Here is a 56,800-nt window from a genome sequence, read left to right on the forward strand (position 1 = left end):
GTGAGTACGAGCTGAGCGTCGCCCAGACCGTGCTGCGCATCCACTCGCGCGTGGCCGACCTGTACAACCAGCCGATGAACCAGACCGAACAGCAGATCCGCCTGACGGTCGAGGCGCTGAAGGAGCGTCAGGAGCACGAGCTCATCAACAACCGTGAGTTCGGCCTGCTGCACAACTGCGAGTACGACCAGCGCATCCAGCCGCACGACGGTGTGCCCGGCCCGGACGACCTCGACGAGCTGCTGAGCCGCCGGCGCGGCACCAAGCTGCTCCTCGCCCACCCGCGCGCCATCGCCGCCATCGGCCGCGAGCTCAACAAGCGCGGCCTCGTCCCCGAGACGATCGACGTCGCGGGGAACCGCATCCCGACCTGGCGCGGTGTGCCCATCTACCCGTGCAACAAGATTCCGGTCACCGAGGCCCGCACCTCGTCGATCATCGCGATGCGTACCGGTGAGCAGGACCAGGGCGTCATCGGTCTGCGGGCCACCGGGATCCCGGACGAGATCGAGCCGAGTCTGTCGGTGCGCTTCATGGGCATCAACGAACAGGCCGTCATCAAGTACCTGGTCACGGCCTACTACTCGGCCGCCGTCCTGGTACCGGACGCGCTCGGCGTCCTGGAGAACGTCGAGATCGGCCGCTGGCGGTGACCTCACTGTCCCGAACGCGGTGTCCCCGCCCTCCCGGGCGGGTACACCCCCGGGGTACGGACGGGCCCAGGGGGAAGGTGAGTCCATGACGGAGACCCGGCGCGGCGGCACCGCGATGCGCCGTCCCACCGGAGCACCGGAAAGGCACGGGCCCATCGGCACACAGCGCGACAAGGAGCCGGGGGAGTCGTCCGACGGGCCGGGACGGGCGGTGGCCGAAGGGCACGAGGCAGCCGTGCTCCTGAGCGAGTCACGGGCATCGGTCGACCCCGAACTGCGGTCCGCCATCGCTTCGCTGCCCGAGTCGATGCGCCGGATCGCGCTCTACCACTTCGGCTGGCAGCACGCGGACGGCACGCCCGCGGCGGGCAACGCGGGCAAGGCGATCCGCCCCGCGCTCGTCCTCACCGCGGCGACCGCGCTCGGCGGGCCGGAGGCTCGCGCGGCGGCCGGCCGGGCCGCCGCGGCGGTGGAACTGGTCCACAACTTCACCCTGCTGCACGACGACGTGATGGACCGGGACGCCACCCGGCGCCATCGGCCGACCGCGTGGACCGTGTTCGGTGACGCCGACGCGATCCTCGCCGGGGACGCTCTCCAGGCGCTCGCCCTGCGGCTGCTCGCCGCGGACCGCCACCCCGCGTCCGCGGCGGCGGCCACCCGGCTCGCCGACTGCGTCATGGAGCTGTGCGAGGGCCAGCACGCGGACACGGCCATGGAACGGCGCCCGCCGGGCGAGGTCACGCTCGACGAGACGCTCGCCATGGCCGAGGCCAAGACGGGCGCCCTGCTGGGCTGCGCCTGTGCCCTCGGTGCGCTGTACGCGGGTGCGGCCGCGGAGGACGTCGAGGCGCTGGACGCCTTCGGTCGCGAGGCAGGGCTGGCCTTCCAGCTCATCGACGACGTCATCGGCATATGGGGCGACCCGCGCCACACCGGCAAGCCGGCCGGTGCGGACCTGGCGGCCCGCAAGAAGTCACTGCCGGTGGTCGCCGCCCTCACCTCCGGCACCCCGGCCGCCGTCGAACTGGCCGAGCTGTACGCCGCACCGTACGACGAGGACAAGGAGGACCTGGAGCGCACCGCCCTGGCCGTGGAGCGGGCCGGCGGCCGGGACTGGGCGCAGGCCCAGGCGGCCGACCGGATGGCGAGGGCCATGCAGGAGCTGGCCCGCGCCGTGCCCGAGCCGGAGGCGGCCGGCGGTCTGCTCGCGCTGGCCGAGTTCGTGACCCGGCGCAGCACCTGAGCGCCACCCACGCAAGACCCCGGAGCCCGTGCAGGGCCGTACGGCACCTGACCGACGTACGGCCGCACCGCCGACGGCTCCGGTCCGGCGGGTCCCGCACTTCCCCACGGTGTGCGGGGCCCGCCTCCTCGTCTCTCCCGCCGGGGCCCAGGACCAGCGGCTAGGCTCAACCGCCGTACACGCGAGCGGCGTTGAGTCGAAGGGGCGGGGCATGGGTGTGGTGATCCGGACGGCGGGGGAGGACGACCGGGATCTGGTCGTCCGGTTGCTGGACGAGGCGTTCCAGGACGATCCGGTGAGCAGTTGGGTCTTCCCCGGCGAGGAGTACCGGCGCCGGACGCATCACCGGCTCATGGCCGCGTTCGCCGACGCCGTGTTCGCCGACGGACGCGTCGACCTCACCGAGGACGGCGCCGCCTGCGCGCTGTGGCTGCCCGTCCCGGCGGACGAGCAGACGGCCGCCGAGGACGTTCCCGCGCAGATCCGCGAGGCCGTCGACCCGGAGAACGAGCGCGTGGAGCTGATAGCCCGGCTCACGGACGGCATCCACCCCACCGGCCGGGCCCACGAGTACCTGTGGATGATCGGCGTGGTCCCCGGCAGGCAGGGCGAGGGGCTGGGCACCGCGCTGGTCGAGAGCGTCCTGGACCGCTGTGACCGCGAGGGGCTGCCCGCCTACCTCGAGGCGAGCAGTGCCCGCGGCAAGGTGCTGTACGAGCGCCTCGGGTTCGAGTTCACCGGGCGGGCCCTGGACCTGCCGGACGGCCCCCGGATGTGGCCGATGTGGCGCGAGCCGCGGACCCGGTAATCACATAATCCCCTCCTCAAACAACTACACATGGAGTACTGTGGCCGTAGTGGTCAACATGAAGGGGAGACCGGTTTGCGCAAACTCACGTACTTCGTCGCCTGTTCGATCGACGGCTTCATCGGCGGCCCGGACGGCGACGCGACGTTCATGGTCCCGTTCGTCGACGAGGAGTTCTTCGAGTTCCTGAAGTCGGAGTATCCGGAGACGCTGCCGACCCACGGCCGTAGGCCGCTGGGCATCGACGACCTGCCGAACAAGCGGTTCGACACGATCGTGCAGGGCAGGGCCAGCTACGACCGGGCCCTCAAGGAGGGCGTCACCAGCCCGTACGCTCACCTGCGCGAATACGTCGCCTCCCGCACGCTCACCGAGTCGCCCGACCCGAACGTCGAGATCATCTCGACGGATCTGGTGGGCAGGGTCAGGGAGTTGAAGGCGGAGGACAGTGCCTTCGACATCTACCTGTGCGGCGGCGCGGCCGTCGCCGGCGAGCTGGTCGACGAGGTCGACGAACTCGTCATCAAGAGCTACCCGGTGGTGCTCGGCACCGGCATGCCGATGTTCGCCTCCGGCTTCGCCGTCTCCGAGTTCGTGACGGACTCGGTGCGGACCTTCGGCAACGGCGTCGTGGTGCGGACGTACCACCGCAAGCGCTGAGCCGCCGCCGGATCGAGGGGCGGCCGAGGACGATTCCCGACCGCGAGTTCCTCGTGCCCCCGGCAACGCCGAAGGGGCCCGGCCACGATGGTGGCCGGGCCCCTTCGGGCTGCCCTGCGGCCTGCGATGGTGCACCGATCGCCGGCCCCGGGATGCTGACGTCCGTCAGGCCTTCTTGGTCTCCCAGAAGATCTTGTCGATCTGGGCGATGTAGTCCAGGGCCTTCTGGCCGGTCGCCGGGTCCTTCGAGCCCTTGGCGGCCGAGAGGGCCTTCAGGGTGTCGTTGACCAGCTGGTGCAGCTCCGGGTACTTCTCGAAGTGCGGGGGCTTGAAGTAGTCGCTCCACAGCACGGAGACGTGGTGCTTCGCGAGCTCGGCGCGCTGCTCCTTGATGACCGTGGCGCGCGTCTGGAAGTGCGGGTCGTCGTTGCCGGCCATCTTCTCCTGGACGGCCTTCACCGACTCCGCCTCGATGCGGGCCTGGGCAGGGTCGTACACGCCGCAGGGCAGGTCGCAGTGGGCGCTGACCGTGACCTTGGGGGCAAACAGGCGGGAAAGCATGAAGCGTTCCTTCCTCGTGATCGTCTTCTCAGGGGGGACATTACTCCCTGGGAGACCTGTTTTCGCGGGTGCCCCCGTGGGCTTAGGACAAAAGTCCGGGGTGAGACTGAGACTGGTGGAGGAAAGACCGGGGAGGTGCCGGGTGATGCCGGAGCAACTGTCGCAGGAGACCGAGCGCGCCAGAGGGGCGTTGCCCTTCGGGCCGGCCGAGGTGACCGGGCCGTCGATGGTGCCCACGCTGCACCACGGTGACGTGCTGCTCGTGCACTGGGGGGCGCGGGTCCGGGCGGGTGACGTGGTCGTCCTGCGGCACCCCTTCCAGCAGGACCTGCTCGTGGTCAAACGGGCGGCCGAACGGCGCGGGGCCGGCTGGTGGGTGCTCGGGGACAACGCGTTCGCGGGTGGGGACAGCACCGACTACGGCGTGGTCCCGCAGGACCTGGTGCTGGGCAGGGTCCGGTTCCGGTACCGCCCGCCGCGGCCGGGTCAGCGTTCGCCGCTCGCCGTGGTCCGCTGGGCGCTGTCGGCGGTCAGGCCGGTGCTGGCCGACCGGTCCGCCTCCAGGCGCTTGCGGGCGCGGTAGGCCGCGACGTTGGCGCGGGTGGCGCAGCGGTCGGAGCAGTAGCGCCGGGAGCGGTTGGTGGAGGTGTCCAGGTAGGCGTTGCGGCAGGGGGTCGCCTCGCACAGGCCCAGCCGGTCCACCCCGTACTCGGTGAGGTGGAAGGCCAGGCCCATCGCCGCGATGGCCGCGAAACCGGCGGTCGCGTTGGAGGGGTGGTCCGCCAGGTGCATGTGCCACAGCGGGCTGCCGTCCTCCGCGCGGTGGTCGTGGCCGGAGATCTGCGGGCTCACCGGGAACTCCAGGAGCAGTGAGTTCAGCAGGTCCACGGCGAGGGTCTCGTCGCCGCCGTCGGCCGCCTCGAAGACCGCGCGCAGCCGTCCCCGGACCGAGCGGAACCGGGTCACGTCGGCGTCGGACGCGCGCCGGGCCGCCGACTGGTTGGCACCGAAGAGGTCGCGGACGGCCTCCACCGAGGTCAGGGAGTCCTGCCCGCGCGACGGTTCCTCGGTGTTGACGAGACGTACGGCGTAATCCGAGTAATAGGCCAGTTCCACTTGTAGTCCTTACGGAGGGGCTCTATGGTCGTGCCTGCGGTCAGGTAACAGCTGATCGTGCTTCCAGGGTATTACGCGACGCAGCACGGAGGGGCTCGATGACGAACGCGGACACGACCACGACCACGACGACCGCCACCACGACCAACGCGGCGGGTGCCGACTGGCACGCCTGGCAGCAGAGCTGGGACCGGCAGCAGGAGTGGTACATGCCGGACCGCGAGGAACGGTTCCGGATCATGCTGGACATGGTCGAGGCGCTGGTCGGCCCCGCGCCGCGGGTGCTCGACCTGGCCTGTGGCACCGGCACCATCACGGCCCGGCTGCTCGACCGGTTCCCGGAGGCCGCGAGCACCGGGGTGGACCTCGACCCCGCGCTCCTCGCCATCGCCGAGGGCACCTTCGCGGGCGACGAGCGGGTCTCCTTCGTCACCGCCGACCTCAAGGACCCCGACTGGCCCTCGAAGCTGCCGTACGACGCGTACGACGCCGTGCTGACCGCGACGGCCCTGCACTGGTTGCACGCCGAACCCCTCGCGGATCTCTACGGCCGGGTCGCGGAGCTGGTCCGCGACGGCGGTGTCTTCATGAACGCGGACCACATGATCGACGACACGACGCCCCGGATCAACGCGGCCGAGCGCGCCCAGCGGCACGCGCGGATGGACGCCGCCAAGGGCGAGGGCGCCCTGGACTGGTCCGAGTGGTGGCAGCTCGCCGCCAAGGACCCGGTGCTGGCCGGGCCCACCGCCCGCCGCTTCGAGATCTACGGCGAGCACGCCGACGGCGAGATGCCCTCGGCGGCCTGGCACGCGCGCGTGCTGCGCGAGAAGGGCTTCGGCGAGGCGCGGCCGGTGTGGTGCTCGCCGTCCGACACGCTGCTGCTGGCGGTCAAGTAGGACCACACGCACGCTGCTGGCGGTCAAGTCGGACCACGCGCGAGGGGCGGTACGGAGATCCGTACCGCCCCTCGGCGTGTGATCGTGCGGACGGTCAGAGGACCTTGGACAGGAACGCCTTCGTCCGGTCGTGCTGCGGGTCGGTCAGGACGTCGCGCGGGTTGCCCGACTCGACCACCACGCCGTCGTCCATGAAGACCAGGCTGTCGCCGACCTCGCGGGCGAAGCCCATCTCGTGGGTGACGACGACCATCGTCATGCCGGACTCCGCGAGGTCGCGCATGACGTCGAGGACGTCGCCGACCAGCTCGGGGTCGAGCGCGGAGGTCGGCTCGTCGAACAGCATCAGCTTCGGGTCCATCGCCAGGGCGCGCGCGATGGCGACGCGCTGCTGCTGGCCGCCGGAGAGCTGCGAGGGGTAGTTGCCGGCCTTGTCGCCCAGGCCCACGCGCTCCAGCAGGGCCCGTGCGCGGTCCCGGGCCTGGGCCCGGCTCATGCCCTTGACCTGGACCGGCGCCTCCATGACGTTCTCCACGGCCGTCATGTGCGGGAACAGGTTGAAGCGCTGGAAGACCATGCCGATGTCCCGGCGCTTGAGGGCGACCTCGCTGTCCTTCAGCTCGTAGAGCTTGTCACCCTTCTGGCGGTAGCCGACCAGCTCGCCGTCGACGTACAGACGCCCGGCGTTGATCTTCTCGAGGTGGTTGATACACCTGAGGAAGGTGGACTTGCCGGAGCCGGAGGGGCCGATGAGGCAGAACACCTCGCCCTGCTTCACCTCCAGGTCGATGCCCTTGAGGACCTCGACGGCACCGAAGGACTTGTGGACGCCCTCGGCCTTGACCATGGCGGTCATGCCGCACCTCCCGTCGTGCTGGAGCGGTTCGACAGGGAGAACAGGTTCGCCCTGATCTTCTGCATCGGGGTGGGCGGCAGACTGCGGCTGGAGCCGCGGGCGTAGTAGCGCTCCAGGTAGTACTGGCCGACGCTGAAGACCGAGGTCAGCAACAGGTACCAGGCCGCCGCGAGGAACAGCATCTCGGCCGGTGCGCCCGAGGTCTGGCCGATGTCCTGGGCGACTCTGAACAACTCGGCGTACTGGACGACCGACACCAGCGAGGTCGTCTTCAGCATGTTGATGACCTCGTTGCCCGTCGGCGGCACGATCACGCGCATCGCCTGCGGGACCACGATCCGGCGCAGCGTCTTGGCGTGGCTCATGCCCAGCGCGTGCGCCGCCTCCGTCTGGCCCTCGTCGACCGCGAGCAGACCGGCGCGGCAGATCTCCGCCATGTACGCCGCCTCGTTGAGGCCGAGCCCCAGCAGCGCCGTCAGGAACGGCGTCATGAAGTCCGACCACTCGTCGCGGTAGAACGGCCCGAGGTTGATGTACTCGAAGACCAGGCCGAGGTTGAACCAGACGACCAGCTGCACCAGGACCGGCGTGCCGCGGAAGAACCAGATGTAGAACCACGCGATGGACGAGGTCACCGGGTTCTTCGACAGCCGCATCACGGCGAGCAGGATGCCGCCGACGATGCCGATCAGCATGGCGAGCACGGTGATCAGCAGCGTCTTGCCCATGCCGGTCAGGACACGGTCGTCGAAGAAGTAGTCCGGGATCGCACCCCAGTTGATCTTGCCCTGGGAGAACGCGTAGACGACCGCGGCCAGCAGCGCGATCGCGACGACCGCGGAGACGTACCGCCCGTAGTGCCGGACCGGGATGGCCTTGATGGCCTCCGGCGGGGTCGGCGGGGTATCCGCCGGGCCGCCCGCCGTCTTGTCGATGTCAACAGTCACGGATGTTGCCTTTCAGCGCCCGCCGCGCGGTCACTTGCCGCCGTTGACGGCGGCCTCGGTGACGGCGCCTTCCGCCACACCCCACTTGTCCATGATTTTCTTGTACTCGCCGTTCGCGATCACCGCGTCCAGCGCCGCCTTCAGGGCGTCACGCAGCTGCGTGTTGTCCTTGGCGACCGCGATGCCGTACGGCGCGGCCTCGACCTGCTCGCCGACGAGTTCGAAGTCCTTGCCGCCGCCGGAGGTCTTCACCGCGTACGCCGCCACCGGGAAGTCGGAGGAACCGGCGTCCGCGCCGCCCGCGCGCAGTCGGGTCTGGGCCTGCTGGTCGTTGTCGAAGGCCTCCATGGAGATCTTCTTGCCCGCCGGGCACTTCTCGTTCTCGGCCTTGGCGAGGTCCTCGGAGACCGTGCCGCGCTGGAGCACGAGCTTCTTGCCGCACAGGTCGGACCAGGTCTTGATGCCCTGGTCGTCGCCCTTCTTGGTGTAGATCGAGACACCGGCGGTGAAGTAGTCGACGAAGTCGACGCCCTGGCCGACCTTCTTGCCGGTGTCGGCGTCTATGCCCTCCTGGCGGTCCTTGGTGTCGGTCATCGCGGACATGGCGATGTCGTACCGCTTGGAGCGCAGGCCGGTGATCAGGGTGTCGAAGGTGCCGTTCTCGAACTCGAACTTCACGCCGAGCTGCTTGCCCAGGGCGTCCGCGAGGTCCGGGTCGATACCGACGGTCTTGCCGGAGTCGTCCTTGAATTCGACGGGCGCGTACGCGATGTCCGAGCCGACCTTGATGGTGCCCTTGTCGCGGATCGACTGCGGCAGCTTGTCCGCGAGCGGAGCACCGCCGGCGGACTGGTTGTCGCTGCTGCCGGAGTCGCCGTTCTCGGTCTGGTCGCCGCATCCGGTGAGCAGCAGGGCGCCGGCGACCGCGATCGCACCGACCGCTGCTAGCCGGGAGTGCGCGGCGGTCGTACGACGGGTGGAGCGTGCGGTCATGGTGGGTTCCTCCGGCGGATGAGGGAGTTGCCGATGGGGACGGTGGGTTCCGGTGGGACGAGGCCCCGGTCGGGGGACCGGCCGGTGCCGTGGGTCGACGAGAGCACACACCTTCGAGTGCCGCGACCTCGTGTGATTACGGCATCTTGCCATTCGGACTCGGCCGTTCAGGGGGCCCGTCATGTCAAAATCGGATAACGGGTCACCCCCCGAACCGCACCAGGTCGGTACATCACGACCGAACCTTTGCGGGAATCTGCCCTTCCGGCCGGAAGATCTGCGGAATTTCTCCTTATCCCGCCATGGATCGCGGGTCTACGGGGCTGCTGAAGGCTTCGATCCCGGGTCTGTCAAGAGGTCCCGGGAGGTTGTCCAAAACCCCGGCTATGAGCCATGTCACCGACATGCGGCGTTCGGGGTCCGGCATGTGAGCTTGCGCTTATCGGACTCGTCGCGGGAGGCGTCCGTCGGGTAAGAAGGTTCTTTACACCCCTCATCAGGGGCTCAGGGCGCGTGTGCGGCGCGCCCGTCGCGCAGGGTCCACGTGGCCCAGACAGTCATCTCCCTGTGCGGTGCCCGCCCATTCCTCACCAGGAGTGGACAAACCCTCAAACCATGAACTCTTAAGGGGTAAGACAAAGTGGCAGCGGAGATCGTCAATCCTCGCAGCGACAGCGAAGCCGGTGCGGAGCAGGGGGAGGGCGCCGAGCCGCTCGACTCCTTCGACCCCGCGTTCGCGCTGCACCGCGGCGGCAAGATGGCCGTGCAGGCCACCGTGCCGGTCCGCGACAAGGACGACCTGTCCCTGGCGTACACGCCCGGCGTCGCGAAAGTGTGCAGCGCGATCGCCGAGCAGCCCGACCTCGTCCACGACTACACCTGGAAGTCGTCGGTCGTCGCGGTCGTGACGGACGGTACGGCGGTGCTGGGACTCGGTGACATCGGGCCCGAGGCATCCCTTCCGGTGATGGAGGGCAAGGCCATCCTGTTCAAGCAGTTCGGCGGAGTGGACGCGGTCCCGATCGCCCTGAACTGCACGGACGCCGACGAGATCGTCGAGACCGTGGTCCGGCTCGCGCCCTCGTTCGGCGGCGTCAACCTGGAGGACATCTCGGCGCCGCGGTGCTTCGAGATCGAGCGCAAGCTCCAGGAGCGCCTGGACATCCCGGTCTTCCACGACGACCAGCACGGCACGGCCGTGGTGACGCTCGCCGCCCTGCGGAACGCGGCGCGGCTGAGCGGGCGGACGCTGGGCGAGTTGCGGGCGGTGATCTCGGGCGCGGGCGCGGCCGGGGTCGCCATCGCCAAGATGCTGGTGGAGGCCGGCATCGGCGACGTCGCGGTCGCCGACCGCAAGGGTGTCGTCTCGGCCGACCGGGACGACCTGACGCCGGTCAAGAAGGAGCTGGCCTCCTTCACCAACAAGGCAGGGCTGTCCGGCCCGCTGGAGGCGGCGCTCGCGGGTGCCGACGTCTTCATCGGCGTCTCCGGCGGTACGGTGCCGGAGCCGGCGGTGGCCTCGATGGCCGAGGGCGCGTTCGTCTTCGCCATGGCCAACCCGAACCCGGAGGTGCATCCGGAGGTCGCCCACAAGTACGCGGCGGTCGTCGCGACGGGGCGGTCGGACTTCCCGAACCAGATCAACAACGTGCTGGCGTTCCCGGGCATCTTCGCGGGCGCGCTGCAGGTGCGGGCTTCGCGGATCACCGAGGGCATGAAGCTCGCGGCGGCCGAGGCGCTGGCCTCCGTGGTGGGGGACGACCTTGCCGCGGACTACGTCATTCCGTCGCCGTTCGACGAGCGGGTCGCGCCGGCCGTGACGGCGGCGGTGGCCGCGGCGGCTCGGGCGGAGGGGGTTGCGCGCCGGTGACGGTGTGACGCCCTGGAGTGTGACACCTGCGGTGTGATCTCTGCGGTGTGATCCCTGCGGTGTGGTGAGCGGCCTCGTCCTTGGTGGGCGGGGCCGCTTGTTTTTGGTGCGGGTACGGGTGCCGGTGCCGGTGCGGGTGCGCTGGTGCTGGGGTGGGGGCGCTGGCCGGCGCTGGCGGGTGCCGCTGCGCCCACCCGCGCCGCCCCAGCGGCACGACTGCCCGCAGCGGGGGGGGGGGAGGGGTGCACGCGCGACTGTTCGCAGCGGGGGTGGGGGGAAGGGGCATGCGCGACTGTCCGCAGTTGGGGAAGGGGCTGGCAAGAGGGGGTGTGTCACATGGGGTTGTGGTTTCGGTTGGGCGGTGGGGAACCTATCGTCGAGGCCATGTTCGCTGTCTACGCCGCCCGAATCGACCGCGACCAGCCGTTGGCCGGCCTGGAGTTGGGAGAGCTCCCGGCTCCCGAGGCCCGGCCCGGCTGGAGTGTCGTCGATGTCAGGGCCGCCTCCCTCAACCACCACGACCTGTGGTCCCTGCGCGGCGTCGGCCTCCCCGAGGACCGGCTGCCGATGATCCTCGGCTGCGACGCCGCCGGGATCGATGCCGACGGCAACGAGGTCGTCCTGCACTCCGTGATCGGCCAGACCGGCCACGGCGTCGGCCCCAAGGAGCCCCGCTCCATCCTCACCGAGCGCTACCCGGGGACCTTCGCCGAGCAGGTCGCCGTGCCGACCTGGAACATCCTGCCCAAGCCCAGGGAGCTCTCCTTCGAGGAGGCCGCCTGCCTGCCGACCGCCTGGCTGACGGCGTACCGGATGCTGTTCACCAACGCCGGGGTGCGTCCCGGTGACTCGGTGCTGGTGCAGGGCGCCGGTGGTGGGGTCGCCACGGCGGCGATCGTGCTCGGCAAGGCGGCGGGGCTGCGGGTCTTCGCGACCAGCCGGGACGAGGCCAAGCGCAAGCGGGCCCTGGAGCTGGGCGCGGTGGAGGCCGTCGAGACCGGTGCGCGGCTGCCGCAGCGGGTGGACGCCGTGATCGAGACCGTGGGCGCCGCCACCTGGTCGCACTCCATCAAGTCGCTGCGGCCCGGCGGCACGCTGGTCATTTCCGGTGCCACCAGCGGTGACCGGCCCTCCCACGCCGAACTCACCCGAATCTTCTTCCTGGAGCTCAAGGTCGTCGGCTCCACGATGGGCTCCAAGGACGAGCTGGAGGACCTGCTGTCCTTCTGCGCCGCCACCGGTGTGCGACCCGTCATCGACGAGGTGCTCCCGATGGACCGGGCACGCGAGGGGTTCGAGCGGATGGCCTCCGGGGGGCAGTTCGGCAAGATCGTGCTCAGCAACTCCTGACGCGTCCTCCACATACGGCGGGTCCGGTTCCCCGGGCCCGCCGTTCGCGTTGCCGTTCGTGCCGTTCGCGTGTGCCGGCCGTCCGCCAGCTTTCGTCTGCATGTCAACTAGGGTTGACATGCGGGCCAATGTCAACCTAGGTTGACTGTATGAGTGAAGCAACGGATCTCGCCACGCGTGCGGGTGACCGTGATCCCCGGATCGGGCTGCGAGCCGTCACCGCCCTGCGGAAGCTGGTGGAGCAGCTGGAAGCCGTACAGGTGCGCAGCGCCCGCGGGCAGGGATGGTCCTGGCAGGAGATCGCCACGGAACTCGGAGTCAGCAGGCAGGCCGTGCACAAGAAGTACGGGAGGCATTGATGTTCGAGCGATTCACGAAGGACGCCCGCGCGGTCGTGCAGGGAGCCGTCGGACATGCCGAGGAGGCGCGGGCAGAGACCGTCGAGCCGGAGCACCTGCTGCTCGCCCTGCTGGACCGGGAGGGCAGTCGCGCCTCCTTCGCGCTGGCGGCCCTCGGCCTCGGCGAGCGCCGGGACGCGGTACGCCGGGAACTGGGGGACGCACGGCGCCGTGCGGGTCTGTCGCAGTCCGAGACGGAGGCCCTCGCCGGACTGGGAATCGACGTCACGGAAATCGTCGCCAAGGTGGAGGAGGCCCACGGCGTGGGGGCGATGTCCGCCGACGACCGCAAGCGCGGGCGCCGGTGGTCAGGACACCGGAGTTTCAGCCGAGGCGCCAAGGAGGTTTTGGAGAAGGCGCTGCGGGTCGCTGTCGCCCGCCGTGACCGGCGCATCGGGGACGAGCATCTCCTGCTCGCCCTGGCCCTGCGCCCCGGAGTGCCCTCCGAGGTGCTCGCCGACCACGGGGTGACCCATGCGTCGCTGTCCAGGGTGCTGGGCGAGGGGGCCGGGGAAGCCTGCGCCTGACCGGCGGCACCGGCAGTTCACCGGCGCGCGGCGCACCCGAGGGACGTGCGGCGGCACCTGAGGGCACGGGCGGCGCACCCGAGGGGATGGGGTGGCGCCCCCATGGCGAGCGGCGCCCCCTGGGAGTGGGGGCGTCGCGCCGCGCCGCGCTCAGGCCTTCGGTGTGCGCAGGATCGCCCCGATGTGCGCGGCCGCCTCCGACAGTCGACTGCGGGTGTCGCGCAACTGGTCGGCCGTCACGCCGTGATCCCGGGCCGCGTCACGAATGTCGTCCCGGAAGCGGTCGAGCAGCCGGTCCAGGTCGCGGGCCGGATCGCCGGTCGACTCCGCGGCGTCCTCGTGGGCCCAGCCCGGCGCGTATCCGGCGGGGAAGTCCTCGGGCGTGACGGAGTACTCGGCGCCCGGGGAACGCTCCGTGCGCGAGGCGTTGCTCCCGGCGTCGGAGCGGCCGAAGCCCCAGTCCTTTCCGAACTCCTTCCCGAAGTCCTTGCCGAAGTCGCCCACCTCCTTGGCCAGTTCGCTCAGCCCCTCGCGCAGCCCCGTCGGCCAGTCGCCCCGCGAGAAGTGGTCCTGCACCTGTTCCTGCACACGCTGTGCGATGCGCTGGACCTCCTCCTGCGCCTGGGCCCGGGCCCGCTCCTGGGCCTCCTTGGCCTGGCGGCGGGCCCGCTGGGCCTCGTCGCGGGCCCGGCGGCTCTCGTCCTTGGCGCGGCGAGCCTGCTCCTTCCACTCCTGCTTGACCCGCCGCATCTCCTCCTTGGCGGCCCGCCAAGCCTCCTTCTCGTCGGTGCCCCCGGCACCGCCGGCCGAGCCGCTCTCCTCGTCGTGCGCCCCGGAGGTGCCCCGACGGGCCGCGCTGGCCGCGGCCCGCATCTCGCGCCGCAGATCACCGGCCGCGCCCCGCACGTCGGCCCGGATCTCGGCGGCCAGCTCGGCGACCGACTCGCGGATCTCCAGCTCCAGGTCGGCCAGCTCACCGCTGCGGTCGGCCAGCTCGGCCCGCCCGGCGTCCGTGATGGCGTACACCTTGCGGCCGCCCTCGGTGGTGTGGGTGACCAGGCCCTCCGTCTCCAGCTTGGCCAGGCGCGGATACACCGTGCCCGCGGACGGGGCGTACAGGCCCTGGAACCGTTCTTCGAGAAGCCGGATCACCTCGTAGCCGTGGCGCGGGGCCTCGTCCAGGAGCTTGAGGAGGTAGAGGCGGAGGCGGCCGTGGGCGAAGACGGGGGGCATGTCAGAGCACCTTCTTGTCGGTCGTGCCGTCGGAAGGGGCGTCGGTGGCGCCCTCGTCCCGGACGGAAGCGGAATTGTCCCCCGAGTCGCCCTGCGTCCGGCCCGCCGGGTCGGAGTCCTCCGGCTCCCGCTCCCACGGTGTGTCCTGCTCCGCCGGGCGGCGGAGCAGGGCGATCGAGCCGGAGACCGTGGTGGCCTTCAGCCGGCCGTTGCCCGCGCCGAGCCGGCCGGTGATGCGCTTGGCCCCCCACTGGCCACCCACCCGGAGGTCCTCGAAGGCGCTGCTGACCATGCCGCTGGCCGTGTTCGCCTCGACCCGGGCGTCGGCCGGCTGGGGCAGCCGGATGGCGATCTCGCCCGAGACGCTGTTGAGGCTGATGTCGGTCGGGCCACCGGCCGGGTCCAGGTCGACGATCATCGACCCGCTCACCGAGTCGGCCCGCACGGAGGAACCCGCCTCCACCACCGTCAGGTCCCCGGAGACGGAGTTGAAGCGCAGGTCGCCGGTGAGGGCCTGGGCCTCCACGTTCCCCGAGACGGTGTCCGCGCGGACGGGGCCTGCGAGGCTCACCAGCGTGGTGTCCCCGGAGACGCCCTTGACCTCGGTGGTTCCGTCGAGGCCCGAGACCACGGCTGCGGCGCTGACCGCGCCCACCTCCACCCGGGTGCCGGCCGGGACCGCGAGGGAGACCACCGCACTGCGACGCCAGCCCTTGCGGTCAAGCCACTTGAGGAAGCCCTTCCAGGGCAGGTCCTCGTAGGCCACCGTGAGCACGCCGTCCCGGTGGGACACGACGAGAGGTGGTCCCTCGATCTCGGAGACCTCCAGGCGGGCGGAACCTTCGTCCGTGCCCACCACGTTCACCGTTCCCCCGACAATGCGTACGTGGAGACGGCTCACGGACTCGTCGAAGGTGAGCTTCCTGGGCTCCGCGACGGACCACTCGGACATGGTGCAGACCTCCTCGACCGAACGCGCCATATCGCGTCCCTCCCAATTCACGATATATCGTGGACGGGGAAAGTCAAGACACCCGTTCTGGTGATCAACGATCGGCCGGGTGGGGTGATCCGGCCTAACTTGTCACCATGTCGACGGAAGAGTCCGCGCTCGATCACGCCACCGGTGCCCTGCTGCTCTGCCGCGCGGAGCCGGACTCCGTCGCCGTCGTCGCCGGCCTGCTGGGGGAACCGATGCCGCTGGTCCGGGCCGGTGTGCAGTGGAGCGTGCTGGTGCCCGAGGGCCGGCCCTGGCGGGACGGGGGCGAACCGGTCGACCGCGTCGTCACCGGCTGGGCCGCGGCGCTCGCCGTCGGGGCCCCCTGGCCCGTCCTCGCCCTGTGGTGGGACGCCGACCGGGCGGGATACACCCTGGCGTCCGGATTCCGCCGCCCGGTGGGCTACGTGTGGCTCGCGAACGGCACCCCGGCCGGTGAGGACGAGGCGATGCGCACCTTCGCCGCCCGGCTGGGCCTCGACCCGGTCCTGGACCTCCAGTCGCTGGACCGGCTGACGAGGCCCGAGCCCGAGACCGGCGCCCGCGCGAGGATGCGCGGTCTGCTCGCGGTCCTCACGCGCGCGGGAGTGTCCCTCCCGGCCGGACTCGACCCGGGCGAACCCGCCGACCGCCTGCGCGAGCGTGCCCGCGCCCTGCCCGACGCCCGGTGGACCGCCGGGGCGGTGCGCGGACGCGACGCCGCCCGCCTCGCCGTCCGGCCGCCCGGGGCGCACGGACCGGCCGGCCGGGCCATCGCCCTGGCCGAGGTGGTGGCCGGGGCCCCGCTCCTGGCCTGGGGCGCCCGGCAGCGCAGCGGTGGCTGGACCACGGCGGGCGCCCTGCTGGCCGCGCACGGCACGTCACTCCTGATCCGCACCGGCACCCGCGCGGCGCCGTTTGCATAGTCTTGGGGGCGGATTCGGAACACGGACGCACGCAGGAGAACACCACATGTACTTCACCGACCGCGGCATCGAGGAACTGGAGAAGCGGCGCGGCGAGGAAGAGGTCACCTTCGAGTGGCTCGCCGAACAGCTGCGTACGTTCGTCGACCTCAACCCGGACTTCGAGGTGCCCGTCGAACGCCTCGCCACCTGGCTCGCCCGGCTGGACGACGAGGACGAGGACGAGGAGTAGGACCACGCGGCGCCGAGGAGCGCAAGCACTGGGCACGGCCGAGTAGAACCACGCGGCGACGCGAGGAGCCGAAACACTCGGCACGGCCCGGGGTTTAACCTGCTCCCCCCGAAGGGGTAAGAGACCTCCACAGCAGCGGGGGAGCCGGAAGCGAACGGACGGGGGCGCCGTGGCCGGTGGGATCGAACGGATACGGCTCGACGACGGGACCGTCGTCTGGGCCAGAGTGAACGCGTCCGACGACGCGACGACCGGGGACGGCTTCGAGGACACCGGCGTACGGGACCGCGTCATCGACATGGCGGGGGGCCTCGCCGACACGGTCGGCGGTGTCGTGCGCTCCCTGCGCGCCGGACTGGACACCCAGGAATCCGTCGAGGTCTCCGTCGGCTTCGGCATCGAACTGTCGGCGCAGGCGGGCACCGTCGTGGGCGCCATCGCGGGAGGCGGCGGCAAAGCCTCGCTGACCGTGTCGTTGACCTGGACCGAACCCGCCCGTCGGGACGGCGCGCCACGACCCGGACCGGAAGGCGGTGCCGTTCCTCCGCCCGGACCTCCGGCGTCCGGAGCCGTATGAGCGCCCTCGAAGACCTGGTGCGCCCCTCGCTGGCGCGCATCGTCGCACCGGGTGACGGGTATGCACCGGAGCGTGGTGAGGACGAGTACTGGGGCTCGGGATTCTTCATAGCGCCGGGCTGGCTGTTGACCTGTGCCCACGTGGTGGGGAAGGGGGGAGCGGAGGTGTGGCGGAGTCGGAGCCCCGTGGGGGTCACCTGGCAGGGCGGCACCACCACGGGCGAGGTGGTGCTCGCCAAACCGCGGCCCGAGCCTGCGCAGGCGAGCCGCGGGCGCTGGGACTTCCCGGACATCGCGCTCGTCCGGGTGCACGGCGCGGACGACGCCCGTTGCATCTGGCTGAGCGATCGCGCCCCGACCATCCCCGCCCCGGTGTCGCTGCACGGCTGGTCGCGGCAGACCGGCGCCCTCGGCCTGAGGCACGGCGTCGGCGAGGCGAGTGGCCGGGACGGCAAGGCCCTGCTCCTCACCGGCGCCCTGCCGGTCGAGGGCCTGTCCGGCGGACCCGTCGTCGACCTGCGCCACGGCTCCGTCATCGCCATGAACAAGGGCGTCCGGCAGACCGAAGGGGCCGCCGTCCCCGTCACCGCGCTGCGCGAGCTGTACGACGTGCGCGGGGGCGACGTCCTGCACACCGTCATGCGCGAGCACGACCTGCACCACCTCGCCCGCTTCAACCGGCCCGGCGGCGACACCGACTGGACCCGTGTCCAGACCGGGCTGCGCGATCCGGGCGCCCCGGGCCTCACCCCCGCCCAGCGCGTCCACCTCTACGGCCACCTCGCCCAGTTGCCGCCGCCCAGTGGCCCGGGCGAGATCGCGGACCTCGTGCAGGAGGCCAAGTCCCGCGTGGTGCAGTCGGACTTCCGCTCCCCGTTCCCCGAGGACCTGCGCACCTGGCGGGAGGGCGCGGCCCTGCTGCACGGGCTGCGCGACCTCGGTGACAAGGCGGGCAGGCCCGAACTGGACCTGGACGCCGTACTGCTGTATGCCGCCAAGGCGGCCCTGCACACCGTGCTGGCACGCCCGGGGGACACCGACCCGGAGCGGCTGCGGGACTTCACCCGGTGGATCGAGGAGCAGGCGGTCCTGTACGCGCAACCGGTGATCCGCGAGGACATCGCCCGGCTGCTCGACGACGTTCGCGAGCCGGAAGTCCCCCGGCCCCGCGGTGCCGTCCTCGCGTCCGAGCCCCCGTCCCGCACCGGAGCCGACGTCCTCGTCGACATCGGGGAGCCGGTCTACGGGGAGCGGTACCCACTGAGCGTGCGACTCCTGTACGACGGCCGGGACGTCACCCCCCTCTACAGCAACGACCTCGGCGTACGGCGCCACGAACTCCAGGAGCACCTGAGGGAGCCGCTGGCCGAGGCGCTGCGGCTGGGCGACCGCGGTGAACACCTGGCGGTCATCGAGGCGTTCCTGCCCCGCGCCCTGCTGGACGAGCCGATCGACGAGTGGCGGCTCGTCCCCGAGGGGGACGGCGACGGCGCGGCCGGTGAAGGGGACGAGTACGAGGAGACCGACTTCTTCGACGAGCAGTCCATGCCGCTCGGACTGCGCCGCACCGTTCTGCTCCGCGACCGCCGCCGCAATGCCAAGCCGCCCATTCCCGAATGGCGTCGGCGCTGGACGGCCACCGAGCGCGGGCCGCTCTCCGGCATTCCGCTGCGCGGCGAGTCGACGGACACCGGGCACGCGTCCGGTGCGCGCCGGGAGAGCAGGTACGGCACCCTCCGTCGGCTGTCCGGCAGCGGCGACGGCTGCGTCCCGGTCTTCTGCGGGCCCGTCGGAAGCGGCGCCGGGCGCCAGGCCATGGACGTCGCCCTCGCCGCCGGTCACCCACTGGTGCTGTGGCGCAGGGACGGCCACGACCACGACGAGTGCCGGACGTTCCACCGGAGTGCCGCCCGTCTGCTGTCCCTCGCCGGCCGGGCCGAGGGCCTGCACGCGCACGTGCGCGACCTGCGCATCGGTGCCTCGGACCCCGACATCGCCCTGAGCGAGGGACTCACGGGCAGGATCGCCGTCCTTTTTGATCCGCCGGACCGCCCGCCGTACGGCGCGGAAACGATGCGGCCGCCTCCGCTCGCCGGACCTCAGGCGCTCTGATGCCGCGTCAGGCCTTATACATCCGCCGGTCTTGGGGTAGGGGGCAAGCAGGAGCTCCCGGGAGTCTCGGCAGGCCCGGCGGCCGGACGGTAACGTCGTACTCGAACGGCCCGGACCGCTGCAAGATCACCAGAGCTGGAAGGAGCCCGTGGTGAACGACTGGCGGATCTATCGCGGAGTGGGTCAGCCGCACGACGGCGTACGGCGGTTACCGGAACCGCCCCCCTGGCGCGACTTCACGCGGGCGCAGGACGGCGCGCCGACCGGATCCCAGGACCCCAGCGGCGCCCGTCGGCTCGGTGTCCGCCGCCGCCGTGCGGAGAACTACGCGCCCCGCCCCGCCGAGGTCGACGCCGTCAACGCGGCCCTGTACCTGCGCCGTCCGCTCCTCGTCACCGGCAACCCCGGCACCGGGAAGTCCACCCTCGCCTACGCCGTCGCCCACGAGCTGCAACTGGGCCGGGTGCTGCGCTGGCCGATCGTCAGCCGGACCACCCTGCAGGACGGTCTGTACCGCTACGACGCGATCGGACGGCTCCAGGACGTCCAGTTGGAGCGCGCCCGCGGTGCCGGCGGCAACGGGAGCGACCCGGGCACCGGCAACGGCGCGGCCGACGGGAGCGCCACGGACGGCCGGGCCGACGGAGCCGACCGGGATCCGGGTATCGGGGCGTACATCCGGCTGGGACCGCTCGGCACCGCGCTGCTGCCCTCCGAACTGCCCCGGGTACTGCTCATCGACGAACTCGACAAGAGCGACCTCGACCTGCCCAACGATCTTCTGAACACGCTGGAAGAGGGCGAGTTCGCCATCCCGGAGCTGGAGCGCGTCGCCGACCGGCAGCCCGTGGTCGAGGTGCTGTCGCACGACAGCGGCCGGGTGGCGGTGCACGGCGGACGGATCGCCTGCACCAACTTCCCGCTGATCGTCCTGACCTCCAACGGCGAGCGGGACTTCCCGGCGCCACTGCTCAGGCGCTGTGTCCAGCTCGAGTTGGAGCCACCGGGGGAGGAGCAGCTGACCGCCATGGTCGAGGCGCACCTCGGCGAGGAGGGGGTCGCCGCGGGACAGGACCTGATCGGCAGGTTCCTCGACCGGGAACCGGGCGAGGTGATGGCCGCCGACCAGCTCCTCAACGCCCTCTTCCTCACCCAGCACACGCCCCACGCGGAACGGCTCACCCGCGAGCGCATCGCGGACCTGCTCATGCAACGGCTCGACCGGTCGAGGTGAGGGCCCGATGCAGGGGGCGCCGCTGGAGGAGCTGATCGGCCGACTGCGCCGCGCCGGCCTCGACGTCACCGCCGAGGACGTCGCGGACGCCGTCTGGCTGGCCCGACGGCTCGGCGCCGCACCGCCCGGCGCCGCCGGCCGCCCCGACCCCAGCACGGACCCGGACCCCGGCCCCGACCCCGATCCCGACCCCCGATCCGAATCCGAGCCGGGCAGTACGTCGGAGAGGGGGTCCGAGACCCCGCCCGCGTCGCCCGACCCCGCCGCCGCAGCGGACGGCGCGGCACCACCCGCCCCGGACCGCACCACCCCCGGCACGAGGGCGTCCACCCCGGTACCGCTGCGCACCGCGGGCACCGCCACCCGCAGGGGCGACGACGGAGGCACCCACGTCACCGTCCCGGTGCGCGCCCCCGCCGCCTCCGCGCTGCCCGGTCTCCTCGGCCTGGAGAAGGCCCTGCGCACCCTGGGCCGTTACCGGGTCGCGGGCACCGAGTACACCGACGGCGGCATCGACGAGGAGGCGACCGCCGAGCGCGCCGCCGTGACCGGCTTCGTCCTGCCCGTGACGCGGCCGGGCCGCAGCAGGCGGTCCGACATGCGTCTCCTGGTCGACACCGGACCCGCGATGGCCGTGTGGGGACAGCTGGTCGAGGAGCTGCGCCAGGCATGTCAGCAGTCGGGAGCGTTCGCCGCCGTCCGGGTCCACCACCTGCACGCCGACGCCGCCGGGAGCCCGGCGATCGGTCCCGCCGCCGAGCCCGGCCGCGCGCTGCGGCTGCGCTCGCCGGACGAGCTCCACGACCCGTCCGGCCGCTCCGTCACCCTGCTCATCAGCGACTGCGTGGGCACCCTGTGGCAGAGCGGCGGTGCGCAGCGGCTGCTGCGCCGGTGGCCGCGCTCCTCGCCGCTGGCCATCGTCCAGCCGCTGCCGCCGCGGCTGTGGGGCCGAACCGCCCTGCCCGCGGAGCCCGGACTGCTGGTCCGGCCGGCCGAGCTCGGCGGGCGCCTCACCTTCCACCCGGACGACGAGCCGTGGGACGAGCCCGCCGCTGCCGCCACCGCCGCACCGGCCACCGCGGTACCGGTGCTCCAGCCGACACCCGAGGCGTTCGAGACCTGGGCGCGGCTGCTGGCCGGCACCGGTCCCACCGGCGAGCGGGCCTGGGCCGCGCGGACGACGTACCGCCCCGCGCCGGCGGCCCCTGCCGACACGGGCGCGCGCGGTGACGACGAACTCGTCCGCGCGTTCCGGGCGACCGCCTCGCCGGGAGCGCTGCGCCTCGCCGTGTACCTGGCCGCCGCCCCGCTCACCCTGCCCGTGATGCAACTCGTCCAGCGCGCCATGCTGCCCGACACCGGCCCCATGGAGTTGGCGGAGGTCCTGCTGGGCGGGCTGCTGCGCCGGCTGCCCGGCACCGGGGAGCAGCCGTGCTTCACCTACCCGGGCCGGGTGCAGGACCTGTTGCTCTCCACCCTCGACCAGGACACCGCCGGACTGGTCCTCAAGCACTGCTCGGACTACGTGGAGCGCCGCTTCGGCAAGGGCACCCGCAACTTCGCCGCGCTGGCCGCCGTCCGTCTCGCCGGGCGCGACGCCGGGCCCGTCGACGCCGAGTCGCGCACGGACGACGACTTCGGACCGAACGCCGGGGACAGCGCCGAGGCCGAGCTGTTCGCCCGCGTGCCCGCCCGGGTGCTGCGCTTCTACCTGCCCGACCTGGTCACGCCCGAGCCCCTGACGGAGGCGGAGCGGCTGCTCGGGCAGTGGCGGACGCTGGCCGACCCGGACGTGCTCCACCGGGCGCGGGAGCACGCCGAGGCCGCGGTGCGGGCGGCCGCCAGGGCCGCGGCCGACGCCGCCACGGCACCCGACGAGGGCGACGGCGCACGGGCCCGGCTGGTCCTCGGCCGGGTGCTGCGCGCCGAGGCCGACACGGTGGCGGGCCGCGCGCCGGAGCGCCGGGCGGACCTCCTCACCGCCGCCACCGAGGAACTGGCCGCGGCGCACCGTGCGGCGCCCGAACACAGCCTCGCGCAGGCGCAGGCCGCGCTCGAACTCGCCGCCGGACTGCACGCGCTGTGGCGCGTCACCGGCGACCCGGCCCACCTCACGGCGGCGCTCGCCGTCCTGGACCCCGACGCGCCCCCCTGGCCCGCCGCCGGCCGCCGGGGCACCGCGCCCACGGAGGGCGCTTCCGGCGAGGAACGCCGGCGCGCCGAGACCTGGCGGGGCGTGCACCGGGCCCGGCTGCTGCGCCGCGGCCGGCTCCTGCTGGACCTGGGGCACCACGGCGAGGCCGCCGCCGACCTGCGCCCCGGGTGCGCCCTGCTGGACGAGTCCGACGCCCCCGCCCGCGTACGCAGCCGGGCCCTGCTCGACCTGGCGCGGGCACTGCGCGGCGCCTCGGCGGACGGGGCGGACGAGGCGGCCACACGGGACGCGCTGCTGCGGGCCGAGCGGGCCGCCGGCGACGACCCCGACTTGCGGCTGCCCTGCCTCGCCGCCCGGGCGGCGTTCCACGACAGGGCCGGCGAGGCCCAGGAGGCCGACGAGGCGTACGAGACGGCCGTGCTGCTCGCGCCGCCGGAGAGCGTCGTACGCTGCGGGCTCCTCACCGCCTGGGGCGAGTCGCTGCTGCGCAGGGCGTCCCGGGGGGACGGCGCGAATCTCGTGGACCGCGCGGAGTCCGTCCTGCGGGAGGCCCTCAAGGACCTGCCCGCCCGCTCCGCGCAGCGCGGCCGGTTGCAGGCGCTGGTGGGCAGCGCCCTCGCCCAGCGCTTCCGGCACCTGGGCTTCCTGCCCGACCTGTTCGAGAGCCGGCACCTGCTGGGGCAGGCCGTGCGCGCGGCGGCCGACGTGGGCGTACGGGCCGAGGCATGGCTGCAGCTCGGCAGGGTGCGGCTCGAAGGGTGGTACCGGGCCGGCGCACCCGTGCTCTTCGAGGCGCTGCACGCGTACGAGAACGCCGAGCGCGCGGCGCGGGAGGCGCACCCGGACGGGCCGGGGTCGGTGACGGTGGCGCGGGCCCGGCACGGGCGCGGGGCGGTACTGGTGCTGCTGGGCCGCCCGAGCGCGGCCGGTGCGGCCTACCGGGCGGCGCGGGAGCAGTGGCAGCGGCTCACGGGGGCTCTGCGCGAGGTCGACTGGGCCGAGGTGGAGCTGACGCGGCGTGCGGAGGACGACCTCGCGGCGGGACGGACACCTCCTGCCCCGGCACGGTCCATGTCGGACGAGGAGTGGAGGCGTTTCTCACCGTCTTGGCACTCTTGGGAGCAGCGGGACAACCAGGCCGAGTTTGCGCGCAGTTGATCCCTGAAGGGTTTCCGTCTCCGGCCGGTCGGGAAGAACTGGGCAACCATTGCGAGGGGGCGGGACGGACGTGGGCGAGGAGGAGCCGAGGGTGGCGGACCAGGGGAAAGGAACGCCCGGCCGCGGCAGGGGCGTCGGGCCGGCCGGTGCACTGACCGGGCTCGCCGACGCCGACCTCAGGACATTGCGTGCCATGGACGATCCGGAACTCATCGCGGCCGTCGACCGGGTGCTGTCGGTTCCCGGCGAGTTCCAGCAGGTCTGGAACAGCGACGGCGAGGACGACCTGGCACCGGAGGACCCTGGCGAGGGCGCGTTTTCGGCCCAACTTGCCGAGTCGACACGGTCCTGGGTGTCCAGGGAATGACTTCGGCGGCAGTTCCGTCCGACGTCTTCGCCGCACTCGCCAGAACCTGCCCCACACCCGAAACGACGGCGGCACTGCGTGCCGCGATCCACGCGCGTCGCATGCTGCTCCTCAAGGCCCTCCTGGTGCGGGTCGAACGGCAGCGCGCCTCGCTGTCCCCGGCCGCCTACCGGGACTTCGAGGACGACTGGGCACTGCTGGAGCGCGCGGAGCGGGCCGACACCGCCGCGGTGCGTGGCGTCCTCGACTACCCCACGGTCGGTGCCTGGCTCGCGGAGGCCCTCGCTGCTGGGACCGGGGCGGCCTTCGAGGCGCGTCTTGCCCACCTGGGAGGCGTCGCCGTCGCCGCCGCCGTCCGGGCCGGCCGGCCCCCGTCCGGAACGCGCGCGGTGCCCTCGGGCCGCTTGGCGCTGCCCGGTCTGGGCGTGCTGGGGTGCCCGTCCGGGCGGGCCCGGGTGAGCAGCCGGGACGGGACCCTGCGGCTCACGGAGCGGGCCGGCTGGTCCCCGCTGCGGAAACTGCCCGGCGGTACGGCGGTCCTCGACGACCTGGACCCCTACCGCGTGCCACCCCGGGGCATCGGGGCGGCAGCCGTTCCCGCGGTCGACCACGTCCGCACCGAGCAGCGGGAGTGGACCGAGCGGTGGCGGCTGGCCCGCGCGCTGCTGGCGGCCACCCACCCGGGCCGGGGCGCCGAGACCGACGCGCTGGTGCGTGCCGTGGTACCGCTGGCCGACGGACGCGGCGAAGGACTCCCGACCGGAGCGACACTCCGCGCGGCCCCGGGCGCCGTGCTGACCCAGCTGCCCGCCGACGCGTCGGAGCTGGTGGAGACGCTGGTGCACGAGAGCCACCACACCAAGCTGGCGGCCCTCGACGAGGTCGTCCCCTTGTGCCGTCCGGGCGGTGCCCTGCATCGGGTGGCCTGGCGGTCGGACCCCCGTCCCGTCCCGGCGGTCCTCCAGGGCGCGTACGCCCACCTCGCGCTGCTCGACCTGTGGTCGCGGGCGGCTCGTGCCGTCGCCGTACCCGCCGACTGGCGGCGACGGGCCGCGGAACGTTTCGCGAGGTCGCGGGAAGAGGTCGCGGAAGCCTTGTCCGTACTGCGTGAATCCGATGAACTGACTTGTGCGGGACGGGGGTTCGTCCGGGAAATGCGGAGCCACCACGAGCATCTCGGCGTGGCGGACCGAAACTCGACATGACGGAACGTATGGGAGTGACCGCGTTGCGTTAGCGTGGCGTGTGGCGCGGCGGACGCGGCGGGAAGTGGGAGCGGAGATGGCGGAACAGCGGTTCGGCGGGGGCGGTGCGACGGCCTCCGAGCACATCCTGGTGGTCTTCCCCGGGTACCACCGCTCGTGGGCGGCGTGGATCGAGCAGTGTCTGGGACGCCATGGCCACCGGACCACGCTGCAGCGCTGGGATCCTCCGCGTGAGATCCCGCTGGAGGACTCCCTCGGTGACCTGCTGCTGGCCAGCGGGCGGGTGCTTCTCGTGCTCGACGACTGGTTCTTCGAGCTCGGACCGCGTCCGCCGGGGGAGTGGAACGACGTCCTGCGGGGCTTCGTCGCCGCGCACGCCGACCGCTTCGCCGCCGTCAACCTCACCAACCGGCCCCTGCTGCCCGCCACCGCCGTACTGGAACCGGCCAGCCTCTGGGAGTTGAGCGAGGAGGCGGTCGAAGAGCGGCTGCTCGCCCGGCTCGGCCTGACGCCGCTGCGCGCCCCGCGCACCTCGGCCACCCAGGTCCGCTTCCCCGACGCGCGCTGCGAGATCTGGGGCGAGGTGCCTCGCCGAAACCCGCGCTTCACCGGCCGGGACGACCTGCTCACCACCATCCACCAGTGCCTCGCGGACGCCGAGCGCGGAGCGGCCACCTGCACGCTGCTCGGCATGTCGGGCATCGGCAAGACCCAAGTCGCCGCCGAGTACGCGCACCGCTTCAGCACCGATTACGACGTGGTCTGGTGGGTCAACTCCGACGACCGCAACATCCAGCGCGACCGCCTCGGTGAACTCGCCGTCGAACTGGGCCTGCGCAGCGGCAGTGAACCGGGCGAACGCATCCGCGCCGTACGAAACGCGCTGCGACGCGGTGCCCCGCACCAGAAGTGGCTGGTGGTCTTCGACGGCTGGGACGAGACCGAGGGCGCCGACACCCTGCTTCCACAGGGAGCCGGTCACGTCCTGGTCACCTCCCGCAACCGCGCCTGGAGCGAGCGGACCGAGGTCGTGGAGGTTCCCGGCTTCGCGCGCGCGGAGTCCGTCGGCTATCTGATGCGCCGGGCCGGCCACATCAGCGCGGCGGAGGCGGACGAGGTCGCCGCCGAGTTCGGCGACGTACCGCTGCCGCTGGTGCAGGCCGCCTCCTGGCTCGGCGAGTCCGGTATGGAGGTGTCCGAGTACCTGCGGATGGTGCGGGAGCGCAGACTCTCCACCGTGGACGAACCGGTCGCCGGAGCGGGTTTCCCGCAGTCGTCCATGACCTCCTGGTCGATACTGCTCAACCGGTTCCGCCGTGAACAGCCGCAGGTCATCGACGTGCTGGGCCTCTGCACGTCGTTCGCTCCCGGGCGTATCCCGCTCGGACTCATCCGTGCCTACCCGCACGCCGATCTCTCCGAGGACCTGCGCTGGATGACGGCGGATCTGCCCGCCTGGTCCCGGGCCCTGGACACCCTGGTGAACTACTCGGTCCTCACCCGCGAGACCCGGGGCCCGGTCGGCATGGAGATGGGTCCGCACCAGGAGTCGGTGCACATGCACCGTCTCGTCCACGACATCGTCTCCAAGCTGACCGGGGACGACCGGCGCGACGGCTACCGCCGTGCCGTGCGCACCCTGCTGGCCGAGGCGGATCCCGACAACCCGCTCGACAGCCGGAACTGGCCCCGGTACGCCGAGCTGCTGCCGCACCTGGAGCCCTCGGGAGCGCTCGACAGCACCCGGCCCCGCGTCCAGGAGACGGTGCTCAACTGCCTGCGCTACTGCCGCCGCAGTGGCGAGTACACCACTGGTCTGGATCTCGCCCGGCGGATTCGCGAGCGCTGGGCCGGGTTCCTGCCGTCGCTCTCGCAGCCGATGCTGAACCTGGCGCGGGAGGAGAGCAACATGGTCCGGGCCAGCGGCCGGTTCCGTGAGGCGTACGACCTCGACCGGGGCATCCTGGAGCGGTTGCAGGCGGGGCCGGACGACAACACGCTGTCCGAGCTGACCACCAAGGGGGCCATGGGCAACTGCCTGCGCCACCTGGGGCGGTACGACGAGGCATACGAGCTCCAGCGCCAGGTCCTGGACGGCACGGAGCGCCTGCTGGGCCCCAACGAGTCCGCCACGATGGTCGCCCGGCACAACCTCGGCGTCAGCCTGCGCCTGCTCGGCCGGTTCACCGAGGCGTACGAACTCGACCTGGAGAACCTCGGCATCCGAGAGAGTGTCCTGCGGGTCCGGCACATCAGCACGCTCAACTCGTCCAGTGCCGTCACCCACGACCTGCGCCTGCTCGGCCGCTACCGGGACGCGCTCGCCCGCCAGGAGCCGGCGGTCCGGCTGCACGTGCAGGTGCTCGGTCCTCAGCATCCGCAGACTCTGGCAGCACGCACCCAGCTGGTGATGAGCCGGCGTCGAGGGGGCGGTCCCACCCAGGACATCGGCCCCGAGATGGCGAGCCTGCTCGACGAGCTGGCGCAGGTCCACGGCCGTGAGCACTACAGAACCCTCGCGCTCCTCACCAACTACGGCAACTACCTCCGCGAACACGGCGACCTCAGTCACGCCCGCGAGCTCATCGAGGAGGCCGAGGCCGGTTACCGGGCGCTGCTCGGGCCCGCCCATCCCGTCGCCACCGGCATGCTCGCCAACACCGGTCTGGTCATGCAGGCGGCCGGCGAGCGGGCCGAGGCCATGGCGATGTTCGAAGCGGCCCTGGCCGGCCTCACCGCCACTCTGGGGGCCGACCACCCCTGGGTGCTCGGCTGCGCCCTGTGCGCCACCGGCGCGCGCAACTTCAACGGGCGGATCGCCGACGCGGTGGAACTCGGCCGGGACACGGTGCGCCGGGCCCATCGCACGCTGGGCGGCGAGCACCCGCTGACCCTGTCCTGCCAGGTGGCCCTGGCCGCCGATCTGCGGGCCGCCCGGGAGCAGGAGGAGGCCGGCAAGCTGGAGGAGGACGCGTTGCTGGCCCTGACCCGGACCCTGGGTGCCCAGCATCCGCACACGCTCTCCGCCCGGCAGCGCACCCGGCCCTACTGGGACTTCGAACCCCACCTCGGCTGAGCGACGGCAGGCGAGCCACGGCACGAGTACCGACGCGAAGAGGCCGGCCCCGGGACACGGGGCCGGCCTCTTCGGTCGGTCAGGCGGTGCGGGCTCAGGCCTCGAAGACCTCACGCACCAGCTGCTCCTGCTCGGCCTGGTGCCGCTTGGCGGAGCCCACGGCCGGGGACGAGCCGTGCGGCCGCGAGATGCGGCGCAGGCGCTCGCCGTGCGGGACGTCGGCGCCGACCGCCAGGTCCAGGTGGTCGATCAGGTTGAGCGCGATGAACGGCCAGGCACCCTGGTTCGCCGGCTCCTCCTGGGCCCACAGGTACTTCTCGGCGTTCGGGTACTTGGCGATCTCCGCCTGGAGCTCGGCACCCGGCAGCGGGTACAGGCGCTCGATGCGGATGATGGCCGTGTCCGTCAGACCGCGCTTCTTCCGCTCGGCGTCCAGGTCGTAGTAGACCTTGCCGGCGGTGAAGACGACCTTCTTGACGGCGGCCGGGTCGACCGAGTCGTCGCCGATGACCGGGCGGAACTGGCCCGTCGTGAACTCCTCCGCCTTCGAGGCCGCCGCCTTCAGGCGCAGCATCGACTTCGGGGTGAAGACCACCAGCGGCTTGTGGTGCGGGTTGTGCACCTGCCACCGCAGGAGGTGGAAGTAGTTCGACGGCAGGGTCGGCATCGCGACCGTCATGTTGTTCTGCGCGCACAGCTGCAGGAACCGCTCGGGGCGGGCCGAGGAGTGGTCCGGGCCCTGGCCCTCGTAGCCGTGCGGGAGCAGGAGGGTGACGCCGGAGGTCTGGTTCCACTTCTGCTCGGCCGAGGAGATGAACTCGTCCACGACCGTCTGCGCGCCGTTGACGAAGTCGCCGAACTGCGCCTCCCACATCACCAGCGCGTCCGGGCGGGCCAGCGAGTAGCCGTACTCGAAGCCCATCACCGCGTACTCGGAGAGGAGGGAGTTGTAGACGTTGTACCGGGCCTGGTCCTCGGACAGGTACAGCAGCGGGGTGAACTCGTCGCCCGTCTCACGGTCGATGACGACCGCGTGGCGCTGGCCGAAGGTGCCGCGCTGCGAGTCCTGGCCGGTCAGCCGGACCGGCACGCCGTCCAGCAGGAGCGAGCCGACGGCGAGGGTCTCGCCCATGCCCCAGTCGATCGTGCCGTCCTCGACCATCGCCGCGCGGCGCTGCAGCTGCGGCAGCAGCCGCGGGTGCACGGTGATGTGGTCGGGGATGTTGACCTGGGACTCGGCGATCCGCTTGACGGTCTCGGCGGTGATCGCGGTGTTCACGGCGACCGGGAACTCCGCCTGCGGCTCCGCGGGCTCCGCGGACGCCGGCTGCGAGACGGCCTCGCGGACCTCGGTGAAGACCTTCTCCAGCTGGCCCTGGTAGTCCTGCAGCGCCTGCTCGGCCTCTTCCAGAGTGATGTCGCCGCGACCGATGAGGGACTCGGTGTACAGCTTGCGCACCGAGCGCTTCTTGTCGATCAGGTCGTACATCAGCGGCTGGGTGAAGGCCGGGTTGTCGGTCTCGTTGTGACCGCGGCGGCGGTAGCAGATGAGGTCGATCACCACGTCCTTGTTGAACGCCTGGCGGAACTCGAAGGCGAGCCGCGCCACGCGGACGCAGGCCTCCGGGTCGTCGCCGTTCACGTGGAAGATCGGGGCCTCGATCATGCGGGCCACGTCGGTGGCGTACATCGAGGAGCGCGAGGACTCCGGGGCGGCGGTGAAGCCGACCTGGTTGTTGATGACGACGTGGACCGTGCCGCCGGTGCGGTAGCCCCGCAGCTGCGACATGTTCAGGGTCTCGGCGACCACCCCCTGGCCCGCGAAGGCCGCGTCGCCGTGGATCGCCACCGGCAGGACGGTGAAGTCCGTGCCGCCCTTGTTGATGATGTCCTGCTTGGCGCGCGAGACGCCCTCCAGGACCGGGTCCACCGCCTCCAGGTGCGAGGGGTTGGCGACCAGCGAGACCGCGATCTGCTCGCCGTCCAGGCCGGTGAAGGTGCCCTCGGCGCCCAGGTGGTACTTCACGTCGCCGGAGCCGTGCATCGACTTCGGGTCGAGGTTGCCCTCGAACTCGCGGAAGATCTGCGCGTACGACTTGCCGACCACGTTGGCCAGCACGTTCAGCCGGCCGCGGTGGGCCATGCCGATGACGACCTCGTCCAGGCGGGACTCGGCCGCCGAGTCGATGACCGCGTCGAGCAGCGGGATGACGGACTCGCCGCCCTCCAGGGAGAACCGCTTCTGGCCGACGTACTTGGTCTGCAGGAACGTCTCGAACGCCTCGGCGGCGTTCAGGCGGCGCAGGATGCGCAGCTGCTCCTCGCGCTCCGGCTTGGTGTGCGAGCGCTCGATGCGGTCCTGGATCCACTTGCGCTGCTTGGGGTCCTGGATGTGCATGAACTCGATGCCGGTGGTGCGGCAGTACGAGTCGCGCAGCACGCCGAGGATGTCGCGCAGCTTCATCAGGGACTTGCCGGCGAAGCCGCCGACCGCGAACTCGCGCTCCAGGTCCCACAGGGTGAGCCCGTGCTCGGTGATGTCCAGGTCGGGGTGCTTGCGCTGCTGGTACTCCAGCGGGTCGGTGTCGGCCATGACGTGGCCGCGCACCCGGTAGGAGTGGATCAGCTCGAAGACGCGGGCGGCCTTGGTGACGTCGTCGTCGTGCGAGGCGTCGATGTCCTTGAGCCAGCGGACCGGCTCGTAGGGGATGCGCAGCGCCTTGAAGATCTCGTCGTAGAAGCCGTTCTCGCCGAGCAGCAGGTTGGCGACCTGGCGAAGGAACTCGCCGGAGGCGGCGCCCTGGATGACCCGGTGGTCGTAGGTCGACGTGAGCGTCATGACCTTCGAGATGCCGAGCTTGTTCAGGGTGTCCTGGCTGGTGCCCTGGAACTCCGCCGGGTAGTCCATGGAGCCGACGCCCAGGATGACCGACTGGCCGGGCATCAGGCGCGGCACGGAGTGGACGGTGCCGAGGCCGCCGGGGTTGGTCAGGGAGACCGTGACGCCGGTGAAGTCGTCCATCGTCAGCTTGTTGTCGCGGGCGCGACGGACGATGTCCTCGTAGGCCTGCCAGAACTCGAAGAAGTTCAGCGTCTCGGCCTTCTTGATCGCCGCGACGACCAGCTGGCGGTCGCCGTTGGGCTTGACCAGGTCGATGGCGAGGCCGAGGTTGATGTGGGCCGGCTTGACCAGGGTCGGCTTGCCGTCCTTCTCGCCGAACGAGTGGTTCATCGTCGGCATGGCCTTGATGGCCTGCACCATCGCGTAGCCGATCAGGTGCGTGAAGGAGATCTTCCCGCCCCGGGCGCGCTTGAGGTGGTTGTTGATGACGATGCGGTTGTCGAACAGCAGCTTCACCGGGACCGCGCGCACGGACGTGGCCGTGGGCAGCTCCAGCGAGGCGTTCATGTTCTTCGCGACCGCGGCGGCCGGGCCGCGCAGGGTCACCAGCTCGGGGCCCTCGGGGGCGGTGCCGGCGTCCTTGGCGGGCGCGGCTGCCTTGGCCTGCGGCTTGGCGGCCGGCTTGGCCGGCGCGGCGGCGGGCTTGGTGGCCGGAGCGGCCGGAGCCGCGGGGGCGGCAGCGGCGGGCTTGGCGGGGGCGGGCGCCGGGGCGGCGGCCTTCGGCTGGGCCGGGGCCGGAGCCTGCGCGGCGGGGGCGGCCGGCGGCGTGCTGCCGGAGTCCGTGGTCACCGTGCCGGCGGCGGGCTGGGCCGCCGCTCCGGGCTTGTAGTCGGCGAAGAAGTCCCACCAGGCTCGGTCCACGGAGTTCGGGTCCTGGAGGTACTGCTGATAGATCTCGTCGACGAGCCACTCATTGGCACCGAACGCGGCCGCGGGGTTCTTTCCCGCGGTGCCCGCTTGGTCGGTGTCGGTCGAGATGCTCGAGTTACTGGGGGACTGTGGCGACACGGCGAGAACCGCCCTCTTCCGCTTCACAAGATGGTGGACAGCGGGAATCAAGGCTACGCCTACCGGCCCCGGAAGGTCAGACTGGGCCCGTTCATCGTCGTGTAAGTCACATTGCAGACCGCGTTTCGGCGCTGGAAATGGCGGGAAACAAGCGAGGTTCTGCTGCGTGCGGGATCGGGAGACCGGGACCCGGCGCCTGGAAAACGCGGGCCCGTGCCTGATCACACGTGTCTGCCAGCGCGGACGCAGTGGATCTTGAGGCTCCGCTTCGAAGCCTACGTCAACCGGACGTCGACGGCAGGCCCGGAAGAGTGATGAGGATGCGGCAGCCCCGCTCGGATTCGGCCACCCCGATCCGGCCGCCGTGCAGATCCACCGCCCAGCGCGCGATCGCGAGGCCCAGGCCGGTGCCTCCGTCGCTGCCCGGACCGTGCGGCCGCGACACCGAACCCCGGTTGAACCGCTCGAACACCCGGCGCCACTCAGAGCGCGGAATGCCGGGTCCCTCGTCGAGCACCTCCAGCTCCAGGGACTCGGGCAGCTCTCCGCGCCGCGCCCGGACCGTCACCCGGCCGTGCGGCGGGCTGTGCTTGACGGCGTTGTCGATGAGGTTGGCGACGACCTGGTGGATGCGCTCCGGGTCGGCGTGCGCGGTCAGCTCCGGCGGGAAGACGTCCAGGGCCAGGTGCACGTCGGTACGGGTGTGGCTGCCGGAGCCGGAGGCGATGCCCGCGCGCGCGGAGGCGACCATGTTGGCCTCCTTCAGTACGCCGGACAGGTACGGCCACACCTCGAAGCGGCGTTTGCGCAGCGGTATGACGCCGTTGTCCAGGCGGGAGAGGTCGAGGAGCGTCTCCACCAGCCGGCCGAGCCGCTCGGTCTGCCCGAGCGCCGTGCGCATGGTCTCCGGGTCGGCCTCGGTGACGCCGTCGACGATGTTCTCCAGCACCGCGCGCAGGCCCGCGATCGGGGTGCGCAGCTCGTGCGAGACGTTCGCCACCAGCTCCTTGCGCTGGAGGTCCTGGGCCTCCAGGTCGTCGGCCATGCGGTTGATGGTGACGGCCAGGTCGCCCAGTTCGTCGCGGCGGTTCTCGCGCACCCGGCGGGTGTAGTCGCCGTGCGAGATGGACCGGGCCACCGCGTTCATCTCGTCCAGCGGCGCGGTCAGCGAGTGCGCCACGAACTGCGTGATCAGCAGCGTGGCGATCATCGAGAAGACCGTGATGAACCGCAGCTCCGTCTTGGTGTGCACCGCTATCACCGACAGGCCGGTGGTGATCAGCACCGACGTGACGACCAGCGCGCCCAGCTTGGTCTTGATCGAGAACGGGCGCACGCCGCCCCAGGGCTCCCCGGTGGTCCGAGGGCCGGGGCTCCTCCGTGCGGCTTCCCGTCCTCTGCTGCTCATGGCGTCGGTGTCTCCAAGGCGTATCCCACGCCGTGCACGGTGCGGATGCGCTCGGCGCCGATCTTCCGGCGCAGCGCCTTGATGTGGCTGTCCACGGTCCGGGTGCCGGAGGCGTCCGCCCAGTCCCACACCTCGGCGAGCAGCTGCTCGCGGGAGAGCACCGCGCGCGGGGTGTTCGCCAGGCAGACCAGCAGGTCGAACTCGGTGGGCGTGAGGTGGACGTCCTCGCTGCGCACCCGCACCCGGCGCTGCGCGTGGTCGATCTCCAGTTCACCCAGGCGCAGGATGCCGCTGCGCGGCGTGGAGGCGGCCACCACGGCCCGCTCCACCCGCCGCAGCAGCACGTGCACCCGGGCGGCCAGCTCGCGCATCGAGAACGGCTTGGTCATGTAGTCGTCGGCGCCCACGCCGAGGCCGACCAGCATGTCCGTCTCGTCGTCGCGCGCGGTGAGCATCAGCACCGGCACCGGCCGCTGGGCCTGCACGCGCCGGCAGACCTCCAGGCCGTCGAAGCCGGGCAGCATGATGTCGAGGATCAGCAGGTCGGGCTGCCAAGCCTCGGCCGTGTCGACGGCGGACGGACCGTCGCCCGCCGTTTGCACCAGGAATCCCTCGGCGCGCAGACGGGTCGCGATGGCGTCCACGATCGTCTGATCGTCCTCGACCACCAGCACCCGACGCTGGGCGCCCTGGGTGGCCGTGCCGTTGTGGGAGGTCTGTGTCTGCTCCATCGCCCGCCCCTGAGGTGTGCTTTCCGGAATCCGTGGGGTGATCCCATGACTGCGCTTGACGCTTGAATGATCCGCGTCAGGGCAGCAGCGTACGGGGAGTCACCGCGCCTTTGCTATCCAGGCCCGACGCCGATGTGCACGACGTCCGGAACGCCCCGGGCAACGGGGATCTCTTCGGTACGCACCTGTTGGAAACCGGCATTACGCAAGGTTTCTTCGAATTCCGGAGAGGGCTGCGCGGACCATACGGCAAGCACCCCGCCGGGCCTCAACAGCCGCGCGCAGCCCGCCAGTCCGGACGGCGCGTACAGCCCGTCGTTGCCCTCGGTGACGGTCCAGCCGGGGCCGTTGTCGATGTCCAGGCACAGGGCGTCGTACGTGTCGGATGTCTCATTGACGTAACCGACCAGGTCCGCCTCGACGATCTCCGCGCGCGGGTCGGCCAGTGCGTCGGCGGAGAGTGCGGCCAGCGGTCCGGAGCGGTGCCAGTCGATGATGGCGCGCTCGCGTTCGACGACCGCGATCCGGCCCCAGCGGGGGTCGGCGGCCGCGTGCGCGAGGGAGAAGCCGACGCCGAGTCCGCCGATGAGGAGGTGCGGCGCGGTCCGGCCGCCGGAGGCGGTCAGCGCGTCGGCCGCCGCGTCGACCAGGCGCCGCTCCGAACGGCCGTCGGAGGTGTCCATCAGGAAGCAGCCGTTCGCGATGATCTGCAGCAACGTCCCGTGCCGGCGCAGGACCACCTCGCCGTACGGGCCCTCGCGACGGTCCAGCACCTCGGGCGCCTCGGAAGCCTCGGGGGAGTCGTGGGTAGTGAGGGGCATCGGCCCATCCTGGCATCGCCCGGCCGGAGGAATGCGAACCGGTACGACGGTGCTGTCCTCGAAGGGCGCGAAGCAACCCCCCGCACCTGATCGCTCACAGCGAACAGACCTTGGGGAACAATCCGGGGCTCCCTTTCATTGAGTCGATGTAACTCAACTTGACTGCCGAAGGGGAGATCATGGCTGCTGAGTCCGCCGCCTTCACACCGCTCACCCTGCCCGTGCTGCCGCTCGACGACGAAGTGGTCCTGCCCGGCATGGTCGTCCCCCTGGACCTGAGCGACGCCGAGGTACGGGCCGCGGTGGAGGCCGCCCAGGCCGCCGCCAGGTCCGAGCCCGGCAAGCCCCGCGTCCTCCTCGTCCCGCGCATCGACGGCACCCACGCCGCCACCGGCGTGCTCGGCACGGTCGAGCAGGTCGGCCGCCTGGCCGACGGCGACCCCGGCGCCCTGATCCGCGGCCGGGGCCGGGTGCGCATCGGCGCCGGCACCACCGGCCCCGGCGCCGCGCTCTGGGTCGAGGGCACCCGCGTCGACGAGACCGTCCCCGAGCCACTGCCCGGCCAGGTCGCCGAGCTGGTGAAGGAGTACAAGGCGCTCGCCACCGCCTGGCTGCGCAAGCGCGGCGCCTGGCAGGTCGTCGACCGGGTCCAGGCCATCGACGACGTGTCCGCGCTCGCCGACAACTCCGGCTACTCGCCGTTCCTGACCACCGAGCAGAAGGTCGAGCTGCTCGAGACCACCGACCCGGTGGCCCGTCTCAAGCTCGCCACCCAGCAGCTGCGCGACCACCTCGCCGAGCAGGACGTCGCCGAGACCATCGCCAAGGACGTCCAGGAGGGCGTCGACAAGCAGCAGCGGGAGTTCCTGCTGCGCCGCCAGCTCGAAGCCGTCCGCAAGGAACTGCGCGAGATCAACGGCGAGCAGGACGGTGAGGAGTCCGACGACTACCGGGCCCGCGTGGAGGCCGCCGACCTGCCCGAGAAGGTCCGCGAGGCCGCGCTCAAGGAGGTCGACAAGCTGGAGCGGTCCTCCGACCAGTCGCCCGAGGGCTCCTGGATCCGCACCTGGCTCGACACGGTCCTGGAGATGCCGTGGAGCGAGCGCACCGAGGACGCCTACGACATCCAGGGCGCCCAGGCGGTGCTCGACGCCGAGCACGCGGGCCTGGAGGACGTGAAGGAGCGCATCACCGAGTACCTGGCCGTGCGCAAGCGGCGCGGCGACCGGGGCCTCGGCGTGGTCGGCGGCCGGCGCGGCGGTGCCGTGCTCGCCCTGGTCGGCCCGCCCGGCGTCGGCAAGACCAGCCTCGGCGAGTCCGTCGCCCACGCGATGGGCCGCAAGTTCGTCCGCGTCGCCCTCGGCGGCGTCCGCGACGAGGCCGAGATCCGCGGCCACCGGCGTACGTACGTCGGCGCGCTGCCCGGCCGGATCGTGCGGGCGATCAAGGAGGCGGGATCCATGAACCCGGTCGTCCTGCTCGACGAGATCGACAAGGTGGGCTCCGACTTCCGGGGCGACCCGGCCGCCGCCCTGCTGGAGGTCCTCGACCCGGCCCAGAACCACACCTTCCGGGACCATTACCTGGAGGTCGAGCTGGACCTGTCCGACGTGGTCTTCCTGGCCACCGCCAACGTCCTGGAGGCCATCCCGGAGGCCCTGCTCGACCGCATGGAGCTGGTCCGCCTCGACGGCTACACCGAGGACGAGAAGGTCGTCATCGCCCGTGACCACCTGCTCCCGCGCCAGCTGGAGCGGGCCGGACTCGACGCGGACGAGGTCACCGTCGACGAGGGCGCGCTGCGCAAGCTGGCGGGCGAGTACACCCGCGAGGCGGGCGTACGCACCCTGGAGCGGTCCATCGCGCGGCTGCTGCGCAAGGTGGCGGCCCAGCACGAGCTGGGCGAGCGGGAGCTGCCGTTCACCGTCACCGAGGGCGACCTGCGCGGCCTGATCGGGCGGCCGCACCACGTGCCCGAGTCCGCCCAGGACCCGGCCGAGCGGCGCACCGCGGTGCCCGGCGTGGCCACCGGCCTCGCGGTCACCGGCGCGGGTGGCGACGTCCTGTACGTCGAGGCGTCGCTGGCCGACCCGGAGACCGGCGCGGCGGGACTGACCCTGACCGGTCAGCTGGGCGACGTGATGAAGGAGTCGGCGCAGATCGCGCTGAGTTTCCTGCGCAGCCACGGCGCCGAGCTGGAACTGCCCGTGGGCGACCTGAAGGACCGGGGAGCGCACATCCACTTCCCGGCGGGCGCGGTCCCCAAGGACGGTCCGAGCGCCGGCGTCACCATGACCACGGCCCTCGCCTCGCTGCTCTCGGGCCGGCTGGTCCGCACCGACGTGGCGATGACCGGCGAGGTCTCGCTGACCGGGCGGGTGCTGCCGATCGGCGGGGTCAAGCAGAAGCTGCTCGCCGCGCACCGGGCAGGGGTCACCACGGTGATCATCCCCAAGCGCAACGAGCCCGACCTGGACGACGTCCCTGCGGAGGTGCTGGACAAGCTGGACGTGCACGCCGTCACCGACGTCCGCCAGGTGCTGGAACTGGCGCTCGCACCGGCGACCAACGGTGCGGAGCGCGAGGTTCCGGTCGCGGCGTGACGGACGCGACCGGATGAGGAAAGGGGACGGCCCGGACTCCGTGTGGAGTCCGGGCCGTCGCCGTACGCGTCGTGCGTCAGCCGTTCGCGAGCGCCTGGACCCGGTCCAGCGCACCGTTGAACTTGTTGTGGTCGCCGACCGTCGGACCGGACGACGTGTACTGCCACATCGTGTAGTAGCCCCAGCCGGCCGGCAGCGTGCCCACCGTGGAGGCGTACCGGGCGATCCACAGCGGGTTGTTGGCGGCGAAACCGCCGTAGTTGCCGGTGCACTGGGTCCACCAGCTGGTGGCCGTGTAGATCACGGCGTCGCGGCCGGTGCGGGCCTTGTAGGTGTTCAGGAAGTCGCGGATCCAGGAGACCATCCCGCTCTGCGACTTGCCGTAGCAGGTGGCGCCGTAGGGGTTCCACTCGATGTCGAGCGCGCCCGGCAGCGTCTTGCCGTCCCTGGACCAGCCGCCGCCGTGGTCGACGAAGTAGTTGGCCTGGGTGGCGCCGCTCGTGGTGTCCGGGGTGGCGAAGTGGTAGGCGCCCCGGATCATGCCGACGTTGTAGGAGCCGTTGTACTGCTGGGCGAAGTAGGGGTTGGTGTAGTACGTCCCCTCGGTGGCCTTGGCGTAGGCCCATTTGACGCCGCTGTTCCACAGGGTCGACCAGGCGACGTTGCCCTGGTGGCTGGAGACGTCGACGCCCTCCGTCTGGGCCGCGCGGCCCGGGACGGGGGTGCCGTGTTCGCCGTCGTGGGCCGCGACGCCCATGCCCATGTGGGCGGAGCCGCGGGCCGGGACGTCCGCGGACGACGAGGCGTCGGCGGGAAGGGTGAACACGAGGGAGAACGCGGCGAGCAGGATCCCGGTGACGGCGAACCGCCGCCCGCGGGCCGATCCGGATCTGTGCACGAGCATGACGTGCCCTCCGATGGCTCGGTGGTGCTCGGTGGGGGATGCGCGAGTGGGGAGAACCCCTGGATGGCACGGGAATGGCGTGCGCATGCCATCCGGAGGTCCGGTGAAGACTCTACGCACGTAGAAACAGCGGGTGGAAGAGGGCCGGGAGCCGCCGTTGGTCTAAGCCTGCGAAATACTTGGCGAGCTGCGGCGATGGCGGCCCGCGGCGGAAACTTTCAGGACCGGAAAAATCGAGGCAGGGGCTGACGTGCACGAAGACGGGAACGGCGGCGGTCGCGGAGGCGAATCCCACCTGTCCGGCAGTGGTGTGAACCAACCCGAGTTCCTCGCCCTGGAGCGGGAGTTGACGGTCCTGCTGCGGCGGGCCCGGGCCAACCAGGGCGAGATGGCCCGGGAGGTCCACCCCGATCTGGAGTCGTCCGCGTACGGACTGCTCGTCCGGCTCGGCGAGTGCGGCGGCCAGCGCGCCACCGACCTCGCCGCCTTCATCGGCGTCGGCAAGGCGACCATGTCCCGCCAGCTGCGCGCGCTGGAGGACCTCGGGCTCGTCGCCCGCGAGCCGGACCCTGCCGACGGCCGGGCCTGGCTCGTCACCCTGACCCCGGAGGGCCAGCAACGCGTCGGCCGGGTCCGGGAGGCCCGCCGCGCCCGGTACGCCCGCCGGCTCGCCGACTGGGACCCCCGCGAGGTGACGGAACTGGCCCGGCTGCTGCACGAACTCAACCGGGGGATGGAGAAGTAGTACCGGCGCCGTCCGGCTCACAACTCGGCGTAGACCACCGTCGCGTCGTCGTGCGTCTTGCTGCGTCCGAGGAACGCCCGGTCGCCCGCCGCGTCCGCGCGTTCCAGCTCCCGCACCCGGTCCACCAGTGCCTGGGCGCCCTGTTTGCGCACCAGTGCCAGGCAGTCCGCCCAGTCGCCCTCCCCGAACTTCTCCACCCACCGCGCGGCCCCGTCCGTCAGCGCCGCCAGCGTCCGAACCCCGGCGCGCGGCAGCGCCCCCGTCACGGCGCGCGCCGCCACGGCGGGGTCGGCCGCGGCCGTGAAGAAGCCGCCCTCCCTGTTGCGCAGGTTGGCGTCCACCAGCGCGTCCGTGGCGAGGGCCGAGCGGGGCAGCCGGGCCAGCCGGTCGTCCAGGACGGGGGTGAGGGTGCCGTCGGGGGCCTCCAGCAGCAGGGCCGAGTCGGAGAGGACCAGGTACTCGACGGCGGCCGGGGACCAGCGGGCGAGGACCACGGTTGCCTGCGGAGTGCGCGGGTGAGAAAGGTCACAGGTTTCCGCGTGCGCCGCCGCGGTACGAGCGATAGCGCGGGACAGGGCCTCGGCGAGGGGAAGATCCGGGAGTGAAACGGTCAGTTCGGTCAGCGCCCCACCGAGGCGCGCCGTGTACCAGGGCACGGAATGCAGACAGCCCGTCGCGGTCCGTGGCGGTGTCACACCGTCAAGGACGACGAGTGAACCACCCCGTCCCGAGGCCGGTAGTCCGACGCTCGCGAAGTCCTCGTTGGGCTGGTCGGCGAGGCCTGGTTCCGAGACGAGTTCCGTACGCATCCGGCCAGTCTGCACGAGGCCTTCACAGCGTTCGCAGAAGGCTGGCACCTTCCTCGGATTCTCCCGGAATCGACGCGGCGGCGCAGGTCAGGCGCCTGATTTGAGGGGGAATCACATCCTCCGGCGGCGCGTGGCGGCACATAGTGCCACCGCCCGTCGCAGACGTCCAACCGGCTCGCCGGGCAACCGTGCGGCACGAGCCACGGGAACTTGCTCCTCAACTCCCCTCCGGGGTTCACTCCTTCGGGTGGCGGCTCGGATGATGCGCGCTCACCGCCCACCGGCACTGGGAGGGTCGGGAACCGGTGGGGGGACTGCCCCGCTCACGCGGTCTCCCCGCCCGACGCGCTGTCGGCGGCCGGGGAACAGCCCAGCGCCCGGCGGAGGGTGCACGCGCCCCCGGCCGGCCAGTTGACGGAGCGCCACCCGGAACCACGGGTACACGAGTCAGGAATGCGAGCACCGGTGCAGAAGACGCGGCCTCGTCGCACAGGCAAGCAGACGGCCCCCGCGGGGAGCGCGGAGCGCACCCCCGGCACCTCCACCCCTCCGCAGCCGCCGGAGGCCCCGGTCGGCAAGGGCCGTCGCACCCACGTGCGCAACCGCCTCATCGTGGCGGTGGCGGTCGTGGCGGCCGCGGTCGCCGGGGCCGGAGCCCCCTCGGTCGTGGCCGCCTCCGGGCAACTGCACGACTCGCAGGAACTGGTGACGCTCGCCGAGCAGACCCAGGGCGCGCTGACCCTCGCCCACTCCCTCGCCGACGAGCGGGACGAGGTCACCCCGTACATCGCGGCGGGCCGCCCCAAGTCCAAGGCACCCTCCGAGCAGCGCAGCGCCCGCGTCGACCGGCAGGTGGAGGAGCTGCGCGCCGACCCCGACACGCCCGCCTCCCTGCGCGAGGACCTCGACGCCGTCGCCGCCCTGCGCCGCGCCGCCCTCACCGGCAAGAGCACCGCGCTCCAGGCCCACGAGGCGTACTCGGAGGCGATCACCGAACTCCACGCCCTGGCCGAGAAGCTGGGCGAGGAGATGCCGCCCCGCGCGGGCTCCGGCGCGTACGCGCTGGCCGAGCTGGACACCGCCGTCCAGCAGGCCGCCGCCACCCGTGGTCTGCTGCTGGCGGCCCTGAACGTGCCGAGCAGCACCGAGACCGTCATCGACCCGGTCACCGGCCTGCCGACCGAGACGACCACCACCTCGGACGCCGACGCCGAGCAGCGCGACGCCCTCGCCGCCGCCGCCCAGCAGGCCCGGGTGCGCTCCGACGCGGCCCTCGCCGACTTCCGCGAGGGCGCTCCCAAGGAGGCGCGGAGCAGCTTCGACGCCACCGTCGCCGGGCCCGAGGTCAACTCCGCGGAGAAGTACCTCGCCGGACTCACCGACGAACCGACCCTCTCCGACGGCGACCTGCGCACCAGCACCAAGCGGCTGGACGCCGCGCTCTCCGCCCGCGTGGACGCGATGCGCGGCGCGGAGTCCGCCCTGTACGAGAAGCGCGTCCAGGCCCTGGAGCGGCTGCGCGACGACGACGTCACCGCGCTGGAGATCCGGATCGCCGTCCTCGGCGCCCTCATCCTGCTCGCCGTCGGCATCGCCACCGCACTGGCCCGCACCCTCACCCGCCCGCTGTCGGTGCTGCGCCGCGGCTCGGCCCGGCTGGCCGAGGCGGAGGACGCGACGGCTCAGGAGCCGATCGCCTTCACCGGCCGCAACGACGAGTTCGCGCAGGTCGTCCGCTCCGTCAACGCCCTGCACACGCACGCCGCGACGCTCGCCGGACGGGTCGCCACGCTGGAGTCCGACCGCAAGCACCTGGTCGGCCAGCGGCAGAAGATGGCCGACGCCCGCGAGGAACTGCGCGCCGAACTCGCCGAGTCCGCCGCCCAGCTGGAGGTGGTGCGCAAGAGCATCGGCTCCACCTTCGTCAACCTGGCGCTGCGCACCCTCGGCCTGGTCGAGCGGCAACTCGCCGTCATCGAGGGCCTGGAGGAGCGCGAGCAGGACCCCGACCGCCTCGCCACCCTGTTCAAGCTCGACCACTTCGCCACGGTCATGCGCCGGCACAGCGAGAACCTCCTCGTCCTCGCCGGCACCGAGCACGTCCAGCACAGCGCCTCGCCGGTGCCGCTGGTCGACGTGGTTCGGGCCGCGGTGAGCGAGATCGAGCGGTACGAGCGGGTACGCATCGCCGCGCTGCCGCCGCACGCCCACGTGGCCGGGTTCGCCGCCGACGACCTGTCCCACCTGCTGGCCGAGCTGATGGAGAACGCCACCTCCTTCTCGCCGCCGGACCTGCCCGTCGAGGTCTCCGGCTGGCTCCTGGAGAACGGCGAGGTGATGCTCTCCGTCCAGGACGAGGGCATCGGCATGGCCACCGAACGCCTCCAGCGGCTCAACGCCCGCCTCACCGACTTCGACCCGGACGCGCCGTTCGACCAGGAGGGCGAGGACGGTCTCGGGCTCGGCCTCTACGTCGTCGCCCGGCTCGCCCACCGGCACGGGGCGCGGGTACGGCTGCGGGAGCAGAAGCAGGGCGGCGTCGCGGCCGTCGTCGTCCTCCCGAGCCCCCTGCTCGCCGCGGCGCCGCCGGCCGCGCTGGCCCCGACCGTGCCGGTGTCCGACGGCACCGGCTCCTTCTCCCTGCCCGGCGCGGACGCGGAGGCCAACTCCAACGTCCTGCACGGGCGGACGGAGCAGGCGGTACGGGCGGACCGGGACGCCGGGACGGCAGCCGACCCGGAACCGGAGCCCGGCACCGACCCGCTGGTGGCCTCGGCGGAGCACGCCGTACGCCGTGCCGAGGAGGACGCCGTACGCCGTGCCGAGGAGGACGCGTCCCGAGCCGACGCGGCCGCCGACGAGGCCACGGAAGCGGACCCCGTCCGCTCGGAGACACCGGACCCCGGCGCCCAGGAACCCGGCGCCCAGGATCCCGCTCCCGACGGCCCCGGCACCCCGGACGACGCGCCCGCCCCGGAGCCGCACGACCGGGACGCGGAGGCCCCCGGGGACGGTGCCGCCGCCCCCGGCAGCGACCTCCCCGACGACGCGACGATGGCCCTCTTCCTCCCGGCCCTGGCGGAGCCGGAGACCCCGGCGGAGCCCGTTTCCGACCCCTACGCCATCGGCCCCGACGCCCACGACCGCACCCCGGACGAGGGCACCGGCCGCGTCGGGGACGCCGACCGCGCCGAAGGCTCCGAGGGCACCGAGGGCTCCGAGCCCGCCGAGCCCGTCACCGACAAGGGTCTGCCCAAGCGGACCCCGAAGCTCACCACCCCCGCCGCGGTGCCGCGGCCGCGCACCTCGGGATCCGTCGACGCCGACGCGCTCCGCCGCCGGCTGGGCGGATTCCGCCGAGGGGCGGAGGCGGGCCGCCGCGACGTCGAGGCGGAGATCGCGGACCGCACCGGACCGCAGCAGGCGCCGGTCGACGCGGACACAACCGAAGAAGCCACGGGGGGCACTGTCGAGGAGGCAAGCAGTTGACCGCGCCCAGTACCTTCGGACTGAGCAGTGAAGCCCGCAATCTCCACTGGCTGCTGACCAACCTCGTCGAGGAGGTGCCCGGCATCCGGTCGGTCGCCGTGGTCTCCTCCGACGGGCTCCTGCTCCTGTCCTCCGACCCCGGCCGCAACGAGGAGGCCCGGCAGGTCCGCGAGACGCCCCGGGCGGGCCCGCGCGGCTCCGCCGCCGACCTCGCCACCGTCGTCTCCGGCGTGGGTAGCCTGACCATCGGCGCCGCCCGGCTGATGGACTTCGGCCCCGTGAAGCACACGATGGTCGCCATGGACGAGGGCAGCCTGTTCGTGATGTCGATCAGCGACGGCTCGCTGCTCGGGGTGCACGGCTCCGCGGAGTGCGACATGAGCGTCGTGGCGTACCACATGGCGCTCTTCGTCGGCCGGGCCGGCCACGTCCTGACCCCCGAACTCCGCAGCGAACTGCGCAAGTCCCTGGAGTCCGAGTCGTCCCAGCCGACGGGGAGCGCCCGATGAGCAGCAGTCCCGGAGAACCCGGCAAGAACGGCCGGGGCCACCTCCCCGTGCGCGGCGCCGACCGCAAACCGGCCCGCGTACGCCCCTACTCGCTCACCGGCGGCCGCACCCGCTTCGGCCACGTGCTGCTCGTCGAGACGTTCGTCGGCGCCACGGCGGGCACCGCCGCGCTCGAAGCCGCCGAGGAGCGCAAGGAGCTGACGAACGGCGGCCTCACCTCCCGCGTGATGCCGGAGATGCGGGCCATCGTCGAACTGTGCCGCCGGATGCGTACGGTGGCCGAGATCGCCGCCCTGCTGAAGATGCCGCTCGGCGTGGTCCGGGTGCTCCTCAGCGACCTGGCGGACCAGGGAAAGATCCGTGTGTACGGCACCGGGACCGGCCACGGCACGGGCCGCCCGGACCGCGCTCTGCTCGAAAGGGTGCTCAGTGGACTCCGTCGTCTCTGACGCCGCCGCGTTCGGCGTCCCCCCGCTCGTCGACACCGACGGGCCCGTGCAGCCCTGGCAGACGGATCCCACCCGTGCGCCGGTCGCCACGAAGATCGTCGTCGCGGGAGGTTTCGGCGTCGGCAAGACCACGCTGGTCACCGCCGTCTCGGAGATCACGCCTCTGCAGACCGAGGCGCTGATGACCGAGGCGAGCGAGGAGACCGACGACCTCACCGCCACCCCGGGCAAGCTCACCACCACCGTGGCCATGGACTTCGGCCGCATCACACTCGACGACGACCTGGTGCTCTACCTGTTCGGCACCCCGGGCCAGCAGCGGTTCTGGTTCATGTGGGACGACCTGGTGCGCGGCGCGATCGGCGCCGTCGTCCTGGCCGACACCCGGCGCCTGAAGGACTGCTGGCCGGCCCTCGACTACTTCGAGAGCTGCGGACTGCCGTACGTCGTCGCGGTCAACCACTTCGACGGCAGCGAGCTGTTCGAGGCGGACGACGTGCGGGAGGCGTTGACGATCCCGGCGCACATACCTGTAATGATCATGGATGCGCGCCGTCGGATCTCGGCCATCGAGACCCTCTTGTCCCTCGTGGGCCACGCGCTCGACGAAACACCCGAGTAGACGAACCCTCGTCCACACGCCCTCGAGTAGGAGACGGAACACCGCATGCGGAAGATACTCGTCGTCGGAGCCGGCCAGTCCGGTCTCCAGCTCGCCCTCGGCCTGCAGTCGCACGGCTACGAGGTCACCCTGATGTCCAACCGGACCGCGGACGAGATCCGCACCGGCCGGGTCATGTCGACGCAGTGCATGTTCCACACGGCACTCCAGCACGAGCGCGATCTCCAGCTGAACTTCTGGGAGTCCCAGGCCCCGAAGATCGAGGGGCTCGGCGTCTCGGTGGCGGCCCCCGGCTCCTTCGACCCGGGCCCCTCGCAGCGCGCGATCGACTGGCTGGGCCGCCTCGACGGCTTCGCGCAGTCGGTCGACCAGCGGGTGAAGATGGCCGGCTGGATGGAGACCTTCGCGCAGCGCGGCGGCCAGCTGGTCATCCACGGCGCGGCCGTCGGCGACCTGGACTACTTCTCCCGCGCCTACGACCTCGTCCTGGTCTCGGCGGGCAAGGGCGAGCTGGTCCAGATGTTCGGCCGGGACCCGGAGCGGTCGCCGTACAGCGAGCCGCAGCGCGCCCTCGCCGTCGCCTACGTGCACGGGATGGGCCCGCGGCCCGAGCACCCGGAGACGGAGGCCGTGCGCTGCAACCTGGTGCCGGGCGTGGGCGAGATGTTCATCATGCCGACGTTCACCACCTCGGGCCGCGCCGACATCCTCTTCTGGGAGGGCATACCCGGCGGCCCGCTGGACGCCTTCAAGGACGTCAAGGACCCCGCGGAGCACCTCTCCCTGACCCTGGAACTCATGGAGAAGTTCCTCCCGTGGGAGTACGCGCGGGCCACCAAGGTCGAACTGACCGACGCCGGCGGCACCCTGGCGGGACGCTACGCCCCCACCGTCCGCAACCCGATCGGCCGCCTCCCCGGCGGCGGTCTCGTCCTCGGCGTGGCCGACGTGGTCGTCGCCAACGACCCGATCACCGGCCAGGGCTCCAACTCCGCCTCCAAGTGCGCCGCCTCCTACCTCGGCTCGATCATCGAGCACGGGGACCAGGAGTTCGACGAGACCTGGATGCAGCAGACCTTCGACCGCTACTGGGAGACCGCCCAGCACGTCACCAAGTGGACCAACACCATGCTGGCCCCGCCGCCTGAGCACATCCTCAACCTGTTCGGCGCGGCGACGCAGCTCCAGCCCATCGCCGACCGCTTCGCCAACGGCTTCAACGACCCGTCGGACTTCGAGAACTTCTTCTACGACCCGGCGAAGACCGAGGGCTACCTGGCCGAGGTCTCGGGCGCCGCGGGCGCGTAGGAGGCCGCGTACCCCTCGTCGGACCCGTCCGTCGCCCCCGCGGGCAGCCTCGGTGGCGTGTAGCGCCGTACGGGATCCCCGCCGGGGTCGGGGCGTACGGCGCCGAGCACCGGGTTGGCGGCGATCGGCGACACCTTGACGTCGGCGCCGGGGCGCGGTGCCTGGACGACCATGCCGTCCCCGAGGTACATCGCCACGTGGGTGGCCTCGGGGAAGTACACGACCAGGTCACCGGGGCGCAGTTCGTCCAGCGGCACGTGGTCGAGGCGGGCCCACTGCTCCTGGCTGGTGCGCGGGATCGGCGTCCCGGCCCGCTCCCAGGCCACGGAGGTCAGCCCCGAGCAGTCGTACGACGCCGGGCCCTCGGCGCCCCACTCGTACGGCTTGCCGAGCTGCTCCACCGCGAAGCGCACCGCGTTCTCGCCGCCGGCCGACGGCTTGGCGTCGTCGCCGAGTGCGCCGGACGCCAGGAACCGCTCCTGCTCCTCGGCGATCCCGCTGCTCTCCAGCTCGTCCAGCGCGGCCAGCTGCTCGGGGGTGAGGGAGGCGAGCATCGCTTCCACGGCGCGCAGGCGTTCGCGTACGCCGTCCCGTTCCCTTTCCTGGCGTTCGGCGAGGGCGGCCTGCCGGCCCAGGGCCTCGCGCGAGCGCCGTGACAGTTCGTCCGCCTTCTTCTCGTCGCCCGTCAGGCGGCCCACTGTCTCGACCCGTTCCCGGGCCAGCCGGCCGATGACATGCCCCTGGTCGACCGCGTGCTGCGGGTCGCGGGCCAGCAGCAGCCGCAGGTAGGGGGAGAGGCCGCTGCTGCTCTGGTACTGCTGCCGGGCCAGCCGCCCGGCCGCGCCACGGCTGTCGTGCAGGGACGTCCGGGTCCGGGCCAGCTCGGTGTCCAGCCGCCGCACCTCGGCGCGCTGCTCGCGCAGCCGCTCCTCGGTGCCGTTGTAGGTCTCGGTGGCCTTCTCCGCCTCCCGGTACAGCTGCTGAAGGTCCGTCAGCAGTCCGGCCACGGTGCGGTCGTCGGCCGTGCCGGGCGCGGGTTCGGCCGCGGCGGGCACGGGCGCGAGGACGATCCCGGCCGCCACCGCCGCCGTGCACACCAGACGCAGGAGCCTTCCTGACATGCCATCACCTCCGGTGCGGGGCGGTGGGTCCGCTCCGCACGGCGAGCATGTGGCGGGTGCGCGGGCCGCGCGCGCCGAGTGTGCGCGGATCGGCGCAACGAGGTCACCCGTCCGCGTCGTCCGGCTTGCCGGGCGGCGTGGCGTCTGGATCGGCGGCCGCCGCGCGGTCCGGCTTCGACCACGGCCACCTGCGGCCCGAGCCCTTCCGGCCCGAGGGGTCGTAGGCGTACTTCCAGCGGGCGAACCGCAGCCCGCCCCTGGTGTCCCGGGGCTCCCTCCGGTACACCAGCACGGTGGGCGGGCCGCCGTCCGGGTCCGGTACGGGGATGCGGTACGTCTTCGGCGGGTGCCCGGTCATCCCGACCAGGACGGGCAGCACGCGTCCGTCCATGGGGCCGCCCTCGAAGGGGGTGTCTTCGCTCTTCACGCCACCAGTGTCGGTGATCGGCGCGCCGGCGCCGGAAGCCGCCGCCCCGGGTCAGAGATCCGCCGCCAGCGCCTCGACCAGCGTCGCGGTCTGCGGGTCGCGGCGGGCGGTGACCGTCAGCACCGCGAGGAACTGCTCCACCAGCCAGTCCCGCAGCTCGTCCACGGGCGGCTGCTTGTCCTCGTCCAGCCAGATCAGCGAGGCCGCCTCCACCGCCGTGATCCACATCCGGACGGTCATCCGCAGCCGGGGGCCGGGCTCGGTGACGTCCAGGTGGCGCATGATGTGGTCGGCCGCGGCCCTGCGTACGCCGTCCACGATGCCCGAGGTCTGCGAGGTCTCCACCACGCTGCCGCCGCGCAGCAGGGCGCTGAAGCCGGTGTCGTGCTGGTCGACGAAGGTGAGGTAGCGGTCCAGGGCGCGGGAGAGCCGGGCCAGCAGCGGGCCCTCGCGGGGCTCGTCGAAGCACAGCCGCAGCTCGTCGGCGGCGGACCTGAGCGCGGCCTCGTACAGCTGCTGCTTGCCGCCGGGGAAGTACCGGTACACCAGCGGCCGCGAGACCCCGGCCTGCTCGGCCACGTCGTCCAGGGAGACCTCCTCCGGGGGCCGGTGCGCGAAGAGGGTGAGCGCCGCGTCCAGCAACTGGATGCGGCGCTCCTCGACGCTGAGGCGGCGGTAGGCGGGGGTGGGGGCCTGCGGGTTCATGTCCGCAGGGTAACCGGGCGGGGGAGCGCGCAGCCCGGCGTTGTGGGGTGCCGCTGCGCCCACCCTCCCCCACTCTCGGCTTCGCTCGAGCGGGGGGGACCCCCATCGCCCCAGCGGCACGACTGCCCGCAGCTGGGGGGACCGCCCCAGCGGCCCTACTGGCCGCAGCCGGGGCGGCTACGCCAGGAGGCCCGAGGAGCGCCACAGCTTGCGGCCCGCTCCGCGCAGTACGCCGATGTCGTCCAGGAAGTCCGTCAGGCGCTTCGCGCCGGTCTGCATGATCTCCCTGCGGTGGCCGCTGGCCTGGACCTGGGCCAGGGCCTCCCGCTTGTCCAGGCCGACGTTCGTGTAGACCTCGGGGTTGATGAACGCCTTGGAGAAGACGCGGGCGAACTCGCCGGAGGTGACCCGGGTGAACTCCTGCGACCACTTCGGGGCCGTCACCATCTGCCGGCGCAGCTCCTCACGGGCGTACCGCACGTGCCGGGCCTCCTCGACGACGTGGATGCGCGTGACGCCCCGGATCAGCGGCTGGACCCGCTCGTCCGGGAAGGTCAGCCGCTGCATCCAGTCCAGGACCTCCTCGCCGAGCAGCGTGGCGGTGAAGGAGCCGGGCGTGGTGGAGATCGTCTTGAAGAGGCGGCCGAGGTGCTGGTGGACCGGGCTCACCGGGTACCACGGGGTCTCGCCACGCGATATCAGCCGGGCGAACATCTTCGAGTGCCGGCACTCGTCCTCGATCTCGGTCAGCGCGTAGCGCACGTGGGCGCTCGTCGCCGCCTTGTCGTAGATGTGCCGGACGAGGAGCTGCATGAGGATCAGCTCGAACCAGATGCCGAGCGAGGCGAGCGCGGCGGCCTCGTGCTGGGAGAGCGCGATGCGCTGCTCCTCGCTCATCCGCTGCCACATCGGCGTGTCGTACAGCGACACCAGCTCCGGCGGCCAGAACCACTTGCCGTCCTCGAACGGCGCGTCCCAGTCCAGCTCCTTGTCCGGGTCGAAGGAGTGCTTGGCGGACGAGTCGAGCAGCCGTTCGGCCACCTGCTCCCGGTCCTTGAGCAGGCCGAGCGCGTCGCGCAGGCCCTCGAGCGCGTCGGCTTCCGTCAGCGTCGTCATGGCTGTGTCCCACCTCGTCGAACGGATCGTGTTACCCGCGGTCACTCCAGCTTGCTGGGTCTTATGAGACTGCGTGTCAGCAAGCTCGTCAATCCCCTGCGCGGAACTTGTTGACCGCGAGTAAAGGTGGGGCGCCGTCAATGCCTCGGCGCGGGACCACCCGATGGAGCGCCCCGTCGGCGTTCGTGCTGGGTACGCTGGCCGTGTCCGTCAGACTCCGGTACATGGGAGCGATCATGAGCGCCGCGCGTGACTACGGGCTGGACGACGACTACGAGTGGCCCCGTCCGCCGGAGGGCGGCTGGACGGCGGACGACCTCGACGAGCTTCCCAACCTGCCTCCGCACACGGAGCTGATCGACGGGAGCCTCGTCTTCGTGAGTCCGCAGACCAATTTCCACTCACGTGTCATCCGGCTGTTGGACAACGCCCTGCTGGCGCAGGCGCCGGAAGAGCTGGACGTCATCCGCGAGATGACCATCAAGCTCAACAAGCGCAACCGGCCCGAGCCCGACGTCCTCGTGTTCCATGCGGATGCCGACACCGGTCCGAAGCAGACTTGGTACCGGCCGGAAGACGTGGTGATTGCCGTCGAGGTCGTGTCCGAGGAATCGGAGGACCGGGACCGAGAGGTGAAGCCGCCGAAATACGCGCGGGCGGGCATTCCTTACTACTGGCGTGTTGAGGAGAATCAGGGACTTCCGGTCGTCTACGTCTACGAGGTCGACCCTGCCACGCAGGCCTACGCTCTGACCGGCATCTTCCACAACCGCCTCAAACTCACCGTCCCCTTCCTCATCGACATTGACCTCACCGCCGTGAACCGTCGCCGATAGCCCCCTACCTCACCTCCCGAGCACCGCCTCCATCACCCCCCGCGCGATCGGCGCCGCGAGCCCGCCCCCGCTGATGCCGCCGCGGTCCGCCGCCGAGCCCTCGACCACCACCGCCACCGCGACCTTCGGCTCCACGTCGCCGGCGCCCCGCGCCCAGGAGATGAACCACGCGTACGGCGTGCCCGAGTTGCCGACGCCGTGCTGGGCGGTGCCGGTCTTGCCGCCGACCACGGCACCCGGGATCGCCGCCTTCGCGCCGGTGCCCTTGTCCACCACGCCGGTCATCAGCTCCTTGAGCAGCGCCGCGGTCGAGGGACGCATCACCTCCCGGGAGGGCCGCGACCCGGCCGCCGCGACCAGGCTGCCGCCCGCCCGCTGCGTCCGCTCCACCAGGTACGGCGAGCGCACCTGACCGCCGCCCGCCACCGCCGCCGCCACCGTCGCCATCTGCAGCGGCGTCGCCCGCGTGTTGTACTGCCCGATCGACGACAGGCCGAGCTGCGCCCGGTCCACCGAGGTGTCGAAGGTGCTCCGTGCGACGGGGAAGGGGACCCGCAGCCCGTCGTCGTTGAAGCCGAACGCCTCCGCCATGGCCGTCATGTCCGTCACGCCCACGTCCACGCCGAGCTTCGCGAACACCGTGTTGCAGGACCACTCGAACGCCTCCCGCAGCGAGGCGTTCCGGCAGCCGTCGGCCTCGTTCGTGAGCGTCGTCCGCGTCCCGGGCAGGGTGTACGGGTCGGGGGAGCGGGTCGGCGCGTCCAGGTCGCGGATCACACCCGCGTCCAGCGCCGCCGCCGCGGTGACCACCTTGAACGTCGAACCCGGCGGATAGGTCCGGCTCACCGCCCGGTTGAGCATCGGCTTGTCCGGGTCGGCGTTCAGCCGGTTCCAGGTGCGGGTGGCGGCCGCGCTGTTGCCGGACAGCAGCTGGGGATCGTAGGAGGGGGTGGAGGCCAGGGCCAGGATGCGGCCCGTGGCCGGTTCGATCGCGGCCACCGCGCCCTTGCGCCCGCCGAGCCCCTGGAACGCCGCCCGCTGCGCGGCCCCGTCGATCGTCGTCACGACGTCGCCGCCCGGGTTGTGGGCGCCCGTGACGTCGTTCCACAGCGGCAGCGGCGCGAGCATCGGATCGGCGCCGGACAGCAGTCCGTCCTCGGCCTGCTCGAGGAGCGTCGTCCCGTACGCCTGGGAGGCGAAGCCGGTGATCGGCGCGTACATCGGCCCGTTCGCGTAGGTCCGCTCGAAACGCAGGTGCTCGCCGGTGTCGCGAGAACCGGTGACCGCCTTGCCGCCGACCAGGATGTCGCCGCGCGGCTGCTGGTAGCGGGCGATGTCGGGGCGGCGGTTGGCTGGGTTGTCGTCGTACTCCGGCTTCTGGACGATCTGCACCCGGGCCGCGTTGACCACCAGGGCGACCAGCAGCAGGGCGCAGAAGACGGCCGCGTGCCGGATGTTCCGGGTCACGAGGGGGTCCCGCGCCGGGCCGCGTGGCTGACCCGGATCAGCAGCGCCACGATGGCCCAGTTGGTGACGACCGAGGACCCGCCCTGCGCCAGGAACGGCATCGCCATGCCGGTCAGCGGGATCAGCCCCGTCACCCCGCCCGCGATGACGAACACCTGGAGCGCCACGATCGAGGAGAGGCCGACCGCGAGCAGCCGGCCGAAGGGGTCGCGGGCGGCCAGGCCCGCCCGGTAGCCGCGCTCCACCAGCAGCCCGTACAGCAGGAAGACGGCGGTCAGGCCGAGGAAGCCCAGCTCCTCCCCGGCCGTCGCCAGGATGAAGTCCGACTTGACGGCGAAGCCGATCAGGACCGAGTGGCCGAGGCCGAGACCGGTGCCGGTCACCCCGCCCGCCGCGAAGGCGAAGAGGGACTGGGCCAGTTGGTTCGGGCCGTCGCCCGCCTCGATGGACGCGAAGGGGTGCAGCCAGTCCTCCACCCTGCTGTGCACGTGCGGCTCCAGCCAGCCCACGGCGACCGCGCCCAGCGAGGCCAGCAGCAGCCCCACGGCGATCCAGCCGGTGCGGCCGGTGGCGACGTAGAGCAGGACCACGAACAGACCGAAGAAGAGGAGCGAGGTGCCGAGGTCCCGCTCCAGGACCAGGACGCCGACACTGACCAGCCACACCGCCAGGATCGGGCCGAGCACCCGGCCGGTGGGCAGCTGCAGCCGCCACACCCTGCGCCCCGCGTACGCCAGCGCGCTGCGGTTGGCGGCCAGGTAGGCGGCGAAGAAGACCGCGAGCAGCACCTTCGCGAACTCGCCGGGCTGGATGGAGAAGCCCTCGATCCGGATCCAGATGCGGGCGCCGTTCACCGCCGGGAAGAAGATCGGCACGGTGAGCAGGGCGAGCGCCGCGGCGACGCACACGTAGGCGTAGCGCTGCAGCACCCGGTGGTCGCGCAGGAGCAGGACGACCACGATGAACAGCGCGACCCCCAGCGTCGACCAGACCAGCTGGGTCGGGGCCGCCCGGTCGCCCGGCGTCTCCAGGTCGAGCCGGTAGATCAGCACCAGGCCGAGGCCGTTGAGCAGCACCCCGATGGGCAGCAGCAGCGGGTCGGCGTACGGGGCGCGCAGCCGTACCGCCAGGTGGGCGACGAGCGCGAGCACGCCGAGCCCGGCGCCGTAACCGGCGGCGCCGGGCGGCAGGGCGCCCTGCTGGGCGAGGCCGACGTTGCAGTAGCCGAAGACCGACAGCAGGACGGCCACGACGATCAGCGCGAGTTCGATGCCCCGGCGCCGGGGGAGCCGGGCGACGGGAGCGGGGGTGTCCGCCTGTGCCACGGTGATCCCGGTTCCGGTTCCGGCCTTGGTCATGTCCGGAACTTACCCAAATGGTGTGGTGTGTGCGGCGTCCGGCTCAGCACCAGCGCGGCGCGGGGCCGATGTTGTCGATGTAACGGGCCGCGCCCCAGGCCCAGGTGCCGTCCGTGAGGAGGTACCAGAGGGGGTTGCCCTTCACCCGGTCGCCGGGCGTCTTGCAGTAGATGGAGACGACCTCGCCCCGGCGGGCGTACCGGATGACGTCCGAACCGCGGCTCGGCGAGGTGCGCAGGGCGAGGCGCTGGGCCGTCACGACGCCCCGGTAGCGGCCCTGCTCCTGCCGGCCGTCGCTCCCGCCCCACTCGTCGCCGCCGTTCCCGCCGCGGTTTCCCTCGCCGGTGACGGCGGACGTGGAGCCGGCGTCCCCGCCGCGCCCGTCGTTCGCGACGGCGGGGGTGACGGCGACTGCGGTGGCGAGCGCGCCCGCCGCGAGGGCGGTGGCGAGGCCGCGGACCAGGGGTGAACGCGAGGCCGGTGCGGACAGTGGCGACATGGGAGTACCTCCCGGGAGCGAACGGGTCTTCAGGTGACTAACCGCCACATTAGGAGCGGCCCGTACGCACCGCCCGCCGCACTGAGCCATCGGGGAAGGTGCCGTGGTCAGGGCTGCTGAGGCAGCTGCTGAGGCAGCGTCAGCCTGGCCAGCGCCCCGCCGTCCGGCGGGTTGGTGAACTCCAGGCGCGCCCCCAGCACCTCGGCCTGCCCCAGCGCGATCGTCAGCCCCAGGCCGTGCCCCTTCGTCCCGCCCTCGGTGCGGAACCGCTGCGGCCCGTGCGCCAGGAGGTACTCCGGATAGCCGCCCCCGTGGTCCCGCACGGTGATCACCGCGCCGTCCACGGTCAGTACCACCGGCGCCCGCCCGTGCAGGTGCGCGTTCGCCACCAGGTTGCCCAGGACGCGCTCCAGACGCCGCCGGTCGGTCTCCACCCAGGCGTCCCGCGCGACGTCCACCCGGGTGTCCGTGCCCGAGCTCCGCACCACCCGCCGGGCCAGTGCGCCCAGTTCCTCCGGCTCCGTCGCCGGCCGCTCCCGCCCGCTCTCCAGCCGGGAGATCTCCAGCAGGTCCTCGGTGAGGGTGCGCAGCGCCGCCACCCGGTCCCGCACCAGCTCGGTGGGGCGGCCGGGCGGCAGCAGCTCGGCCGCCGCGTGCAGGCCGGTGAGCGGGGTGCGCAGCTCGTGCGCCACGTCCGCGGTGAACCGCTGCTCGGCGAGCAGCTTGCCCTGCAGCGACGACGCCATGGAGTCCAGCGCGGCGGCGACCGACGCCACCTCGTCCTGCGGGCGCGTCGGATCCTGGGCGCGCGGATCGCCGACCCGCGCGTCGAGGTCGCCGGCGCTGATCCGCCGGGCCACCCGCGCCGTGGTGTGCAGCCGCCGTGTCACCCGCGTCACCGCGAACGCGCCGACCAGCAGCGTCGCCCCGATCGCCAGCGCGGACGCCCACACGAGCGTGCCGTCCAGACCGTCGATGGTGGCCCGGCCCTGCGAGTGGTCGACCCGCACCGCCAGCGCCCGGCCGCCGTCGGCGGGGCCCGCCGCCCACATCGTCGGGCGCCCGGCGTACTCGGCGACCATCGTGCCGCGCCGGCCCGACACGGCCAGCTCACGCAGCTGCCGCGGCAGCCCCGGCGGATCGACGCCGGCCCCGCGCCGCAGCGGGTCCCCCGCCTCGTAGGACTCCGTCGCCTCCCGGAGCCGGGTCAGGGCGACGTCGCGTGCCTGGCCGACGGTCCGGTTGGTCACCGAGACGTGCACCAGGACGCCGAGCAGCGCGGCGAGCCCGCAGCACATCACGGTGATGAAGACGGCCGCCCGCACCGCGAGCGGTCCCGCCCACCGGGGGAGGGCGAGCCTCACCGGGCGCTCGCCGAGGGCGGCACGGAGGTTGACGCGGAGGGCGACGGCGCGGGCGACGCGGGCGGTGACGGCGAGGCGGACGGACGCTTCGTGTGCTGACCGCCGTCGTCGGTGCGCAGCATCTCGTCGCTGGTCAGCAGCATGGCCCCCTGGTCCGCGTCCCAGGTCCACTGCAGCCGGTACTCGTACCCGGCGACCTCCGAGGGCGAGCGGACGATCACCGTCCGCCCGGCCAGCTCGACCGCGCTCACGGCGTCCTCGTAGGACATGACCCGCACCAGGCGGTCCTTCTCGACGGTGTACACCCGCACGGCGGTCAGCTTGTCCGGCAGCAGCCGGAAACCCAGCGTCATCTCGGGCCGCCCGTCACCGGTCAGGTCGCGGTAGTACGGCCGCAGCACCGGGCAGCCGCCGCGCTCGTCACCGGCGCCGTCCGGGCCGCAGTCCGCCATCCGCACGGACGTCTCGTGGTACCGCGCCTTCGCGTCCGCGTAGTCGTCCGGATGCGCGGCGATCTCGGCCCGCACCGCGGCCACCGGATTCGCCCTGCGGATGTCGCCGCCGGGCACGGCGACGCCCGCCACCGGCGCGTGCTCCACCTCGCCGATGTCGTACGCCGGACTGGACGCCGGCGTCAGGCCGGGCCAGAGCCGGGCCGGCTGGCGCGCGGCGGGCGTCGCCCCGGCACTCTCCAGGCCGCCGGTGTCCCCGCAGGCCGCCAGCGTGCCGGTCGCCGCGGTCGCCAGGAGCAGCGCGAGGGCGGCGGGGACGCGGGCGGGGTGCCCGCGGCGGCTCGGGAGCACTGCACTCCAGGGGTTCGGTGATCGGCGTCGGCGGTCCCGCACGGCCGCGGGCGGCACCGCGGACGTCGCGGCACCCACGCATCTTCGTACGGAAGGCCATTTTGCGTGCGCACCGGCCCGCCGGGCTACTCGGCCAGCTCCTCCAGCTGCCGCACGGTGGCCAGGCCGGCCCGGAGGTAGGCCGCGAACAGGTCGTTGTGCAGCGCCCACGGGGAGCGCCGGGCCCGGATCAGCCGGATCGCCTCCTCGGCCCCGCTGCCCCGGCGCATCAGCGTGTGCGCGACGACCAGACCGGAGCGGTTGTAGCCGTGGTAGCAGCGGACGAGGACCTTCCGGCCCCCGTCGAGCGCCTCACCCGCGGCCTCGGCCAGCCGGATCACCCCGGCGAGCTGCGTGCCGTCCAGGGGGCCGTCCGGGATCGGCCAGACATGGTGCTCGACACCGCGGTCCGGTCCGTGCCCGGGCAGCCGCAGCAGGGTCTGCACCAGGTCGAACTCGTCCCGCACCACGGCGAACTCCAGCCGCCCGGCCGGCCGCCGGAACTCGTGCCCGCCCATCCACAGCCCCGGCACGATCTCGTCCCACGGCCGGTCCGGGGCCGGCACGTCGGGGCCCATCCCACGGGTACGCACAGGCACCTCCCCAGTCCTGCCCAGGGCTTG

General features: G+C 72.4%; 50 protein-coding genes (1 of these 50 running past the window's edge). 27 read left to right on the forward strand and 23 right to left on the reverse strand.

The window, feature by feature from the left end; translation table 11 throughout:
• The 4 genes from IE258_RS03945 to IE258_RS03960 form a co-directional block, all read left to right on the forward strand.
• On the forward strand, positions 1–653 hold the final stretch of the coding sequence (locus IE258_RS03945; RefSeq protein ID WP_159324352.1) for a family 2B encapsulin nanocompartment shell protein. The gene continues 754 nt to the left of window position 1, outside the view; the window shows 653 of its 1,407 coding nt (coding positions 755–1,407); its start codon lies beyond the left edge, outside the window; the stop codon is at positions 651–653.
• A gap of 85 nt (positions 654–738) precedes the next feature.
• On the forward strand, positions 739–1,899 hold the full coding sequence (locus IE258_RS03950; RefSeq protein ID WP_189738900.1) for a family 2 encapsulin nanocompartment cargo protein polyprenyl transferase: 1,161 nt from the start codon (positions 739–741) through the stop codon (positions 1,897–1,899).
• A 211-nt stretch (positions 1,900–2,110) separates the two neighbouring features.
• A complete protein-coding gene (locus IE258_RS03955) occupies positions 2,111–2,707 on the forward strand; it encodes a GNAT family N-acetyltransferase (protein ID WP_189738903.1) in 597 nt (198 codons plus the stop codon).
• A 75-nt stretch (positions 2,708–2,782) separates the two neighbouring features.
• Positions 2,783–3,367 carry a dihydrofolate reductase family protein gene (locus IE258_RS03960; protein WP_189738907.1) on the forward strand — a complete coding sequence of 195 codons (585 nt, stop codon included), beginning with the start codon at positions 2,783–2,785 and terminating at the stop codon, positions 3,365–3,367.
• Between the two features lie 165 nt (positions 3,368–3,532).
• Here IE258_RS03960 and sodN read toward each other — a convergent pair whose 3' ends face one another.
• Positions 3,533–3,928: a superoxide dismutase, Ni gene (sodN, locus tag IE258_RS03965; protein ID WP_003973716.1), complete on the reverse strand. Its 396-nt coding sequence runs from the start codon at positions 3,926–3,928 to the stop codon at positions 3,533–3,535.
• 145 nt (positions 3,929–4,073) lie between these two features.
• Here sodN and sodX point away from each other — a divergent pair, with 145 nt between their 5' ends.
• Positions 4,074–4,511, forward strand: coding sequence for a nickel-type superoxide dismutase maturation protease (sodX, locus tag IE258_RS03970; RefSeq protein ID WP_189738910.1), 438 nt, complete (start codon positions 4,074–4,076; stop codon positions 4,509–4,511).
• On the opposite strand, the gene IE258_RS03975 is transcribed toward sodX, so the two are convergent.
• Positions 4,415–5,044: a CGNR zinc finger domain-containing protein gene (locus IE258_RS03975; RefSeq protein WP_189738913.1), complete on the reverse strand. Its 630-nt coding sequence runs from the start codon at positions 5,042–5,044 to the stop codon at positions 4,415–4,417. The two genes, sodX and IE258_RS03975, sit on opposite strands and share 97 nt — an antisense overlap.
• Positions 5,045–5,142: 98 nt before the next feature.
• On the opposite strand from IE258_RS03975, the gene IE258_RS03980 reads away from it, so the two are divergent.
• Positions 5,143–5,943 carry a class I SAM-dependent methyltransferase gene (locus IE258_RS03980; RefSeq protein WP_189738916.1) on the forward strand — a complete coding sequence of 267 codons (801 nt, stop codon included), beginning with the start codon at positions 5,143–5,145 and terminating at the stop codon, positions 5,941–5,943.
• 94 nt (positions 5,944–6,037) lie between these two features.
• On the opposite strand, the gene IE258_RS03985 is transcribed toward IE258_RS03980, so the two are convergent.
• Genes IE258_RS03985 through IE258_RS03995 form a run of 3 tightly spaced genes read right to left on the reverse strand, consistent with a single transcriptional unit; the run spans position 6,038 to position 8,739 of the window.
• On the reverse strand, positions 6,038–6,799 hold the full coding sequence (locus IE258_RS03985) for an amino acid ABC transporter ATP-binding protein (protein WP_308434122.1): 762 nt from the start codon (positions 6,797–6,799) through the stop codon (positions 6,038–6,040).
• The gene (locus tag IE258_RS03990) at positions 6,796–7,746 is read right to left on the reverse strand and encodes an amino acid ABC transporter permease (protein WP_189738919.1); all 951 of its coding nucleotides are present in this window, start codon (positions 7,744–7,746) and stop codon (positions 6,796–6,798) included. The genes IE258_RS03985 and IE258_RS03990 overlap by 4 nt, the downstream gene beginning before the upstream one ends.
• 30 nt (positions 7,747–7,776) lie before the next feature.
• Positions 7,777–8,739: an ABC transporter substrate-binding protein gene (locus IE258_RS03995; RefSeq protein WP_159324368.1), complete on the reverse strand. Its 963-nt coding sequence runs from the start codon at positions 8,737–8,739 to the stop codon at positions 7,777–7,779.
• A 640-nt stretch (positions 8,740–9,379) separates the two neighbouring features.
• Between IE258_RS03995 and IE258_RS04000 the strand changes: the two genes are divergently transcribed.
• From IE258_RS04000 to IE258_RS04015, 4 genes are all read left to right on the forward strand, one after another.
• Positions 9,380–10,609 carry an NAD(P)-dependent malic enzyme gene (locus IE258_RS04000; RefSeq protein ID WP_189738922.1) on the forward strand — a complete coding sequence of 410 codons (1,230 nt, stop codon included), beginning with the start codon at positions 9,380–9,382 and terminating at the stop codon, positions 10,607–10,609.
• A 384-nt stretch (positions 10,610–10,993) separates the two neighbouring features.
• A complete protein-coding gene (locus tag IE258_RS04005; RefSeq protein WP_127893731.1) occupies positions 10,994–11,959 on the forward strand; it encodes a zinc-binding dehydrogenase in 966 nt (321 codons plus the stop codon).
• Positions 11,960–12,108: 149 nt separating this feature from the next.
• Positions 12,109–12,318, forward strand: a complete 210-nt coding sequence (locus IE258_RS04010) for an HTH domain-containing protein (protein WP_087807277.1) — start codon at positions 12,109–12,111, stop codon at positions 12,316–12,318.
• Entirely contained in the window at positions 12,318–12,884 is a 567-nt protein-coding gene (locus tag IE258_RS04015) for a Clp protease N-terminal domain-containing protein (protein ID WP_189738925.1), read from the forward strand. The genes IE258_RS04010 and IE258_RS04015 overlap by 1 nt, the downstream gene beginning before the upstream one ends.
• A 150-nt stretch (positions 12,885–13,034) precedes the next feature.
• On the opposite strand, the gene IE258_RS04020 is transcribed toward IE258_RS04015, so the two are convergent.
• Positions 13,035–14,117, reverse strand: a complete 1,083-nt coding sequence (locus IE258_RS04020; protein ID WP_189738928.1) for a PadR family transcriptional regulator — start codon at positions 14,115–14,117, stop codon at positions 13,035–13,037.
• Between the two features lies 1 nt (position 14,118).
• A complete protein-coding gene (locus tag IE258_RS04025) occupies positions 14,119–15,069 on the reverse strand; it encodes a DUF4097 family beta strand repeat-containing protein (protein ID WP_189738931.1) in 951 nt (316 codons plus the stop codon).
• 137 nt (positions 15,070–15,206) lie between these two features.
• Between IE258_RS04025 and IE258_RS04030 the strand changes: the two genes are divergently transcribed.
• The 9 genes from IE258_RS04030 (at position 15,207) to fxsT (ending at position 28,134) form a co-directional block, all read left to right on the forward strand.
• The gene (locus IE258_RS04030) at positions 15,207–16,019 is read left to right on the forward strand and encodes a hypothetical protein (protein WP_189738934.1); all 813 of its coding nucleotides are present in this window, start codon (positions 15,207–15,209) and stop codon (positions 16,017–16,019) included.
• Between the two features lie 46 nt (positions 16,020–16,065).
• The gene (locus IE258_RS04035; protein WP_030190019.1) at positions 16,066–16,251 is read left to right on the forward strand and encodes a DUF6104 family protein; all 186 of its coding nucleotides are present in this window, start codon (positions 16,066–16,068) and stop codon (positions 16,249–16,251) included.
• Positions 16,252–16,420: 169 nt separating this feature from the next.
• Positions 16,421–16,828: a CU044_2847 family protein gene (locus tag IE258_RS04040; RefSeq protein ID WP_229891920.1), complete on the forward strand. Its 408-nt coding sequence runs from the start codon at positions 16,421–16,423 to the stop codon at positions 16,826–16,828.
• A complete protein-coding gene (locus IE258_RS04045; RefSeq protein ID WP_189738936.1) occupies positions 16,825–18,939 on the forward strand; it encodes a VMAP-C domain-containing protein in 2,115 nt (704 codons plus the stop codon). Before IE258_RS04040 ends, IE258_RS04045 begins: the two co-directional genes overlap by 4 nt.
• Positions 18,940–19,090: 151 nt before the next feature.
• Positions 19,091–20,173 carry an AAA family ATPase gene (locus tag IE258_RS04050; protein ID WP_189738939.1) on the forward strand — a complete coding sequence of 361 codons (1,083 nt, stop codon included), beginning with the start codon at positions 19,091–19,093 and terminating at the stop codon, positions 20,171–20,173.
• Between the two features lie 7 nt (positions 20,174–20,180).
• Positions 20,181–23,486: an SAV_2336 N-terminal domain-related protein gene (locus IE258_RS41685; protein WP_189738942.1), complete on the forward strand. Its 3,306-nt coding sequence runs from the start codon at positions 20,181–20,183 to the stop codon at positions 23,484–23,486.
• A 91-nt stretch (positions 23,487–23,577) separates the two neighbouring features.
• The gene (locus IE258_RS04060) at positions 23,578–23,853 is read left to right on the forward strand and encodes a hypothetical protein (RefSeq protein ID WP_189739329.1); all 276 of its coding nucleotides are present in this window, start codon (positions 23,578–23,580) and stop codon (positions 23,851–23,853) included.
• Positions 23,850–25,058: an aKG-HExxH-type peptide beta-hydroxylase gene (locus IE258_RS04065; RefSeq protein WP_189738944.1), complete on the forward strand. Its 1,209-nt coding sequence runs from the start codon at positions 23,850–23,852 to the stop codon at positions 25,056–25,058. The genes IE258_RS04060 and IE258_RS04065 overlap by 4 nt, the downstream gene beginning before the upstream one ends.
• Before the next feature lie 76 nt (positions 25,059–25,134).
• On the forward strand, positions 25,135–28,134 hold the full coding sequence (gene fxsT / locus IE258_RS04070) for an FxSxx-COOH system tetratricopeptide repeat protein (RefSeq protein ID WP_189738949.1): 3,000 nt from the start codon (positions 25,135–25,137) through the stop codon (positions 28,132–28,134).
• Between the two features lie 94 nt (positions 28,135–28,228).
• Here the strand turns inward: fxsT and IE258_RS04075 are convergent, their stop codons facing one another.
• The 4 genes from IE258_RS04075 to IE258_RS04090 all read right to left on the reverse strand — a co-directional run bounded on the left by IE258_RS04075 (position 28,229) and on the right by IE258_RS04090 (position 35,004).
• A complete protein-coding gene (locus IE258_RS04075; protein WP_189738952.1) occupies positions 28,229–32,044 on the reverse strand; it encodes a multifunctional oxoglutarate decarboxylase/oxoglutarate dehydrogenase thiamine pyrophosphate-binding subunit/dihydrolipoyllysine-residue succinyltransferase subunit in 3,816 nt (1,271 codons plus the stop codon).
• A 280-nt stretch (positions 32,045–32,324) separates the two neighbouring features.
• A complete protein-coding gene (locus IE258_RS04080) occupies positions 32,325–33,452 on the reverse strand; it encodes a sensor histidine kinase (protein ID WP_109033387.1) in 1,128 nt (375 codons plus the stop codon).
• Positions 33,449–34,183, reverse strand: coding sequence for a response regulator transcription factor (locus IE258_RS04085; protein WP_003973686.1), 735 nt, complete (start codon positions 34,181–34,183; stop codon positions 33,449–33,451). Before IE258_RS04085 ends, IE258_RS04080 begins: the two co-directional genes overlap by 4 nt.
• Positions 34,184–34,296: 113 nt before the next feature.
• On the reverse strand, positions 34,297–35,004 hold the full coding sequence (locus IE258_RS04090) for a spermidine synthase family protein (protein ID WP_189738954.1): 708 nt from the start codon (positions 35,002–35,004) through the stop codon (positions 34,297–34,299).
• 179 nt (positions 35,005–35,183) lie between these two features.
• Between IE258_RS04090 and lon the strand changes: the two genes are divergently transcribed.
• Complete coding sequence (gene lon / locus IE258_RS04095) at positions 35,184–37,607, forward strand: endopeptidase La (RefSeq protein WP_189738957.1); 2,424 nt, start codon at positions 35,184–35,186, stop codon at positions 37,605–37,607.
• Positions 37,608–37,683: 76 nt separating this feature from the next.
• On the opposite strand, the gene IE258_RS04100 is transcribed toward lon, so the two are convergent.
• Complete coding sequence (locus IE258_RS04100) at positions 37,684–38,511, reverse strand: lysozyme (protein WP_189738960.1); 828 nt, start codon at positions 38,509–38,511, stop codon at positions 37,684–37,686.
• Between the two features lie 250 nt (positions 38,512–38,761).
• On the opposite strand from IE258_RS04100, the gene IE258_RS04105 reads away from it, so the two are divergent.
• Positions 38,762–39,256 carry a MarR family winged helix-turn-helix transcriptional regulator gene (locus IE258_RS04105; protein WP_189738963.1) on the forward strand — a complete coding sequence of 165 codons (495 nt, stop codon included), beginning with the start codon at positions 38,762–38,764 and terminating at the stop codon, positions 39,254–39,256.
• A 17-nt stretch (positions 39,257–39,273) separates the two neighbouring features.
• Here IE258_RS04105 and IE258_RS04110 read toward each other — a convergent pair whose 3' ends face one another.
• Positions 39,274–40,065: a protein phosphatase 2C domain-containing protein gene (locus IE258_RS04110; RefSeq protein ID WP_189738966.1), complete on the reverse strand. Its 792-nt coding sequence runs from the start codon at positions 40,063–40,065 to the stop codon at positions 39,274–39,276.
• 453 nt (positions 40,066–40,518) lie between these two features.
• On the opposite strand from IE258_RS04110, the gene IE258_RS04115 reads away from it, so the two are divergent.
• Genes IE258_RS04115 through IE258_RS04135 form a run of 5 tightly spaced genes read left to right on the forward strand, consistent with a single transcriptional unit; the run spans position 40,519 to position 46,442 of the window.
• Positions 40,519–43,554, forward strand: coding sequence for a nitrate- and nitrite sensing domain-containing protein (locus IE258_RS04115; protein WP_189738969.1), 3,036 nt, complete (start codon positions 40,519–40,521; stop codon positions 43,552–43,554).
• Positions 43,551–44,063 carry a roadblock/LC7 domain-containing protein gene (locus tag IE258_RS04120; RefSeq protein ID WP_179235461.1) on the forward strand — a complete coding sequence of 171 codons (513 nt, stop codon included), beginning with the start codon at positions 43,551–43,553 and terminating at the stop codon, positions 44,061–44,063. Before IE258_RS04115 ends, IE258_RS04120 begins: the two co-directional genes overlap by 4 nt.
• A complete protein-coding gene (locus IE258_RS04125) occupies positions 44,060–44,512 on the forward strand; it encodes a DUF742 domain-containing protein (RefSeq protein WP_189738972.1) in 453 nt (150 codons plus the stop codon). Before IE258_RS04120 ends, IE258_RS04125 begins: the two co-directional genes overlap by 4 nt.
• The gene (locus tag IE258_RS04130) at positions 44,493–45,134 is read left to right on the forward strand and encodes a GTP-binding protein (RefSeq protein WP_164458683.1); all 642 of its coding nucleotides are present in this window, start codon (positions 44,493–44,495) and stop codon (positions 45,132–45,134) included. The genes IE258_RS04125 and IE258_RS04130 overlap by 20 nt, the downstream gene beginning before the upstream one ends.
• A gap of 45 nt (positions 45,135–45,179) precedes the next feature.
• Positions 45,180–46,442, forward strand: coding sequence for a styrene monooxygenase/indole monooxygenase family protein (locus IE258_RS04135; protein ID WP_189738975.1), 1,263 nt, complete (start codon positions 45,180–45,182; stop codon positions 46,440–46,442).
• Here IE258_RS04135 and IE258_RS04140 read toward each other — a convergent pair.
• From IE258_RS04140 to IE258_RS04155, 4 genes are all read right to left on the reverse strand, one after another.
• A complete protein-coding gene (locus tag IE258_RS04140) occupies positions 46,406–47,563 on the reverse strand; it encodes a C40 family peptidase (protein ID WP_189738978.1) in 1,158 nt (385 codons plus the stop codon). The two genes, IE258_RS04135 and IE258_RS04140, sit on opposite strands and share 37 nt — an antisense overlap.
• Positions 47,564–47,666: 103 nt before the next feature.
• Positions 47,667–47,990, reverse strand: a complete 324-nt coding sequence (locus IE258_RS04145; protein ID WP_189738981.1) for a DUF8847 domain-containing protein — start codon at positions 47,988–47,990, stop codon at positions 47,667–47,669.
• 51 nt (positions 47,991–48,041) lie between these two features.
• On the reverse strand, positions 48,042–48,695 hold the full coding sequence (locus IE258_RS04150) for a TetR/AcrR family transcriptional regulator (protein WP_159328488.1): 654 nt from the start codon (positions 48,693–48,695) through the stop codon (positions 48,042–48,044).
• 177 nt (positions 48,696–48,872) lie between these two features.
• Positions 48,873–49,811, reverse strand: a complete 939-nt coding sequence (locus tag IE258_RS04155; protein WP_189738983.1) for an AurF N-oxygenase family protein — start codon at positions 49,809–49,811, stop codon at positions 48,873–48,875.
• Between the two features lie 236 nt (positions 49,812–50,047).
• On the opposite strand from IE258_RS04155, the gene IE258_RS04160 reads away from it, so the two are divergent.
• Complete coding sequence (locus IE258_RS04160) at positions 50,048–50,647, forward strand: Uma2 family endonuclease (protein ID WP_042825176.1); 600 nt, start codon at positions 50,048–50,050, stop codon at positions 50,645–50,647.
• Positions 50,648–50,656: 9 nt separating this feature from the next.
• Here the strand turns inward: IE258_RS04160 and IE258_RS04165 are convergent, their stop codons facing one another.
• From IE258_RS04165 to IE258_RS04190, 6 genes are all read right to left on the reverse strand, one after another.
• A complete protein-coding gene (locus IE258_RS04165) occupies positions 50,657–52,114 on the reverse strand; it encodes a penicillin-binding transpeptidase domain-containing protein (protein WP_189738986.1) in 1,458 nt (485 codons plus the stop codon).
• A complete protein-coding gene (locus IE258_RS04170; RefSeq protein WP_189738988.1) occupies positions 52,111–53,472 on the reverse strand; it encodes an FtsW/RodA/SpoVE family cell cycle protein in 1,362 nt (453 codons plus the stop codon). The genes IE258_RS04165 and IE258_RS04170 overlap by 4 nt, the downstream gene beginning before the upstream one ends.
• Before the next feature lie 43 nt (positions 53,473–53,515).
• A complete protein-coding gene (locus IE258_RS04175; protein ID WP_189738991.1) occupies positions 53,516–53,971 on the reverse strand; it encodes an SH3 domain-containing protein in 456 nt (151 codons plus the stop codon).
• 107 nt (positions 53,972–54,078) lie between these two features.
• Positions 54,079–55,335, reverse strand: coding sequence for an ATP-binding protein (locus IE258_RS04180; RefSeq protein ID WP_189738995.1), 1,257 nt, complete (start codon positions 55,333–55,335; stop codon positions 54,079–54,081).
• Complete coding sequence (locus tag IE258_RS04185) at positions 55,332–56,138, reverse strand: hypothetical protein (protein ID WP_189738998.1); 807 nt, start codon at positions 56,136–56,138, stop codon at positions 55,332–55,334. Before IE258_RS04185 ends, IE258_RS04180 begins: the two co-directional genes overlap by 4 nt.
• Before the next feature lie 125 nt (positions 56,139–56,263).
• Positions 56,264–56,770, reverse strand: a complete 507-nt coding sequence (locus tag IE258_RS04190; RefSeq protein ID WP_189739000.1) for a protein-tyrosine phosphatase family protein — start codon at positions 56,768–56,770, stop codon at positions 56,264–56,266.
• Positions 56,771–56,800 lie beyond the last annotated feature (30 nt).

The organism is Streptomyces tendae (genome assembly GCF_014650435.1).
In the GTDB taxonomy this organism is placed as follows: domain Bacteria; phylum Actinomycetota; class Actinomycetes; order Streptomycetales; family Streptomycetaceae; genus Streptomyces; species Streptomyces tendae.

Bases quoted from the DNA above. Each gene is read 5' to 3' on its own strand.
- IE258_RS03950 (WP_189738900.1), top strand. From the start codon at position 739: ATGACGGAGACCCGGCGCGGCGGCACCGCGATGCGCCGTCCCACCGGA.
- IE258_RS03955 (WP_189738903.1), top strand. From the start codon at position 2,111: ATGGGTGTGGTGATCCGGACGGCGGGGGAGGACGACCGGGATCTGGTC.
- sodN (WP_003973716.1), bottom strand. From the start codon at position 3,928: ATGCTTTCCCGCCTGTTTGCCCCCAAGGTCACGGTCAGCGCCCACTGC.
- sodX (WP_189738910.1), top strand. From the start codon at position 4,074: ATGCCGGAGCAACTGTCGCAGGAGACCGAGCGCGCCAGAGGGGCGTTG.
- IE258_RS03980 (WP_189738916.1), top strand. From the start codon at position 5,143: ATGACGAACGCGGACACGACCACGACCACGACGACCGCCACCACGACC.
- IE258_RS03985 (WP_308434122.1), bottom strand. From the start codon at position 6,799: ATGACCGCCATGGTCAAGGCCGAGGGCGTCCACAAGTCCTTCGGTGCC.
- IE258_RS03995 (WP_159324368.1), bottom strand. From the start codon at position 8,739: ATGACCGCACGCTCCACCCGTCGTACGACCGCCGCGCACTCCCGGCTA.
- IE258_RS04005 (WP_127893731.1), top strand. From the start codon at position 10,994: ATGTTCGCTGTCTACGCCGCCCGAATCGACCGCGACCAGCCGTTGGCC.
- IE258_RS04010 (WP_087807277.1), top strand. From the start codon at position 12,109: ATGAGTGAAGCAACGGATCTCGCCACGCGTGCGGGTGACCGTGATCCC.
- IE258_RS04015 (WP_189738925.1), top strand. From the start codon at position 12,318: ATGTTCGAGCGATTCACGAAGGACGCCCGCGCGGTCGTGCAGGGAGCC.
- IE258_RS04020 (WP_189738928.1), bottom strand. From the start codon at position 14,117: ATGCCCCCCGTCTTCGCCCACGGCCGCCTCCGCCTCTACCTCCTCAAG.
- IE258_RS04025 (WP_189738931.1), bottom strand. From the start codon at position 15,069: ATGTCCGAGTGGTCCGTCGCGGAGCCCAGGAAGCTCACCTTCGACGAG.
- IE258_RS04030 (WP_189738934.1), top strand. From the start codon at position 15,207: ATGTCGACGGAAGAGTCCGCGCTCGATCACGCCACCGGTGCCCTGCTG.
- IE258_RS04035 (WP_030190019.1), top strand. From the start codon at position 16,066: ATGTACTTCACCGACCGCGGCATCGAGGAACTGGAGAAGCGGCGCGGC.
- IE258_RS04045 (WP_189738936.1), top strand. From the start codon at position 16,825: ATGAGCGCCCTCGAAGACCTGGTGCGCCCCTCGCTGGCGCGCATCGTC.
- IE258_RS41685 (WP_189738942.1), top strand. From the start codon at position 20,181: ATGCAGGGGGCGCCGCTGGAGGAGCTGATCGGCCGACTGCGCCGCGCC.
- IE258_RS04065 (WP_189738944.1), top strand. From the start codon at position 23,850: ATGACTTCGGCGGCAGTTCCGTCCGACGTCTTCGCCGCACTCGCCAGA.
- fxsT (WP_189738949.1), top strand. From the start codon at position 25,135: ATGGCGGAACAGCGGTTCGGCGGGGGCGGTGCGACGGCCTCCGAGCAC.
- IE258_RS04080 (WP_109033387.1), bottom strand. From the start codon at position 33,452: ATGAGCAGCAGAGGACGGGAAGCCGCACGGAGGAGCCCCGGCCCTCGG.
- IE258_RS04085 (WP_003973686.1), bottom strand. From the start codon at position 34,183: ATGGAGCAGACACAGACCTCCCACAACGGCACGGCCACCCAGGGCGCC.
- IE258_RS04090 (WP_189738954.1), bottom strand. From the start codon at position 35,004: ATGCCCCTCACTACCCACGACTCCCCCGAGGCTTCCGAGGCGCCCGAG.
- lon (WP_189738957.1), top strand. From the start codon at position 35,184: ATGGCTGCTGAGTCCGCCGCCTTCACACCGCTCACCCTGCCCGTGCTG.
- IE258_RS04100 (WP_189738960.1), bottom strand. From the start codon at position 38,511: ATGCTCGTGCACAGATCCGGATCGGCCCGCGGGCGGCGGTTCGCCGTC.
- IE258_RS04110 (WP_189738966.1), bottom strand. From the start codon at position 40,065: ATGCGTACGGAACTCGTCTCGGAACCAGGCCTCGCCGACCAGCCCAAC.
- IE258_RS04115 (WP_189738969.1), top strand. From the start codon at position 40,519: ATGCGAGCACCGGTGCAGAAGACGCGGCCTCGTCGCACAGGCAAGCAG.
- IE258_RS04125 (WP_189738972.1), top strand. From the start codon at position 44,060: ATGAGCAGCAGTCCCGGAGAACCCGGCAAGAACGGCCGGGGCCACCTC.
- IE258_RS04135 (WP_189738975.1), top strand. From the start codon at position 45,180: ATGCGGAAGATACTCGTCGTCGGAGCCGGCCAGTCCGGTCTCCAGCTC.
- IE258_RS04140 (WP_189738978.1), bottom strand. From the start codon at position 47,563: ATGTCAGGAAGGCTCCTGCGTCTGGTGTGCACGGCGGCGGTGGCGGCC.
- IE258_RS04150 (WP_159328488.1), bottom strand. From the start codon at position 48,695: ATGAACCCGCAGGCCCCCACCCCCGCCTACCGCCGCCTCAGCGTCGAG.
- IE258_RS04155 (WP_189738983.1), bottom strand. From the start codon at position 49,811: ATGACGACGCTGACGGAAGCCGACGCGCTCGAGGGCCTGCGCGACGCG.
- IE258_RS04160 (WP_042825176.1), top strand. From the start codon at position 50,048: ATGAGCGCCGCGCGTGACTACGGGCTGGACGACGACTACGAGTGGCCC.
- IE258_RS04170 (WP_189738988.1), bottom strand. From the start codon at position 53,472: ATGACCAAGGCCGGAACCGGAACCGGGATCACCGTGGCACAGGCGGAC.
- IE258_RS04175 (WP_189738991.1), bottom strand. From the start codon at position 53,971: ATGTCGCCACTGTCCGCACCGGCCTCGCGTTCACCCCTGGTCCGCGGC.